Here is a 53,619-nt window from a genome sequence, read left to right as displayed (position 1 = left end):
GCGCCGGTCAGTTCGGAATCCAGCACGAGCAGTTCGCCCGAGAAGGTCATGGAGACGGTCGAGGGTGCGGACGCGAGCTGTTCCCCGTCGCCGGGGGTGCTCGAGACGAGTTGGTCGTGGGCGGACGCGGGGACGGCCGACGCGAGCACCGCGACGGCGGCCAGCGCCAGCCCCACCGCAGATCTGCGGAGAGGGGACATGGGAGAGGGAGACCTTTCGACGGACGTCGATCATCGACGTCGTTCCTGCGTGCAGCGCCGTGAGCGCAGGGGCGCACGGCGAGGACGCGCGTCGGGGCCCTTGGGGCCGCGCGCGCGGATCAGATCGCAGGGACCGCCGGAGGGGCGCGGCCTCGAAGGGTCGTGAGGTGGACGGGGGCGGATGCGCGCTGGAGAAGGAACTCTCCGCGAGTCCGGACGAGAGCGGGAAGCGCGGGGCGGACGAGCGCGGCGTCGAGCCGACGCCGCATCCATCGCACGGCCTGCCCGGACAGCGCGTGCAGGGCGAGGATCAGGCGTTCGCCCCGGTGCAGGGCGAGAACGGTCACCAGGGCGGCGATGCCGTGGCCGATCCACATGCTGCCATCGGCGACGACGGCCTCAGAGATGCCGGGACCTGTGGGGATCACGATCGGCCCGCCGTGCACGTGGGGCGCTGAGACACCCGACGGCGCGACGGTGCCGAGCACGAACAGCACGTGGAAGAGGAACTGGCTCAGGGCGACCGACAGGCTCATGCGAGTCAGCGAGAGGCGGCGTCCCGCGAGCAGGACGCAGATCATCACGGAGAGCAGCCAGGGCACGACGATTCCCAGAGCTCCGGGCATCGCTCCGCCGCCGGTGAGGTGACCGGCGAGAGCGATGAAGATCGCCAGCGACGACGCAGCGAAGCCGCGGACGACGGCGGGCTTCCTGGACTCGGTCACCCGTCAAGTCTGGCATGAGTCAGACGGGTCTCCGAGCAGTCCGCGTCACAGCCGGTGGGGGCCCGACGCGACGCGGGGTCAGACCTGTTCGGGCCGCTTCTTGCGGAACGGCTTGGCGGGCGTGTTCTCGCCGTCCCACACCGTGATGATGCCCCACGCGACCGCGGCGATCGGCACCGACAGGACGGCGCCGACGATCCCTCCGAGGATCGTGCCGGTGGTCAGGGCGAGCAGGATGACGAGGGCGTGCAGCTTGAGCGACCGCGCCATCACGACCGGCTGCAGGAAGTTGCCCTCGAGCTGGTTGACCAGCACGACGATGCCGATGACGATGAGCGCGGCCAGCGGACCGTGCGTGACGAGGGCGACCAGGGCCGCGAGGATGCCGGCGGCCGTCGCACCCACGAGCGGGATGAACGCTGTGAGGAACACGATCACGGCGAGCGGGAGCGCCAGCGGGATCTGCAGGATCGCGAGCCCGATTCCGATGCCGAGGGCGTCCGCCGCGGCGACGATCGAGGTCCCGCGGATGTAGCCGCCGAACACGTCGACGGTCTTGTCGCCGATGCGACGGGCACGCTCGTAGCTGGCACCGGTGAACGGGCGCAGCAGGAACTCCCAGATGCGCGGGCCGTCTTTGAGGAAGAAGAACAGCACGACGATCATCAGGGCGAGCCCGGTGAAGAAGCTCGCGGTCGCGGAGACGCCGGCGAGCGCCCCGCGTCCGAACGAGGCACTGGTGAGGAAATCACCGGCACCGGCCCAGACATCGTCGAGGTCGATCGACGCGAAATCGAAGGGGAGGGTGTTCAGCCATGACGTCACCTGGGCGATGCCGTCGCTGGCGGAATCGACCAGGTCGTCCCACTGGGAGCGCACGGTGAGAACGATCACCCAGACGACGCCGCCCAGCACCACGATGATGCCGATCAGCGCGATCCAGGTCGCGAGGATCGAGGGGACGCCGCGCCGGCGCATGAAGGCGACGAGCGGATGGATCGCACACGCCAGGATCAGGGCGATGGTCACCGGGATGAAGACGAGGGACAGCTGCGTGATGACCAGCACACCCACGGCGACGAGCGCGAGCACGGCGAGCGTCTGCAGGCTCCTCGTCGCAGCGAGGCCGAGACCGCGCGACCAGAGCCCGGGCTCGGTGCGGGGCACCGTGCTGTCGATCATCGTCTCAGCGCGTCGAAACAGTCCCAGCACCCGTAGCCTCCAGTGGTCGAAGAGCCGCCAAGGAGATCAAGGACGGCCTCGCCTTTCTATCCAGGACGACCGCAGATAGCAAGTCCCTAGCGCTGGGGACAGGACTTGGGGAACGGTTCCGGTAGCGTTCTCAGCGATGGCTGGCGATAACACCTAGATCTGACCCCGAGCGGGCCCGCTCCAGCGTGAGTCATGCCCGAGCAGCCCGAGCCTACGGAGAATCATGAACCCGCTTATTCCGACATTCACTGACGGGATCGTCATGGCCGCCCTGGTGGCCGGTTTTGCCCTGGCCATCTTCGCGTTCGTGTCGCTCATTCGGACTAGGGGTCTCTCAGCGCTCCAGGTCCTCCTGTGGTCTTTCGCAATCCTTGTGGTTCCCTTCTTGGGCCCGGGCGCGTGGTTCCTCGTTGATGCTCGCCACTCGGAGTCTCGTTCCCGCCGACGCGGGGCCGTTCAGGACTAGCGGTATCAGGGGACGCATCAGGGCAGGGAGACCTGATGGCCAGGGGCTCTGTGCATCTCACGGAGCCGTCTCTGTGGGGCGGGAACTAGCTCCGTAGCCAGCGCGCCAGAGCACCGTGTCGTAGCCGGCCGCAGCGGCCGCGCCCACTGCGTACGCGACCAGGTCGAGCGGGTCGAACCCGACTCCGAGAACCAGCCGAATGGGCCAGAAGGTATCCGCCCAGGTCGTTGGCACTCCGGTCAGCTGGAACAGTTCGATGGCCGCGCAGATGGCGAACGCGACGACGGCGATGACCGCGATCTTCGTTCGTGGAAAAGCGATCGCGACGATGAGGTAGATCAGCGCGGCGTACAGCGCGTCGCCAGCCAGACCGCCCCACCACGTCCCGCCGGCCTGCGTAAACACGACGAGCCCCGCAACGACAACCAAGAGAACATCCACCAGAAGGCGCAGGCGGCGGGAACGAGTGTCGATCGTCCGCGCCTCACCCGAGTTCATCTCCTCACCTTAGGTCAGGAGACGAGGCATGTCGGGAGCTGCGGTGCCGCTGCGAAACCGTGGAAGAACACAAAAAACCCGCGATCTCTCGCGGGTTTCGATGTGGACCTGGGGGGACTCGAACCCCCGACCCCCTGCATGCCATGCAGGTGCGCTACCAGCTGCGCCACAGGCCCAGAACTGCTTCCGAACTGCTCGAAGCAACTTGAACAGAGTACTACACGGATCGCGCGCAGCACCAATCGGGCGGCGGCTCCCGGGCGCGTCGTCGCGCGGAACACTCCGGGTCCCGCGCGCGTTGTCATCGTCGTGAGCATCCTGGACAGTCTCGTGATCGGCGCAGGTCAAGCCGGCCTCTCGTCATCGTTCCATCTGACCCGTCTGGGGGTCTCGCATGTGGTGCTCGACTCCGACGATGAGCCGGGGGGAGCCTGGCGGCACCGGTGGGATGCGCTGACGATGCGGGACGTGCACGGCGTGGCCGAGCTCCCGGGCGACACACCCCCGCCGCGTGATAGCCAGCGCGCGAACATGGCGGTTCCGGCATACTTCGCCGCGTATGAGCGCGCGCATCGTCTTCCGGTCGTGCGCCCGGTGCGGGTGGATCGTGTCGAGGACGACGGCGGCATCCTCCTGGTGCGCGCGGGGGAGCTCGAGTGGCGCACACGCACCCTGGTGAACGCGACGGGCACCTGGACGCATCCGTTCATCCCGCACTATTCCGGCATGGAGACGTTCCTCGGGGATCAGCTGCACACGGTCGACTATCCGGGCCCGCAGCACTTCATCGGCAAACGGGTGCTGGTGGTCGGCGGCGGCGCGTCCGCGGTGCAGTTCCTCGGAGCCCTCGCTCCGCTCACCGACACGCTGTGGGTCACCCGGTCGGAACCGGTGTGGCGCAGCGATGACTTCACCCCGGAGGCGGGGGCAGCGGCCGTCGCCCTCGTCGAGCAGCGTGTCGCGCAGGGGCTCCCACCCCGCAGCGTGGTCAGTGTGACGGGGCTGATGCTGCGCCCGCAGGAGCGCGAGGCGGAGCGCCTCGGTGCCTATGCCGCGCGTCGGCCGATGTTCCAGAGCGTCGAGCCTGATGGGGTGCGGTGGGCGGACGGATCCTTCGAGCCGGTGGACGCGATTCTGTGGGCGACGGGATTCCGACCGGCGATCTCGCATCTCGCGCCCCTGCATCTGCGCAGCGCCGCCGGCGGCATCCAGCTCGATCGACATGGCCGTGGCACCACCGCGGTGCGGGATCCTCGGATCCAACTCGTCGGCTACGGCCCCTCGGCGAGCACCATCGGGGCGAATCGCGCGGGGCGCTCGGCGGCGACGGGCGTGCAGCGCGCGCTGGCTGCGGCGCCCGTCCGCACCGTGTGAGTCGGCGGGATCCCGCCCGTCCGCACCGTGTGAGTCGATGCATGATCGCTACGCTGATGGCATGATCCGCATCGTCGTCCTGGTCATCTGGCTGCTGCTGTCGGCATGGCTCGTCATCTGGACCGGCGAAGGGCTCTTCGGCATAGATCAGCGGGACTCGATCCTGCCGTTCTCCGGCGAGGACACCCTGGGCGGGCCGATCATCATCGGGGTCGCCTGGGGACTGATCCTCACCTTCGGCGGGACGATGTCGGGTCTCGGTCGCCGCCGGAGGGTCCGAGGAGAGTCGCAGATAGGCGTGGGCCGGATCGTCGAGATCACCCGAACCGGCCTGACCGTCAACGACATCCCGCAGTACGACCTGTTCGTCCGGGTCACCCCGACGGCGGGGGAGGATTTCGTCGGACAGCTGCGGATGCTGGTCGACCCCGGTGATCTCGCCTCTCTCCAGATCGGACAGCCGATCCCCGTGAAGTACAGCCTCACCGACCAGGACACCGTCGAACTCGCCGACGTCACCGATGCGGCTGTTCGGGACGCACTGCTGCAGTGGCGGATCGATCGCGGTCTCATCGACCCTCGCCTGGTGAGAGCGCGGACGACGGGAACGCAGGTGCCTGCGTCCGTGCTGGCGGTGCGCCCGACCGGACGCCGCCTCGAGGGACAGAGCGAACTCGAGCTCACGGTCCTCATGGCACCGGAGGGCGCCTCGACGTGGGAGGCCGACACGACGGTGTTCGCGTACCCCGAGGCGATCTCGCGGTTCCAGGTCGGCTCGCCGATCTGGGCCTTCTACCGCCGCGAGGATCCGAAGACCGTGGCCGTGACGATCGAGAAGGAGGCCGGACGATGAACATCCTCGACACCCTCATCTGGCTGATCAACTTCCCCGCGTCGCACGGGTACGCGATGGTGTTCATCGCAGGCTTCTCGATCCTCGGACTCTTCGCCATGTCCGCGGGCGGTGCGGCTCCCGGCGCGTCGCTGCGGCGGGTCCGCGAGCGCGAAGGGCTGCTCCACGGCGACGTCGCCACGCGCGGGAAGGCGGTGGGCGCTGTGCGGCGCCTCGTGTTCCGGGTGCTCGCCGTCGTCATGCTGGCGAACCTCGTGATCGGCATCCTCAGCCTCACGGGGGTGCCGATCACGCGCGCCTACATCCACGAGCACGGTCAGCCGACGACCGGCACCGTCGACGGCGACTGGGTGACGTTCACGACCCCGAGCGGCGTGGAGTACACGATCGAGAGCAACTTCTTCACGCCGGCCGTGTACCCGGATCGCGATGCCTACCTGCCCTCTGGCGAGCCGGTCGTGGTCCGCTACCTCCCGGGGCACCCGCAGGCCTTCGTCATCGACAGTTCGCAGGGTCCTCGCTGAGCGCACCCCCGAGCCGGTCTCGGCAGAGGCGCGTAGGGTGAAAGCATGTCGCGAATCATCGTTTTCGGCGGCCACGGCCGCATCGCACTCCTGCTCGCCCCTCTTCTCGTCGCCCGCGGCGATGAGGTCACATCCGTGATCCGCAACCCCGATCACGTCGAGGAGGTCGAGCAGACCGGCGCTCGCGCGCTCGTCGCCGATGTCGAGACCCTCGACACCACGGCGCTCTCCGACATCATCCGCGGGCACGACGCCGTCGTCTGGTCAGCGGGCGCCGGCGGAGGATCCGCAGAGCGCACGTACGCCGTCGACCGCGATGCGGCGATCCGCACCATGGACGCCGCAGGCGAGGCCGATGTCGCGCGCTACGTCATGGTGTCGTGGATCGGCTCGAAGGCCGACCACGGAGTACCGGAGGACGACGGGTTCTTCGCCTACGCCGACGCGAAGTGGGCGGCGGACGAGCATCTGCGCGGCACCGCCCTCGAGGGCACGATCCTCGGACCGGGCACGCTCACCTTCGATGCGCCGACCGGTCGTATCGTTCTCGATCCCGAGGGGCACGGCGAGGTGTCCCGGGCAGACGTCGCGGCGGTGATCGCCGAGGTCGTCGGCAACCCGTCTACCATCGGCCGCACGATCCGCTTCGGCAACGGCCAGGCCGACGCGGCCCTGCCGATCGCCGACGCGCTCCACGCCTGAGCACGGTGCCGCGACGGCGGGCCGTGGCCGTCGCCACGGCCGTGATCATGGGACTGTGCCTGTCGGCGTCGGCCCACGGGGCTGTCGTCGGCGAGGGCGTCTCGACGCGCACTCCTCCGAACAACGAGGGGTCGACGGCCGAAGGGCTGACGGCCGAAGGGCTGACGGCCGAAGGGCCGACGACCGGGGTGTCCGACGGGCCGCAGCACCGAGCCGCCGCTCTCGTCGAGCAGATGTCGACCGACGAGCAGGCGGCGAGCATCGTGATGGGACACATCCCGACCACGGACACGGCCGCTCTGCGGCAGTACATGTCGCAGGGGCTCGGCGGTTTCATCCTGATGGGTGCGAACATCCCCGACGACGGCACAGCGCTCACGACCATCACGGATGCGCTCACCGTCGACCCCGAGCTGCCGCCTCTCGTCGCCGTCGACCAGGAGGGCGGGATCGTCTCGCGTCTGCCCGGTGACACCTACCCGGCCTCGACGACGCTCAAGACGTCTCCCGTCGCCGAGACGTCGGCGGCGTTCTCCGCGCGCGCCGCACTCGTCGCCGACGCCGGGATCTCCGTCGATTTCGGCACGGTCGCCGATGTCACCGCCGACCCCGGGTCGTTCATCTTCGGACGCGCGCTGGGCACGGACCCGCAGTCAGCGGCTGATCGCGTCGCGGCAGCGACCACGGCGCAGGAGTCGCTCATCGCGTCGACGCTGAAGCATTTTCCCGGACACGGTGCCGCGCCGGGCGACTCACACCACGCCATCCCCGAGACGGCGAAGACTCTCGAGGAGTGGCGGGCGAGCGACGCGGTCCCCTTCGTCGCGGGGGTGGATGCCGGCGCATCCGTGCTGATGTTCGGGCACCTCGCGTACACGGCGGTCGATCCGGCCCCCGCCTCGCTGTCGGCGCGGTGGCACGAGATCGCACGCGAGGAGCTCGGCTTCGAGGGTGTCATCGTCACCGATGATCTGGGCATGCTGCAATCGTCGGGGATCGCCGAGTACGCCGATCCGGTGGCGAACGCCGTCACCGCGGTCTCCGCCGGGACGGACCTGGTCTTGATGATCGCCGGATCCACCGCCGACACCGCGGGGCAGATCACCGCAGGGCTCAGCGCGGCCGTCGACGCGGGAACGCTGCCGGAAGCGCGCCTGGCGGAGGCGGCCACGAGGGTCATGACCCTGCGGCTCCAGTCGACCGCGGCGAGCGCCGAGTGGGCGCTGTGTCCTGACTGCGAGCCCGCGGGCTGAGACCGCTCAGACGTGCGCGGCGACGGGCGTGCCGAGCCAGGCGTCGAGAAGGTCGACACGCAACCGCGTTCCCCGCTCGGCGAAGCCGCGCTGCTGGCGGACGTACTCGGCCTTGCCCTCGGCGGTCTCGATCGGCACCGGGACGACGTCCCATGCCGACAGGTCGTAGGGCGCGGCCTGCATGTCGAGGAGCCTGATGTCCCTCGCCAGCTCGAAGGCGTCGAGCAGGAGCTCACCCGGCACGAGGGGGCCCAGCTTCAGCGCCCACTTGTACAGATCCATGCCGGCGTGCAGGCATCCGGGCTGCTCGAACAGCGACTGGTCGTCACGCGTCAGAGGCGAGCGATTGCGGGGCACGGCCTCGGGGGTGAAGAACCGGAAAGCGTCGAAGTGCGTGCAGCGGAGGTCGTGCGCCTCGACGACACGATCGGTTCCGGCCTGGCCGAGACGCAGAGCGACGGCGTGCCGGTGCTCGTCTGCGCGGTACACCATCGCCCACTCGTGCAGTCCGAAGCAGCCGAACTGCCCGGGGCGTGAGGCGGTGCGGCGCAGCATCCGCTCGATGAGGCCCGCCAGGTCCGACTTCTCATGGGCGAAGAGCGCCGCGTCGGGCGTCACACCCTCGGGGGTGGATCCTTCGGTGTACCAGCGCCAGGACCGGCGTTCCGGAGCATCCTCGAGCTCGACGCCGGCGCCCGGATGCCAGCGGCGCAGCTGTGCCGGCTTGTAGCTGTAGTAGGTGAAGAGGAAGTCCCAGACCGGATGCTTCTCGCGCCGCGACGCGCGCTCGCGGTGTGCTGCGGTGAGTGCGTCCGCCCGGGCCTGGTGCTCGTGCTCGCGCTCCAGCCAGACGTGGCGGGGGAGGGAGGCGCTCATGTCAGCGGAGGATGCCGGCTTCGCCGAGCAGGTCGCGGAGTCCTGCACCGTCTTCGGCGCTGACCCAGGGAGCGACGTCCTCGGAGTGCGGCTCGCGACCTGCCCGACCACCGGCGAGCACGGCCTCGGCCGGCAGCAGTCGACGGATCGCGACGCCGGCGACGGAGGTGGGGTGCTCCTCCATGAACTCGGAGTAGATCGCCTCGTCGTGCTGACCGTCGTCTCCGATGAGCAACCACTTCACATGGGGGAACTCCGTGGCGAGTCGACGGAGGTTGGTCAGCTTGTGCTCGCGACCGCTGCGGAACCACCGGTCGTGCGTGGGCCCCCAGTCGGTGAGGAGCATGGATCCGGCGGGGAACAGGTGGCGACCGAGGAAGCGCCGCAATGTCGGAGCCACGTTCCAGGCGCCCGTGGAGAGGTAGACCATCGGAGCGCCGGGGTGCTCGCGCAGCACCTGGTCGAGGAGCACGGCCATGCCGGGGACCGGGAGACGTGCGTGTTCGTCGACGACGAAGGAGTTCCAGGCGGCGATGAAGGGGCGGGGGAGGGCCGTCACCATGACCGTGTCATCGACGTCCGACACGACACCGAAGTGCGTGGACGCCGACACGATGAACGCGGTCGCCTCGACGGCATCCCCGCCCTCCACCGAGAAGGTGAAGTTCTGCCATCCCGGTTCGAGATCCGCGTGCACGACCGAGTCGATCACACCGCCCCGATCCGCGACGACGTCATGATCGGAATCCCCGATCCGCACGGTGACCTTCGCGAAGCTCACCGGGATGCCGACGAAGCTGCGCCACCCGCGCACACTCGCCAGCTCGCCGTCCTTGGTGCTGCGTGCGGGCGGAACGATGAGAACCCGACCGACGACACGCACCCAACCGGGTCCGCCGTAGCCGGGGAACGCGAGGATGGTCGCCGTGCGACCGCGGCGGCGCGCTCGTCCTTCCCGCCATACGTGGAGGCGGTGTTCGAGACGCGCGAACCAGTGGATCCGGGGCGTCTGGGGTGACGAAGCCATTGCTTCAGTCTTTCACGTCGGTCGCCTCGTCCGCGCCCTCCGCATCGGAGATGTCGAGGTGACGGGCCTCGAGACGGGAGAGCACCTTCTTGCCGATGAACACCGCGAGGAGGAACAGGGCGATGATGCCCACGAAGATGTACCCCGCGTAGTGCACACGGTCCGCGAGTTCATCGAAGCTCCCCGCTGCGAGAGAGGTGATGCTGACGTAGGCGGTCGCCCACAGCAGGCAGGCGGGGGCCGTCCATGCGAGGAAGCGGCGGTAGGAGTAGTGGCTCATCCCGACGGTGAGGGGGACCAGCGAATGCAGCACGGGGAGGAAGCGCGACAGGAAGATCGCGATGCCGCCCCGTCGTGCCAGATACCGCTCGGCGCGTACCCAGTTCTCCTCGCCGACCCGTCGCCCCACCCAGGAGGCGCGGATGTGCGGACCGATCCATCGACCGAGCCAGAAGCCGATGCTCTCGCCGATCAGCGCGCCGACCACGACCGCAAGGACCATGGCGATGCCCTGGGGGACGGTGGTGATGCCGATGGAGGCGACGAGGACCACCGTGTCGCCGGGGAAGATCAGACCGATCAGCACGCTCGTCTCGAGGAGCACGGCGACACCGGCGATCAGTGTGCGGGCGATCGGATCGATCGACCTCATGAAGTCGATCAACCACGGTACGAGCTCGTCCACTCCTCGAGAGTACGGGAGTCGCCGCGGCCTAGGCTGAGAACGTGCCCGAACGTCTGAGCGCCCGCATCCTCTCCGCCGAGGTCGAGCCCCTCGCGCTCTTCCTCGCGCTCGAGGCGCGAGGGGCAGACCTGTTCTGGCTCGACGCGGGCGCCGACGCCGTCGAGGGATGGAGCTTCATCGGAACGGGCGAGCGCTGTGGGTTCCCCGCCGGTGTTCCCCTCGCCGGCGCACCCGTCGCCGAGCCCGATCACCCGCCGCTGCGCGGAGGCTGGGTCGGCTGGCAGGACTACGAGACCGGCGCGAGCGCCGCCGGTGCGCCGGTGTCCGGTGAGGTCGGCCGTGCCGACGGGGCGTGGCTGCAGGTGACTCGTCTCGTCGCCTTCGACCACAGGACCGGTCGCACCTGGGTCTCCGCGCCTCGGAACGATCTCGCCGAGTGGGCGGACGAGGTCGCCCGGATGGCGGACAGCAGGTCGCCCGTCACGGAGGTCGCACCGCCCTCGGATGCCCCGAGGATCGCCGACGCGCGGCACACGCCCGAAGAGTACGCGGTGCTGATCGAACGCTGCCGCGATCTCATCCGACAGGGCATCGCCTACCAGCTCTGCCTCACGACGCGCTTCACCGTCGAGGGCGCACACGACGCGGCATCCGCGTACCGTCGACTCCGCTCGGCGACCCCCGCGCACCACGGCGGTTTCGTGCGGATCGGGGGGCGGGCGCTCCTCAGCGCGAGCCCGGAGCAGTTCCTGCACGCCGAGGGCGGGGTGATCCGCACCCGGCCGATCAAAGGCACCAGGCCGCGTGGCCAGGATGCGGAGTCCGATGCCGCGCTCGCCGCAGAACTCGCCGTCGACGCGAAGGAGCGCGCGGAGAACGTGATGATCGTCGACCTGATGCGCAACGACCTCTCGCGAGTGTGCGTTCCCGGGTCGATCCGTGTCGATGCGCTGTGGGAGGTCGAGACCTACCCGGCCGTGCACCAGCTGGTCAGCACGGTCAGCGGCACGGCTGCCGAGGGGGTGACTGTCGGGGACCTCTTCGCGGCGGCCTTCCCGGCCGGCAGCATGACGGGGGCGCCGAAACTGTCGGCGATGACGCGTCTGCACGACCTCGAGGCCGGCCCGCGCGGTGTCTATGCGGGATGCTTCGGATACATCGGCGACGACGGCGGGCTCGACCTGGCGATGGTCATCCGCAGCATCGTCGTCGACGGCGATCGCGCCGTGGTCGGAGCCGGCGGCGGGATCACCTGGGGATCCGTCGCCGCCCGGGAGGTCGGGGAGGTGGCGACCAAAGCCCGCGCACCCCTTGCTGCTCTCGGTGCGGAAACGCCCGCGGCCTGGGCTTCCGATATCCTGAGCTGATCCCCTTTTCCCATCAGATTGGTCGTGCGTTCGTTGTCTGAGAACCTGTCCACCTCTCCCGTCGACGAGGAGACCTCCTCGGCGCACGCTATCCAGGCCAAGTGGCAGAAGTACTGGGCGGAGAACGAGACGTTCCTCACCGGCGGCGACGACGACACGCGGCCACGCCGCTACGTGCTGGCGATGTTCCCGTACCCGTCCGGCGACCTGCACATGGGGCACGCCGAGAACTACCTGTACTCCGACATCGTGGCCCGGTTCTGGCGTCACCGCGGGCACAACGTCCTCAACCCCATCGGGTGGGACTCCTTCGGTCTGCCTGCCGAGAACGCGGCGATCCGTCAGGGGGCGGACCCGCGCGAATGGACGTACCAGAACATCGCCCAGCAGAAGCAGGCGTTCCGGAACTACGGTGTCTCGTTCGACTGGTCCCGCGTGCTGCACACCTCGGATCCCGAGTACTACCGCTGGAACCAGTGGCTGTTCCTGAAGCTGCACGAGCGCGGCCTCGCCTACCGCAAGAAGAGCGCCGTGAACTGGTGCCCGAACGACCAGACCGTGCTGGCGAACGAGCAGGTCGTCGACGGGCGCTGCGATCGCTGCGGTGCGGAGGTCGTGAAGAAGAAGCTGACGCAGTGGTACTTCAAGATCACCGATTACGCCGACCGACTGCTCGACGACCTGAACCAGCTCGAGGGGTTCTGGCCGCACAAGGTGCTGCAGATGCAGCGCAACTGGATCGGGCGCTCCATCGGCGCTGACGTCGACTTCCGCATCGAGGGACGCGACGAGCCCGTCACCGTGTTCTCCACGCGCCCCGACACGCTGCACGGAGCGACGTTCTTCGTGGTCGCCCCCGACTCCGATCTGGCGAGCGAGATCGCGGCCGATGCGCCCGACGAGGTGCGCGCGCGCTTCCAGAAGTACCTCGCCGACGTGCAGAAGACCACCGACGTCGACCGGCAGGCGACCGATCGCCCCAAGACCGGCGTGTTCCTGGAGCGCTACGCCATCAACCCGGTCAACGGCGAGAAGCTGCCGGTCTGGGCGGCCGACTACGTGCTGGCCGACTACGGCCACGGCGCGGTGATGGCCGTGCCTGCTCACGATCAGCGCGACCTCGACTTCGCCCGCGCCTTCGATCTGCCCGTCAAGGTCGTCGTGGACACCACGGCCCCCATCACCGGTGCGATGCCGGTCATCGAGGTCGATGACGAGGGCGTGCCGATCGACACCGGCGCGGCGCTCGACGAGCAGAACCCGGCATCCACCGGCATCGCCCTCACGGGCGAGGGTCGGATGATCAACTCCGGCGCGCTCAACGGCCTCTCGAAGCGCAACGCGATCGCCCGCGCGATCGAGCAGCTCGAGTCCACCGGCACGGGTCGTGCAGCGAAGAACTACCGTCTGCGCGACTGGCTGATCTCGCGTCAGCGTTTCTGGGGCACGCCCATCCCGATGCTGCACGCCGAGGACGGCCGGATCATCCCGGTCCCCGAGGACCAGCTCCCGGTGAAGCTGCCCAGCGTAGAGGGTCTCGACCTGAAGCCGAAGGGATCGTCGCCGCTGGGTGCGGCGGAGAGCTGGGTGCGCACGGTCGACGCCGAGAGCGGGGATCCCGTGCTGCGTGATCCCGACACCATGGACACGTTCGTGGACAGCTCGTGGTACTTCCTGCGCTTCCTCTCTCCCCACAGCGAGACCGTGGCGTTCGACCCGAAGCAGGCGGCACGCTGGTCGCCGGTCGACTCCTACATCGGCGGTGTCGAGCACGCCATCCTGCACCTGCTCTACGCGCGCTTCATCACCAAGGTGCTGTTCGACATGGGCCTGATCGACTTCACGGAGCCGTTCTCGAACCTCATCAACCAGGGCATGGTCCTGCTCGACGGCGCGAAGATGTCGAAGAGCAAGGGAAACCTGGTGCTGTTCGAGGAGGAGCTCGACGCGTACGGCGCCGATGCGCTGCGTGTGGGTCTCGCGTTCGCAGGCCCCGTGGAGGACGACAAGGACTGGGCCGACGTCTCGACCACGGGTGCACAGAAGTTCCTGGCACGCGCGCTGCGCATCGCCAACGAAGTCTCGAGCCCGGTCGATGTGGTCTTCGCCGGCGGCGACGCCGCCCTGCGACGCGCCACGCACAAGCTGCTCTCCGAAGCTCCGTCCCTGGTCGAGCAGACCAAGTTCAACGTGCTCGTCGCGCGTCTGATGGAGCTCGCGAACATCACCCGCAAGACCATCGACGGTGCGGCAGGCGCGGCCGATCCGGCGGTCCGCGAAGCGGCAGAGACCCTCGCCGTGATGCTCGACCTCATCGCCCCGCACACGGCGGAGGAGATGTGGGAGATCCTCGGACATGAGCCCTCGGTCGGTCTCGTCACCTGGCGCTCCGCCGACCCCGCGCTCCTCGTCGAGGACACGGTGACGGCGGTCGTGCAGGTGGGTGGCAAGGTGCGTGCTCAGCTCGAGGTGCCCGCCCGCATCGGAGAGGCGGACCTCGAAGCGCTCGCCCGTGCGGACGAGCGCGTCATCCGCTCGATCGGCGATCGCGAGATCGTCAAGGTCGTCGTCCGTGCGCCGAAGATCGTCAGCATCGTCGTCAAGGGCTGACCCGCCGGGGGACATCCTCTTTCGGACTCTCGTTCTGCACATCCGGCCGCTCTCCGTGTATTCCTCACGCAGAGCGGCCGGATGCGTCAGGGGTGGCCGCCCGCGCCCCTAGCGTTGCGGGATGTCAGATCCGCCCGCCGCGACGCCTCATCCTCGGGCGCTGCGCCTGAGTGTGGGCGCCGCGCTCGTCGTCGCGCTCGTCGTGCTCTCCGTCGCGGTGGGGCTCGGGCTGATGCGCGGGCAGGCGCCTCCGACCGAATCGGTGCCGCTGGCGACGGATGCCGCGATCGACGCCGGTTCCTCGGGCGAGCTGTACGTCCATGTGCTCGGCGCCGTGGAGGTTCCCGGACTCTACGTGCTCGATGTCGATTCGCGTCTCGTCGACGCGATCGCCGCGGCAGGAGGAACGACCGACGCCGCCGACCTGGCGGCGGTGAATCTCGCCAGGGTGCTCTCCGACGGGGAGCAGATCGTCGTTCCGGCCATCGGCGCGACGGGGGCTGAGCCGGGCGCGACCAGCCCCGATGACGGTCTCGTCGATCTGAACGCTGCCGATCAGGCCGCGTTGGAGACCCTGCCGCGGATCGGCCCCGCGCTGGCCGAACGGATCATCGCCTGGCGGGAGGACAACGGCCGATTCCAGTCCGTCGACGACCTGCTCGCCGTCCCCGGCATCGGCGAGAAGCTCCTCGCGGGCATTCGAGACGGGGTGAGGGTGTGATGCGCGAACCGCCGCCGACCGCTCGGCGACGGGGGTGGCGAGAGGACGGCGGGCGGCGGGGGCCTACAGGGTGGATTCCAGGTGCCACACCTTCGCGACGATCTGCCACCCGTGCGGTCCATCGACGAAAGAGAGCTGATCCACGAAGATGCTGTCGATCACCCGCAGTCGCACGTGCACGACTGCTGCGGCATCCGAGAGCCAGTCGATCGAGAGCACCTCCTCCTCGCGCGCCTGGCCGATCGACGCCGGAGATGCCCGGTTCTCGACGACGTGCCGCCAGGCGGGATACGGATCGACCGTCACCACACCCTCATCGACATCGAACAGCGAACTCGCGGGGTGGAACACCTGGTCGAGCAGCGTCACATCGCAGTCGTGGATGCCGCGGAAGTAGACGTCCACGGCGTGATCGAGTTCTTCGGATCGGCGCATTTTCCGATCATGGCATCGGAGCCGGCGTCGCGAGCGCCGGCGGTCGACCTCTGGCAGATTTCGCCGCGATCTTGTCCGTCAGACGTGCGTCGACGCGCAATTCGCGGGTCAGAATGCCGTGAGCCATCGGCAACTCCTGCGTCGAGGCGGCAGAGCGGTTGCGGGCGTCTGATGGTCTTTAGCGAGGAAGGCTGCCGGGGCCGTGGATGGTGCCCGTCGCGGGGTCGACCCAGTTGCCGGATCCTGTCATCCGGTGCCAGCGCTTGTGGAATGCGAGATCGGTGTCTTCCGCGTCGATGACGGTCGCACCGCACAGGTCGCAGATGCGCAGGATGACGGTGTCGCCTGTCGTGGTCGTGACAGAGATCGAGCCGGACGGGAATGCGATGCCCATCGTGTTCCTCCTCGGTTCGCAACCCGCCGTGCGGCCGGGTTTCGCGATAGCCACCAGAGTAGGGGATGGGCGTGACGGCATCGTCGTCACCCGTCATCGCCCGCCGCGCGTCGGGCTTTGTCCCCCGAACGGCCGATACCCGAGGCCGCGCGGATGCGCGATGATGGCCTTTTCGGACGATTGCGAGCGACAGGTGGGGCGCGATGAGGGGCTCTCTATGACGGCGCGTGATCAGCCGGTGGATGATCTGTCCGACTTCGCGGACCTCATGACGCACGAGCAGGAGTTCGCCGGGGATCCGATCGATCCCGGCGTTCGCCGGGGACGCCGCCGGCGAGGGCTCATCGTCACCGCCGTCTGCCTGGTGCTGTTGCTGGCTGTCACCGGCGGCTACGTCGGGTGGGCGCTGACGGCGCCGGTGGATGCCACCGCGGTGTCGACCCGATTCCCCCCAGTGCCCGTCAGTGATCCGGTCGCTCCCGTCACATCGACCGCTGCCGCGTCGGCGATCAGCGTCGCCGGCGCTGACGCCTATCTCGGCGAGACGGCGAGCGGGACCTGGGCGGCGACGGGGACGGGGGAGCCGCTTCCGATCGCGAGCATCACCAAGCTCATCACCGCTCTCGTCATCCTCGAGAAGGTGCCGCTCGCCGATGCGTACGATCCGGGGCCGACCATCACGTTCGACAAGGCCGACCACGACCTCTACGACGCGTACTACGTGCAGGGCGCGACGATCGCCCCCATGCCGACGGGTACGTCGATGTCGCTGCACGACGCCCTGGCCGTCATGCTCGTGCCCTCCGCGAGCAACTACGCCGAGGCACTGTCATCACGGATCTTCGGATCGCAGACCGCGTTCCTCGGCGCCACCCGAGACTGGCTCGCGACCCACGGGCTCACCGGGACGACGGTCACGGAACCCACGGGCATCAGTCCGAGCAACACGAGCACTCCTGCCGACCTGCTGGCCATCGCGAAGATCGCCGCGGCACATCCGGTGATCGCGCGGATCGTCGCGAAACCGTCGGTCTCGGTCCCCGGCGGCGGTCAGCTCGTCAACACCAACGCCCTCCTCGGCACCGCCGGAATCACCGGGCTGAAGACCGGGAACCTCGGCGAGGGCAGGCACAACCTGCTCTACACGGCGACCCTGGATGTCGGCGCGGTCGATCCGCTCGAGGTCACCGGCGTCATCCTGGGGGAGTTGTCACGAGCCTCGCTGAACGCCGCCGTGATCGCGGCGCTCGACGGCATCCGCTCCGGCTTTCACGACGTGTTCGTCGCGGAGGAGGGCCAGGAGGTGGGATCCCTGTCGACCCCCTGGGGGTCGACCGCAACGCTCGTCCTGGGCGAGGGCGCGTCGATCCTCACGTGGTCGGACACGCCCATCGAGATGACGACCGATATCGGTCGCCCCGTCACGTACCGCGACGGAGAGGTCGTGGGGACCATCACCTGGACGGCCGGCCCCAACACCGTCACCGCTCCCGTGGTGATCAAGGGCCGCATCGACCCGCCCACCGAGTGGTGGCGGCTCACTCACCCGTTCGAGCTCGGAGCCACGACGGATGCGGGGGAGTGAGGTCGCTGCACCAGAGTGATCGATCGTCGTCGGCGGTCAGGAAGTGCGGCGGCAGGCCTACTGTGCAGGCACACACGCCGAGGTGATCGTCAGGCGCACGAACCCGTCGATGCTCGTCGTATCGCGCATGGTCAAGCGGGCGACCGGGCCAGTCTCGCTGTATCGGATGTCCTCCTGCATCGCCCTGTCCGGCTCATACCCCGCGTCGTCCCAGACACCGAGGATCTGAGCGACCGACGTCGCGTTGTCATCCGTGCGGAGCTCGAGATCGACGTGATGCTGCACGCCTGATCCATCGACACAGGGAACGAGACTGCGCTCCGCTGTCGACGCGTCGATCGGGGTGCCTGACGCATCGACGGGTGTCCCTGCCGCGGCGGCGAGCGAGTCGTCGAGAAGCTGATCGATCGCCGCGCCCACCGACGTCGGGGTGAGAACCTCGGTCGGCGTCGTCGGCTCCGTGGACCCCGGCGGAGTGTCCAGGCTGGTGGGCGCATACCCGCAGCTCGGCACGCGATCTACGATCGCGGGGAGCGAAAGCGTGGCGGTAGGGCCCCCGCGATCCACGCCGTATTCGATGGTCAGGGTGCCGTCCGTCGTCGTGACGGTGTAGTCGCCCTCGGCGAACGGCTCATGGGCGTCGTCCCCCGAGGTGCGGCCCATCGGTGAGGCGATGAACAGACCCTCCTGCTGGTAGACCGTCCCCTTCGACCCGAGGAGGAGCGTGCGTTCGACGACGACGTATCCGGTGTCGCACCCGCCCTCGACCAGTGTCGTCCTGGAGACGTCGATGCTGAAGAGTGTGAAGACCCCCGCTCCGAGGACGGTGACCACCGCCCCGAGGAGCCCGAGTATCTTGAACGGCAACATCCAGGTCGGCGATGAGACGCTCCACAGGCCCATCACCAGAGCGAGTGAGGCGACCAGCATCGACGCGCTGAGGATGGTCTGGTCGTCGAGGGGACCGAGGAGCACGGATGCAGCGCCTGCGGAGAGTCGATCGACGGTGATGACCGCGATGACGATCGCCGTTGCGCCTGCGAACAAGCCGCCGGCGATCCTGACCTGCCGTCGCTGGGGGTGGTCAGAGATCGGCGTCACGTGCGAAGCCTACGGCGAACCCCCGAGCATTTGCCGAGTCTCGTCTGCCAGCCGAAGGCGATCGCTTACGGTGGGAGCCATGTGGTGGTCGGAAGACGAATGGGCGGCGCTGGCAGCGGCGGAGCAGTGCGGTATGTGCGGTGACGCGCACCTGCCGGCGAACGATCACAGCGCCCTCGTCGTCACCACGGGAACCAGTCATGTGCGGCTCGCTCGCAATCAGCATCACGCCGGATACTGCCTGGTGATCCTGCGAGAACACGTCGTGAACATGACGGAACTGTCTCCGACGCACCTGTCCGCCTTCTGGGCGGACGTGCAGCGCGCGGCGCGCGCCATCGACGAAGTGTTCCGATCGAAGAAGATCGACTACCTCGTCATGGGCCACCGGATGCCACACCTGCACTGTCACCTGCTCCCTCAGCACGCGACGGATGATCCTCTCCGCAATGTGAACATCGCAGACGGCCCGACGTACCTCCCTCCGGATGCGTTCGATACTGCGCTCGCCGCACTCCAGCGGGCGTGGGCGTCGTCGGGATCTTCGACTGAGCTGTAGCAGCCGCCGAGGTGAGCACGTCCCGGGCGTGCTTGGTAGCGTCGATGTCATGTTCGTCGCAGGTGTGATCGCCGCTGTCCTCGGAGTCGTTCTCTTCCATGTCGCTCTGGGCAGGACTCTGCGAGCGAACGCAGCGGATCGGATCCCGATGGGGGGACGCACGAAGACGATCCCGCGCGGATCCGTCGCGATGCGTGCGGCAGGTGCAGGTCTGATCGTCCTCGGAGCGGGACTCATGAGTACCGGGGGTGTGCTCTGGGCTGTGATGGTCATTCTTGTCGGCCCGGTGGCAGCGATCATCGCGGTGGGCCTGCACAACCAGCGAGTGCGCCGGTCAGAAGGCTGAAGGTGCGCCGCCGGTAGGTATCCCGTAGATGTTTGCCTCGAGCATCGCTGACGTCGCCGTCTCGCGGTCATCGATAGCGTCTGGTGATGCTCCCGGCGATGATGCTCAGCGCGTGCGTCGGCGCCGTCAGGGAGAGCGATACACCTGGACGCTCTCAGGTCGCGATCGAGCCGCGAGGATGAGGGTGAGGATGCCGAGGCCCAATGTTGCGGCGAGCGATGTGAGCGTGCCGAACATGTGAAAGGGGTCCGCGAACGATTGAACGTTCTCCGGACGAGCCGTGACGAGGACCGCCTGAGATACGGCCCAGACGAGGGCCTGCATGCCCAGAACCCATGCTGGCGCCCAACGCCAGGGAGAAGGGACGGTATCGCTTCGCGCGATCTGCATCGCGGCGACCAGCCCCGCGGCCGTGGGGATGAACAAAGCGATGTAACCGTAGGTGGTCCACGCGCCGTCGTCCGGCGAGACGCCGGGGCCCATCGCCCGGGTGATCACGGAAGAGAGCAGGGGCCAGATCGCGACGATCGCCAACGCCGCCACCCCCAAGGGGCGGCGGGATACGACGCTGGCCTCACGTGATAGTCCCACCGCGAACAGCAACACGGATGCGGCGAAGAGCACATCCGTAACCAGCAGAATAGGGCCCGATCCGACGCGCCCGCCGGGGGGAAGGACGCCGAGGACGCCGCAGGCGATGAGACCCACGCCCGCGAGGATCCAGGTCCGTTGTCGAGTCCGCCTGCTCATGGATCCAGCGTAACGACGACGGCTCTCACTCTCCAAGATTCGCGCGGCGCCGAAGTGGACGTGGAGAAGGTCAACTCCGTCTGTCAGTATGACGTCATGTCCGGCGCACACAAGCTCGCTCCTGTACTCGTCGCACTGGCCGTGACGGCTGCTGCGCTCGCCGGGTGCACCGCCACCCCACCGAGCGCATCTCAGGCGCCCACGCCATCCGCTCCCGCGGCCGTCGCAGAGCCGGTGACCGAGGCTTCACCGGCGCCGGAATCGACCGAGTCGGAATCGATCGAGTCGGAAACCTGCTCCGGCATGTCCGAGGTCATCAGCCGCACCGGCGGTCTGTATTGGGCGCGAGAGGGGACGCTCCGGGACCTGGGTCCACGCGACTTCGCGGCGGGCGAGGTGACAGTCGATCAGGACGGCACCCCGTTGACGTATACGGTCGAGCCCGGCGACGTGGAGGCTGTGATCGCTGAACGGTTCTGCGCGTACCCCACCCTGGGCTCGATGAACCACGTACGCGTGATCCAGCCGGGGCAGGTGCTCTGGCTCACCCCCGACCCCGACAGTCCCTGGATTCCTTACTATGGCCCGAATGACGCGCCTGAGGGGTTCCTGCAGATTCCGTATCAGCAGGCGATCGAGTCCGCGGGCCGGGCGGTCGACGCCGGTGATGTGGATGCCGTGCGGGAGATGTGGAACGGCACCCTCAAAGGCATGTTCCTGGATCAGGAGACCATTGACGCGGTCCAGAAGGCGGTCGACTCCGGCGATCCCGACCAGCTTCGCCAGCTCTTCTCCTGATAGCTGGCTGCGGCGCAGTAGGCCTGCCGAGCGGGTGCTCTTCCAGGGCATGCAACGTGTCTCGCCGCTGATCTCCACCTCGGGGCTGATGCGTGTACATCGCAGGACTGACGCCCGGACGCTGAGCTCACGAATATGGTCGAGATCATGCCTTCTCGCACTCTGCGCGCCCGCAGGCTCGCTCCGCTCATCGCCGTCACCATGGCGGCCACAGCACTGATCCTGGCTCCGGCCCCGGGCAGCCTCAGCGTCGTGGGGACGAAATGGCTGAGCTCTCTCGGGCTGTCCGTCCCGCACGTGGACCTTGTCTCCGAGGTCACGCTCGTGCTTCTCGCGTTGGCTGCGGCCTCGGTGATCGGCTGGGTCTGGTGGAAGCATCCGTCGCAGCGTCCGCGTGCCGTGGTCGCATCGATCGGGGTCGTGCTGGCGTACGTGACGAGCGAAGCCCTGAAGGCATTGTTCGCACAGGCGCGTCCGTGTTCTCGCTGGGTGACAGCGGCGGAGTGCCCGCCGGCGGGGGACTGGTCGCTGCCCTCCAACCACGTCACCCTCGCCTTCGGCGCGGTGGCGGTGGTCGCGGTGCTGCTCGCCAGATCGGCGCTCACGTGGGCGATGATCGGCGTCGCGGTGCTCGTTGCGATCGGCCGCGTCGTGGAAGGCGTGCACTACGTCCACGACGTCGCGATCGGCGCACTTCTCGGCATGGCTCTTCCGCTCCTGCTCACGCTCGTGTTCGACGCCTCTCGACGGCGCCGAAACGGAAGCCCGCGCAGGCGCGACGTCGGATCAGACCGTGGAACGAACACTGCACTCACCGGGAGCAGTGAATGACATTCATCGAAGTCCCCATGCTCCCGATCGTGATCCCGTTCGGAGTCGTGGTCTTCCTCGTGCTGATCTGGGTGCTCCGCTCCCGCGGGCGCGTCACTCTCGCCCGGTCGAGCGTCGCCGCCGTCCTCGCGGTCTACGCGGGCGGAGTGCTCGCCAACACGGTTTTCCCGATCTTCCTCCGCGTCGGGACGGGGTTCTACGATGGGCCGCGTCCGCTGCCGTTGTACCTGGTGCCGTTCGTCGACTACGGGTTCGAGGATGCTCTGATCAACATCGCGGTGTTCGTCCCGCTCGGTGTGCTCGTGCCGCTGCTCGCGGTGCGGCCGAGCTGGTGGAAGGTCGTGGCGATCGTCGCCGGTTCGAGCCTGGCCATCGAGCTGACGCAGATGGCCACGGCACGGCTCGCGCTGGGTGGACACCTCGCGGACATCAACGACTGGATGACCAACATCCTGGGCGGGATGATCGGCTACGGTCTGTTCGTCCTCGTGACGCGCTCGAAGGCGATCGCCGGATTCGTCGAGCAGTTCCGGTGGCCCGCGCGCGAGCGACCCATCAGCCCCGAACCCGAAGCGGCGGCCGCAGTCCAGGCTTGATCTTCGCTGCCGTACTGGTACGTCACGGCCATCGTGACAGCCCCTCGAGACCCTATACGTAGGGTGCTGTGCGGTTCGATTTACCCAGTTTCCTCTATGGAAACTGGCTGGTACTGTTTCCATCATGGAAACCGGTAGTGGTCGACCCCCAGGGCGCGATGACGCGCACGCAATGCTCGAAGACGCACGCCGCGCCGAGGAGGAGACGCGGAACCCGCCATTGCCGTGGTGGTTCTTCATCACGCAAGCAGTGCTTCTGGCCGCGATCAGCAGTGCGCAGATGCTCGCCCTGGGGCCATCGAGAGTGGTCACCATCCTCGGACTTGTGGCTGTGGTGGGTGTCGGTATGCGGATGGTCTTCACCAGGCCGGGGTATGGGGTCGTCTGGCCTGATGGTCAGGCGGTCTTTCCCTACATGATCGCGATGATGATCCTGGTCGGTGTTCCGGCCGTGCTCGCGGTGAGTCTCGAGATCCCGTGGCTGTGGATCATCGCGGGAGTGCTGGCAGGGGTGGCGACTCTTGAGATGGGGCGTCGGTACCGCAAGGCATTCGGTCGTGGCTGAGGCGAAGTTCGATCCCCTGATCCATGCCCCGCATCGGCTGAGAATCTGCGCGATCGCACACGCCACGACGCATGTCGAATTCCGTGAGCTTCAGGAGCGACTGGGCATATCGAAGTCCGCCCTCAGCAAGCACATCGCCCAGCTCGTCGGTTACGGCTACCTGCGGGAGGAACACCGGACAAGAGGAGGGCACTCACGCCTGCGCCTGTCACTCACAGAGCCCGGACGTCGCGCATATCGAGGACATACAGCCGCATTGAAAGAGATCATCGAGGCGGCCGAGTGACCGGAGGATGCCTCAACTTCGTGCTTCCGGCGGACGACTTCGGTGCCGTTTCCGGGGATCGTCGACGACTGCCGCAAGCTCGCCGGTCGTCTGAGTAGGCTGGCGCGATGGCTGCCGCTTCCGAAGAGATCACTTCTCTGTTGGTTCGCTCCCTTGTTGCGGAGCAGTTCCCTAAGTGGTCAGAGTTGCCGATCCGCCCCGTGGAGGTTCAGGGGTGGGACAACCGCACCTTTCGGCTTGGCGACCGAATGACTGTCCGCCTGCCCAGCGCTGACGGCTATGTCGCCGGCCTCGTCCGGGAGGAGCGCACCCTCGCGATCCTCGACTCCAGTCTTCGTGTCCCCATCCCTCGCGTCGTGGCGACCGGAGCTCCCTCGGCGAAGTTCAGCAGACCGTGGTCCGTTCGCGAGTGGATTGAGGGGCACACTCTAGGAGCGGTCGAATCACGCGAGCGAGAGACAGCCATCAGTGCTTTAGGTGACGCTCTGAGGGAGGTGCAGGCCTGCGACACTGCCGGAGGCCCATGGGCAGGGAGGGCATCTGCCTACCGTGGCTGTCACATCAGCGCGGTTGCCGAGGATGTTCAGGGCTTGCTACCACTCCTGGACAGACGTCACGCTGAGGGATGTCGGGCACTCTGGGATGCGGCCGTAAGCACAGTGTGGACCAGGCCGCCGGTGTGGGTGCATGGCGATGTCGCTCCAGGCAACATGTTGTTCGATCCCGGCGGCCGATTGGCGGCGCTTATCGACTTCGGGCAGACGTGCGTCGGTGATCCCGCCTGTGACCTGGCTTTCGCATGGTTGAGTTGCAGCCCTCCCGAGCGCGATCGACTGCGGGACCGGCTGGAGCTACCTGGGGATGCCTGGTTGCGAGGCGCTGCGTGGGCGCTGTGGAAGGCCCTCGTCAGTTCGCCCGAAGAGCTGATCACCAAATACGGACGCTCACGCGACGCCGTGCTGAGCGACGTGGCCGACCTGACAACGGGGTAAGACCAGCGCTCTCTTCCCGTGCCTGCCGTAAATGATCGTGTTCTGGCAAGGAGGCAAGGTGTGCCTGGGATCGTCGCTGGCGTGAGCCAGAGCAGCGTTCCGATACCCAGTGCGGTGGAAGCTGGCACGGATGGATGGCATCGGGCACGTTGGAGGGATGGATACTCGCGAAATCCCGCCTGCTCTCATCATCGTCGCTGGGCCGCAGGCCTCTGGGAAGAGCACCCTGGCGACCGCTCGCAGCGTTGAGCTACGAGACCAGGGGGAGCGAGTGGCGCTTGTCGAGCTCGATCAGATCGCGGCCATGGCTCTCCCGACGCTCCCGAGCTGGGAGGCAGCTCACCACATCTTCGAGGCAACGATCGGGCTCTGGGCCCGAACCGATCTCACGTGCGTCGTCGCGGAAGGATCCGGTTCAGACGACGAGGTCTCGCGGCTACGCACCCAAGCTCCGCCGGGAGCTGTGATCGTGACGGTGGCGACGACCGTTGCTCTCGAGACTGCGATCGCTCGGGCTCAGTCGGATCCGACGAGAGGAATCTCGAAGGATCAGAGCTTCCTCAGCCGGATCTACCGGGACTGGACCGCTGAGCTGACTCGAATCAGCCCCGACATAGTGATCGACACAGACCGATGCACCGTTGAGGAAAGCGTCGAACGCATCGGCGTGACATTAGGAGCGGCGAGACTCAGGCACGACTGACTCGCGCCCAACCCTGTCGCAGACGATCATGATCGACAGGCATGTGTAGTCAGGGCTGTTCAGGGTCATCGGGTCAACTCGTCGATCCATGGGTGTCCCGGATGTGCGGTTTCCAGTGCGCTTCGAAGCCATGCCGAGGCTTCACCACTCATGGATGAACGAGCGGTATCGAAGTCCAGTTGATCCTGCGGCCGAAGGCCCGGAGCCTTGTGGAGTAGCTGGATCTCCGGGCGCAGGTAGTCGACGCCCTCCTTTGTCCAGAGGATCTTTTCGAAGGGGCGGGTGATACTCGGGTGTCGCCTGTAGATCCAATCGGTGGGAGTGGTGTCCATCAGAATGACGTCGTACTCCCAGGGGCTGGCACCGTCGGGTCTGAGCCACAGATTGCTGCAGGTGTTCGGAATCGGCCGTGCCGGGGCGGCGAGAGAGAGCAGGTCGCCGTGGTTCGCCGCCCATACGTCCAGGCGGCCGCGGAGATGACTGCGCAGCATGTGCGCATCGGAGCGAGGGACGCTCGGGTCGATGTCGCCGTGAGTCCGCGAGACGCCCGTGAACGCTTCGATGGCCCACCCGCCGGCGATCCACCATCGGCCCGGGTAGCCACGGAAGAGTTCCACGACATCGTCGACCGTTCGTGGGCGCCACGGCCCGTAGAGTCGCACGATCTCGTTGTGGTCCACAGGGTCATGCTACGAATCATCAGCTCGCACGTCGGACATGGCCTGCGCGACGCCCGCCAGAAACGATCGATTACGGAGCGGAAGGTCTCGTGGCGTGCTACGGCGCCGCAAACGCGGCCACCCATCCGCTTCCAGTTTCGGAGCAGGCCCTCGATATCGGTACCGGCTGTCAATGACTAGTCGCGCAAGGCGATGATGGCGTCAGCTACGGGCACATGGCGTTGGTGCTGATCTTCGGTCCAATACCCGAGGAGGTGTAGCGTCGCGGTCCGGAATAGCAACGCTCTAAGCAACAGTTGGCGCCAGTGCTCGATGCCGAAATCGCGGCCCAGCTTCCGTAGGGGATATCCATGCCAACAAACGGCGTCGACCACGGCGATCGCAGCGCCGAGACCGGGAGGACGCCAATACGGGGCCCAGTCGATGACGACGGGAGGGCGTCCGTCGGCGAACATCACGTTGCCTAAGAGGTCTCCGTGGATCACCTGCTCGGGTGCTGCGATCGACCGGCACTCGCTCCCGATTCGCGCAAGGAGACTATCGTTCGGCGACGCCACCTCACCCCAAGCCATCCGGTCAGCTCGACTCCACGGATCCGAGGACGCCTCGATAAAGGACGGGCGAGGTTCCACAGTGATGGCCTCTTGAAACGCCAGCCCCGCCCGCACGATGTCATCGATCCGCGTTTCGTCTGATTCGCCGGGTACCCACTCCATAGCGTGCCACCCGCCTCGCACCCAACTGCCCTCCTCGTCCATGAGTGGTCGAGGGACACTGAACTCGCTCGATTTCGGCAGCTTAGCCAGTACTCCCGACTTCCAGGCCGTCTCAACCGCATCCCCTGTCGGCCTCAGAACCACGTGACCGGCGCGCCAGGTCAGGCCGCGCCCACCGGGCAGCAAGACCGGCGCTCCCACGCCGCCGAATGCGCTGACTATCTGTGGGTACGGGGGACTCGACCGATCCTTTTCCACCATCCCCTCAGTATGGATCTCTGAACGCCTGCCACGCACTCGTCATAACCGTCGAATGGCAAAGGGGTTCGGCTGGGCTGATCCCGCAGGGGCGCACATAGCCCGTGCCCTGGCGGTGCGGCGAGTGTCGCTTTCGCTGCTGTGGTCCCGGAGCGCGAGATTGTGCTCGATATTCCCGACCTTCGATCGCGGCAGATGGGCTATCTATGTTCCGTCCTCGTGCATATAGGCTTCCAAACCAGCCCTCTGCGAGACGCGGGTATCGAGGCCCACATCACCTAATCGAAACCTCTCTGCGGTTCTTGTGAGTCACCCAACTGACCACCGCGGCGCACACAGCTCCGAGGGCGATCCCCAGGTAAGTATTTGTGGGAGCGAAAATGGGGCTGAGGTACGACGGGATAGCCGACCCGACGGAGCCTATGGCAAGAATCGCGCTGAATATCCCTCCGACGACACCACCTCGCGACAAGTAGACGACTGCTGCTATTAGGTACACGAACGCAGCGATACATGCCCATGCCCAGATCGAGATGGGTATGAACCACCCTCCGAACAGGGGCCACGACCAGCTGATGAGCCAGATCAGCGACCCCGAAAACGCTAACCACCGACCAGCTCGCGAGGTGGAGGGGGACACGAGGAGCGTGCCGATGGCAAGAAGCAAGAACCCAAGAAGCTGACTGGTGAAGCCAACGAGGATGCTTCCTGGACCCGGCTGAATGAAGAGCGTGGCGACGAGGATCACGCCACCAGCCACCATCCCGACTCCTCCGACGACGGTTGCCCGCGGAGTGAAAATGCTGGTTGATGAGGAAAATGTCATAGTTGAACGTTAGCCCTCGCCGTGTAGACAGGACCTCCGAAGAGGCAAGGGGGAGAGTAGCTGTTGTGGGTGGAGTAAGAGATATCGAACTCGGAGAACTTCGGTCCGTCGATGGCCGGTGCGAAGGCCCCAGGGGGTCGTCGTGTAGCTGCGACCGCCGCGGTTGACGAAGACGAATGGCGTGGAGTATCGCCTATCGAGACGCCTGCGATGGCCGCAGGTAGGCGAGAATCAGACCATGCAACATGAAGCGGTGGATCCGTCCCACGCGACCACGGCCTTCGACATGATGCTTGTCGATCCGACGTCTTCACTCGGGCGCGCGGTCATTAGACGCTTCTTCGTAGAAGTCGTCGGACGCTATTGGGGTCGGGAAGCGAGCGACGCTGAGGTCGAGCAGGCGATGCTCGATGAGCCCAGCGATGATCTCAGAGGAGATACCGGCTTTCTTGTCATCGTCCGAGATGGAGAGCGGGTCGTCGGGTGCGGGGGTGCGAAGGTCGTCGAGCCGGGGATCGCTGAATTGACACGGGTGTTTGTCGATGATTCTGTTCGTGGACTCGGCGCGGGCAAGGCGTTGGTGAGGGAGATCGAAACCCTGAGCGCGCGTCGCGGCGTGCATACCCTCCGGTTGACAGTTCGGGATGATCTCGCCGAGGCGCACCGGCTGTATCGCAGGCTCGGCTACACGCCCGTTCGTCCGTTCTCGACGTCGCCCTACGCCGACAATCAACTCGCGAAGGTGCTACTCGAAGCCCGGTAGAGGGCTGCCGAGGACACGTGCTGGACAAGAGCCGCTGAGCCCCGTGCTCGGCGGCTCTTGCCGTGGGCGACATGGGTCAGGATGTAGTCCGGATGGACGCGGATCCAGTCCATCTCTCTGTCTCACTTCTGGATGTCAGCCACGGTGTCTCTGTTCAGGTGCGCGGGTGGTTGTGGGCTTCGCGGTCTCACTCACGGGTCGCGTGATGTGGCGTTCTTGCCGTGTGCGGCACTGCGCCGTGTGGCCGCTCCTTCGCAGAGTCTGGACTACTCGTCGAAGCGGGAACCGGCGGGGCGAGCGCTCAGCAGGGTGAAGACGAGGAGCACGATGGCGCCGATAAGCGGGACCAGCACGATGAAGAACCACGCGCCGCTGCGATCAATGTCATGGAGCCGCCGCCAGGTCAGGGCGAGTGCGGGGATGAGGATTCCCGTTGCGTAGATCAGAAATACAACGCCGACCGGGCTCGCCAATGCGAAGGCGCCGCCGGAGGCGAACGGTGAGAATACGTCGATGGGGCGAGACGTCCACTGTGGGTCGGTCAGTGACCCGACGAGATTGAAGGCCAGGGCCACGAGCACGTTCGCCAACACCCACCACCAGTACTCGCTCCGGCTGGCCCGTCCGCTGAAAGTCGCGTACTTGCGGAAGAAGCGTGAGACGGCTTGTGGGAACGAGGCTCCGTAGAGAGGCTCGCTGAGGGCGATCTGTGTCGTCGTCATACCAGGAACCTATCGGTGGTCGAGGACCGCTGCGGGAGCGCGTGGTCGTGCGGCTGCTCCTGCGGCGACCCACCGTCAACGCCTGTATGCTCGGCGGCATCCGGATGATGCTGGAGTTCAGATTGCCGACGAGTGGAGCAGACCATGACGAATCCTGATGCACTCGCGAACGGCGAGGCGCCCCTGCCCGAGAACCTGGGCGAGGACCGGCACGAATCTGGTCCGGCGAACGTCGCCACACCGGCCGAATCGGATGCACGTGCGCGCATCCTCGAGCACCTTGAGGCGCGCGAGGGTGAGGGCGACGGCGAATTGCTGTACGTCGGCGACACCCCCGCACGGTAACGGCGGCGCGGACTCCGGTGGGGGGCGACCGTGCGTGTCGACCCTTTGTCCGCGGCATCCGTCCCCGACGAATCAGTGCACAACGGCACTCCGGGCATCGGCACCCGCCGCTCGCGACGCGGCCGTGATTGACACGACCCCGCGCTCGCGCGCGGCCGAGCGACGAATCGACAGAACGTCGTCGCCCACCGTGACGTCAGAGGTCGATTGGTCCGGGCGAGGGAACCACTGTCGGCAATCCGCCGTCGAGGATTCGCTCGACCATGCCGATAGCGCGGTCGGTGAGGCCGTCACCGGGATAGAAGTCCTCGTAGTGCTCCTCGACCTCCGCCAGCGTGGTGAGGCTGCACAGGGCGAGCAGTTGGCGGATGTCGTCCACGTCGCGCCCCGGGCGATTGGCGCGGAGCTTCATGGCGAGGAGCGCCTCCTTCGAGGCGACTTGGACGACAACGCTGTCGCGGTCGTAGATCGTCTCCCACTCGACGGGTCGCCGCCCGAACGTGGGCACCGAGTCTGCGTTCTCCACCGCGAAGTTGAACCAGCCGGCGCTCCAGCCTCGTCGATCCGCCACACGCTCGGCTGCGGCGAGGACGGCGTCATCGCTTCCGGGGTGAATGTGAAGAGAATCGAGGTCTCCAGTGGCGCGCCGGTCGAAGTACCTAAGGACGAGCGCGGCACCGCCGACGAGGCGTATGCCCGCGACTTCACCGGCCGTGTGGAGCTCACCGACGAGGTCACGGAGGCCGGAGATGATGTCGTCGCGATCGAGCGAGTCGCCCATCAGACGCTCGCCAGAGTGTCTCGCCAGACAAGGACGCCACGCTCGAGGAACTCGGCGGGGACATCCTCGGGTGCCGGGATCGGGTCCGCAGGATCGACGTCCAGGGTTCGAGGCGCCCGGAGCTGCCTGTTCGGAGCGTCAACCCATGCGGGAGAGGGGAGTCCCTCCTCGCTGAGGCGAAGATCCACGAGTGCTGCAAGGGCCGCATCCCACGCGCGGTCACCAGTCGGCTCCGGCTCGGCGAGGCCGAGGACCCCGCGTACAAGGCCGTGTTCGGAGTTGAGGTTGTCACTCAACTGGATGAGCTCGCGAAGAGCACTGTACTTGTCGCCCGCACGCAGGTACCTACGGATCGCTGCGGCGATGGTCGCCGCGTCGTCCCGCCGCGTAGGCGCGGAATACAGTCGGTGGCCGGTGCCGCTGAGAAAGCGCTCGATGGTGCTGAACTCGGCCTCGCGACCGCTTTCGCATCGCGAGACTCGGCCCTGGTCGACGTTGGTCCGTTGGGCGAGATCCTTCTGTGTGAGGCCGCGGCTCTTTCGGGCGGCGCGCAAGAGAACTGATGCGTTCGTCATGTCGCCTCCTCTCAGAAATGTTTTCAGAGCCATATTCTATCGGGTTTTGAGGCCGAGCGGGACCGACGCAGTGGCGCGGCATCCTGAGGGGTCTGGCGATCCGAGGGACGCCCAGGCTTATGGCCCCGCGCTTGCGCGTCGCGTCGCCTGCTCGATCAGCTCCTCGATCGCCACTTCTCCCTCGATGTAGGACTGGACTCGCTCCAGGACGGCAGAATCCGGCTCCAGCCCCTCAAGGGCCCAGCTCGCCACGGTGTCTGCGGCGAGATCCTGCCGCCGGATGAACTCGAGTGTCTCTTCGGTCGTGAAGGTCTTGCGTCCACGCTCCGCGAGAGCCTCGATCCGAAGCTCCTCCATGCTTCCTCGGATCTCCTGGAGACGTGCGAGACGCGCGTGCTCTTCTGGGTCCGTCACGGTGTCTCCGTTCAGGTGCTCAGGTCGTCGCACTATCAGGAGTCGATGGCGCCGACGTCGCGCAAGCCGGCGAAGCGCTCGACGCCTCTGCCGCCCATGCCGCGGTTGACTGCGAACTTCGGCGGAAACTGCTGCAGGAGAAGATCTTCCTCGGCGAAGTACTGCGTGGTCATCATGGCGAAGATGCGCGTGGTGTCGAGGGCGCGGAAACTATCGATCGACAGCACCGATGTCTCCACGCTGCCGGCGAGAAGTCGGTCAAACTGCTTCTGACCGGTCCAGTGCTGGCGGATGCGCTTGGCGTTTTTCGGTTGGCTCCGAACGCACCTCGAGTGACGCCGTCCTCTGTCTCTGCACACGCCGCCGGTGTCGTCTTGTTCTCCACGCCCGTCGTGACCGTGCTCCACGGCACTGGAACGCGGCCAATACGGTGTCCTGATGCGAGGATCCGTGAAGAGCGCGAGCAACGTAGGGATGATCGCTGTGATCCGTGACGGGGCGCTCGTGTGAGGCGGGATCTGCGCCTGCTGCCGATCGCAGGAGCGGTGTGGGTGGTTGCGCTGGTGTGCGTGTTCGTGCCTGCGGCGGCGATGTGGTGCGCGCTCGTGGGGGTGGGCGGAGCGGTCGTCGTGTGCGGGGTCGTGTTGCGGCGTGCCGATCGCGCGGCATCGCGTGTGGCTCTCGTTCTGGTCGTGCTGGCCGGTATGGGCGCTGTCTCGATCGCTGCGCTGTCGGCGCTGCCTGCTCGCGAGGGCGCGGCGTCGTGGGATGGTCGCGTGGTCGAGGCCACGGCGGAGGTCACCTCTTCGGCGTCGGTGGGTCGTGACGGGCGGTTGTGGATGGAGGTGCAGCTCACGGGCATCGGGTCGCCGGGGCGGATCGAGGGCATGTCGGCTCCGGTGCGGATCGGTATCGACCCGGCCGACGGCTTCGATCTCGGCGCGACGGTGCGAGTGAAGGGCGAGGCGGTAGCGACGGATGCGGGGGAGAGGTTGGCTCTCGTGGTGTTCGCGAGCACGGCGGTTGTCGAGGTCCCGGCATCGGGGGTGTTCGCGGTCGCGGCCGAGGTGCGCAGCGCGTTCATCGAGCGGTCGCTGCGGATGCCCGAACCCGGCGCGGGTCTGCTCCCCGGTCTCGCTGTCGGCGATACCCGTGCGGTGTCGACCGACCTCAACGACGACATGCGCACGAGCGGGCTCAGCCACCTCACCGCGGTGTCGGGGGCGAACTGCGCGATCGTGGTCGGTGCGGCGTTCTGGTTCTCGGCGCTGTGCGGAGCCGGACGCAGGACCCGTGTGCTCGTCGCCGCCGTGGTGCTTTCCGGTTTTGTCATCCTCGTGACCCCCGAGCCGAGCGTGATCCGCGCCGCGGTGATGGCGGGGGTGGCGATGCTGTCCGTGCTGTTCGGGCGGCCGAGTGCGGGCGCCGGACTCCTTGCGCTCAGTGCTGTCGCGATCCTGGTGGTCGATCCCTGGCTGGCGTCGACCCCGGGGTTCGCGCTGTCCGTCGCCGCATCGGGCGCACTTATCCTGCTCTCTCCGTCGCTGACGCGTGGACTCGCGCGATGGATGCCGCAGCCGCTGGCCCTCGCCATCGCGGTGCCGACAGCGGCGCAGCTGGTGTGCGGTCCGATCATCGCGCTGTTCGCGGAGCAACAGTCGCTCATCGGTCTGGTGGCCAACCTGCTCGCCGCTCCTGGCGCTCCTCTCGCGACGATCATCGGGCTGCTCGCCTGCCTCACGGTTCCCGTACCCGCGCTGGCCGACGTACTCGCAGCATCCGCCTGGCTTCCCGCCGCATGGATCGCTCAGACCGCGACGATCACTGCCGACCTTCCCCTCGCCCAAGTGGCCGTGGTGCCCGGCATCATGAGCGCTGTCATCGTCGCGGCGCTGAGCTCCGCGGTGGGCATCATGCTCGCCGGTGGGTTCCGCCGCCTGCCGTTCGTCCGCGTCGTCGCAGGCGGGGTGCTCGCCTGCACGCTTGCGCTGGGCGCGGCGAGCGTCGTGCTGGACGGACCCCTCGCCCGCATGACCGCGCCCGATGACTGGGCGATCGCGGCGTGCGATGTGGGCCAGGGAGATGCGCTGCTCGTGCGTTCCTCGGGACGTGTCCTCGTGATCGACACGGGCCCCGAACCCGAGCCGCTGGCCTCGTGTCTGCGCGGTCTGGGCATCGACCGCGTCGATCTCCTGGTGCTCACGCACTTCGACCTCGACCATGTCGGTGGGGTCGAAGCGGTGCAGGGCAGGGTCTCTGTGGTGCTGCACGGTCCGCCGGACACCCGCGGTGACGAGCGGATCCTCGAGCGCCTCGCCGACGGGGGAGCGACGGTGACGTCGGCCGCCGCGGGTGCGCGCGGTTCGCTCGGCGACGCATCGTGGAGCGTGCTGTGGCCCCCGCGTCGTTCGATGGCTGTCTCTGCCGGCAATGATGCGAGCGTGGTGATCGAGGTCGACGGCGGCGGAGTGCCCCGGTCGCTGTTCCTCGGGGATCTCTCGGCGGAGGCCCAGCGGATGCTGCTGCGCGCCGCACACCTGCGGGGACCCTACCCGGTGGTCAAGGTGGCCCATCACGGCAGCGCCGATCAGGACTTCTCGCTGTACGAGGGGCTTCACCCGACGGTCGCACTCTTCAGCGTGGGCGTCGACAACGACTACGGTCACCCTCGGGCCGAGACCCTCGACGCGCTCGAGATGGACGGCGCACGCGTTCTGCGGACCGATGAGCAGGGCCGGCTCCTCATCGGCGAACTCGAGGGCCAGCTGCAGGTGTGGACGCAGAAGCAGCCGCCCTGACCGAGGGCGACGTCGGAGACCCCCGGTAGTCTGGGAGCATGGCTGCCTCTCGTCCTCCCGCCCGCGGCGGCGCCAAGGCGACCAAGATCGCTCAGGTCTCGTGGCGCGATCCGCGACCGGCCCCCGTCGTGCTGGTCTTCGGTCCCGAAGAGGTGTGCGCCGAGCGGGCGATCGCTGGGGTGCGCGACTATCTCCGCACCGAAGACCCCGCACTCGAAGTGAGCGATGTTCGGGCCGACGACTACGCGCCGGGCACGCTGCTGTCGCTCACCTCGCCGTCTCTGTTCGGCGAGCCTCGTCTGGTGCGTGTCTCCGGTGTGGAGAAGTGCTCCGATGCCTTCCTCCAGGAGGCCGTGTCGTATCTCGAACACCCCCAGGAGGGGGCCACGGTCATCCTCCGCCACACCGGCGCCAGCGTCAGGGGCAAGAAGCTGCTCGATGCGCTCCGCGCGGGCACCGGAGAGGGCATCGAGATCCCGTGCCCGGCGATCAAGCGCGACGGAGATCGTGTCGACTTCGCAGCGGGGGAGTTCGCGGCGGCGAAGAAGCGCATCGCGCCCCCTGCTCTGCGCGCTCTCGTCTCGGCTTTCGCCGATGATCTCACCGAGCTCGCCGCGGCGTGTCAGCAGCTGATCGGTGATGTCGAGGGCGACATCACCGAAGAGGTCGTGACCAAGTACTACGGCGGACGCGTCGAGGTGTCGGCGTTCGTCGTCGCCGACACCGCCATCGCGGGACGCTACGGCGAGGCTCTCGTCGCTCTCCGTCACGCACTCGCATCCGGCGCCGATCCGGTGCCGATGGTCGCCGCCTTCGCCATGAAGCTGCGCACCATGGCCCGTGTCGCCGGCAACCGTGAGCCCAGCCGCCAGCTCGCGCAGCGGCTGGGAATGAAGGACTGGCAGGTGGATCGCGCGCGGCGCGATCTCGCCGGATGGAATGAGCGCTCTCTCGGCATGGCGATCCAGGCGACGGCCCGTGCCGACGCCGAGGTCAAGGGTGCCGCGCGTGACCCGATCTTCGCGCTCGAGCGGATGCTCACGGTCATCGCCACCCGCCAGCCGTTCGGGGAGTGAGTCGCACCTCTATCGGCCCTCGCGCTGAGCAGAGCCGAGCCGTCTCGATCCGTGCGTCCTGCCGAGCACGCGAAAGAGCCCGCCCCGCGAACGGGACGGGCTCTTGTCACACCCTCAAGCGAGGTGGATCTGCTCAGAGAGCGGAAACCTGCTTGGCGATGGAGGACTTGCGGTTCGCAGCCTGGTTCTGGTGGATGACACCCTTGCTGACGGCCTTGTCGAGCTTGCGGGAGGCAGCCTTCAGGGCAGCCTCGGCTGCAGCCTTGTCGCCGGAGACGACAGCGGCGCGCGCTGCGCGGATGTGCGTCTTCAGCTCGCTCTTCACGGCCTTGTTGCGCTCGTGAGCCTTGTCGTTGGTCTTGTTGCGCTTGATCTGCGACTTGATGTTTGCCACGTGTGGACGCTTTCTGTACGGAGTTGTTAGGAGATGCCGGCAGAAGAAGAGGGCTTCCACACGGCGGTCGTGAGGGAAGAACCCACACGCAAGCCAAGAACCAACTCTACCAGCAATCGGGCGCATCGCCCGACACCGCCTGCGGGAGGATCTGCCGGTGTCGATCCGGAACGTCCCATCGCGCGCGGCCGGGGTCTGGGTGCATGATCATCATGACCGGACACTTTGATCCCGACCCCTGCCGAGGAACCTCATGCGCCCTCCCCACCGTCACTGCGGACATCGATGAGCGCGGCGCGCGGCATCGGGGCGCGGTGGATGACCGTGTTCACCCTGGCGTGGCTGGCGATCTGGACGGTGCAGCTGACACCGGTGCAGCTTCTGCTCCCGCTGCAGCTCAACACCTCTGATGAGGACTGGATCCCAGGAGTCATCTCCTCGGGCTTCGTGCTCGGCATCGGCGGGCTGGCGGGGATCGTGGCGGGCCCCGTCGCGGGCACGCTCTCGGACCGCACCCGCCGCGGACGCCATCGTCGACGCCCGTGGGCGCTGGGCGGGGTGCTGTGCACCTCCGCGTTCCTGATCGTCACGGGGTTCAGCGAGGGGGCCTGGGCCGTCGGTGGCGCCTGGGTCGGCGTCTCCATCGGTGTGGCCGTGTCGTCCGCCGCGTTCACCGCGTTGATCGCCGATCAGCTGCCCTCGACGCAGCGCGGCGCGGCATCCGCTGCCGTCGGATCGAGTCAGGCGGTCGGGATCGTGCTCGGCGTCGGCCTCGTCGTGCTGCTGGGCCTCGGCATCCGCGAGGGGTATCTGCTGCTCGCCGTCGTGATCGCCGTGGTCGGTTCGGCGGCGGCGCTGCTCCTGCCCGACCCGCCGGCCCCCGCCGAACCGGCCTCCGTGCGACCCACCGCCGAACGGGCCGCCGCCGAGCCCGTGGCTGCCCGGGGCGACCGGCGGCTGCTCGCCTCGCTGCGGGATCGGGACTTCGCCTGGATGCTGGCCGGCCGGCTCGTGACGAACATCGGCAACGCGCTCGGCACCGCCCTGTTCCTCTTCTTCCTCCTGCATGGGCTGCATCAGGAGACGACCGTCGCCCAGGACAACCTTCTGCTCCTGATCGTCGTCTACACGCTGTTCGTCGTGCTCGCGGCGGTGGGTACCGGCATCCTGTCGGACCGCACCGGCGACCGACGCACCCTGACCGTCGCGGCCACGCTCGTGCAGGCGGCCTCAGGTGTGGTGATCGCCGTGGTGCCGACATTCGAGGCGACGATGGTGGCCGCCGCTCTCATGGGGCTCGGCTACGGCGCGTTCTCGACCGTCGGACTCGCGTTCGCCGCTGATCTGCTCCCGGACGAGAAGGACCATGCGCGCGATCTCGGGATCGTCTCCGTGACGGCTGCGCTCGGACAGCTCATCGGCCCGGTACTGGGGGCGGGGCTCGTCGCACTGGTCGGCGGCTTCTGGCTCGTATTCGTCGCCGCCGCCGTGCTGTCGCTCGTGGGTGGTGCACTCACCGCTCTGGCCCGGCAGACCCGGCGCTGAGCGAATCTTCGCCGAGCGGTCATCCCTGCCCGTGCGAGTGATCGCGTCTCGACCACGGAGATGGTTGCAGTAGAGCACCGGTATTCCGGGACCGATTCGCCCACTTTCCTCTCAGTCCGTGTACCTTCGGCAGTGTCCTCATTTGAATACATACGCATTGTGAAGTGATTACAGCCAGCTGTCTGTGGATCACGGAGCGACGAAGGTGAACCCCGTGTCGGATGAGAACCACGATGCCGCGAAGACGCCACCCGGAGCGGACGGCACGCATGAGCGAGCACTGCGGCGCAGGCTGTGGGGATCTCGCCAGTATCGCGTGTGGTTCCTCGGGGACTCGTTGAATCAAGTCGGCACCTTCGTCGGCGCGTTCGCGTTCACACTTCTCGGTTATCAGGTCGCCGGCGATGTCTTGACAGCTGGCATCATCGGCTCAGCATCCGCCGCAGCACAGTGTCTGATGCTTCTGCCCGGTGGCGTGTTGATGGATCACAAAGACCGCAGAAGGCTGCTCGTGGTTGCGGCAGCCGTTGCAGCACTCTTATGGCTGCTCGTCGCCGGCCTCCTGTGGGCGGGCACCATGTCGGTCGCGTTGCTGCTCGCGCTCGCGATCGGAACGGGGGCTGTGGCGGGAGCCTTCGAGAACCTGACCGACGTGATTCTGCCGCAAATCGTCACGGGCGACCTCCTTCCCGAGGCGACGGCCGCCAACGAGGGACGCGACGCCGGGCTGCAGCTCGGTGCGTCACCGCTCTCAGGGCTGCTCTTCGGAGTGCACCCGTCTCTTCCGTTCATCGTGTCCGCCATCGCACGGGCAGGGCAGATGGCCGCGGCGCTGTCCTTGAGAGGCAGCTTCATCCCGGGCCGACAGGCTGGCCTCGCGAGGCCTTCGTGGACCGCGGGGATCCGGTGGTTGCTCCGCTGGCGACAGCCGCGCACACTCGTCCTCCTCATCGCAGGGGTGAACCTCTCGCTCGCGCTGAGCGGAATGACCATCATCCTGAGCCAACAGCAGCTCGGCACACCACCGTGGCAGATCGGGGTGATCCAGACCTTCCAGGGCGTCGGGGTCCTTCTCGGTGCGTTGCTTCTGATGGGGATGCTGCCGCGCCTCACCGGAGCACGCATCATCCGAATGTCCATCTACACGATAGGCATCGCGGTCGGGGCGGCGATGCTCACTCGGGATCCGTGGATGATCGCGATGCTCGGGCTCCTGGCATCGCTTCCCATCATCCCCCTCAACGCTGTGCAGGGGTCGTATCTCGCATTGCAGATCCCGGACGAGCTTCGTGGGCGCGTCCTGTCTGCGAGCACCCTCGTCACGGCTGTGCTCGTCGCTCCTGCTCCGCTCCTCGCGGGGGCTCTCCTCGACGCCCTCGGCTACGAGGTCGCCTTCGGCGTGGCTGCCGTTCTTCTGCTGTCGATCGGCACGGTCGCGCTGCTGTCCCGATCGGTGGGCGCAGTGCCGATGTCGAGCGAGTTCGACGAGTGCGAACCCTTGGGCGAGTCGGACTCCATCAGCTGAATCACCGCCGCCGCCACAGCCTTCGGCACCGGCGGCACTTGGTGTCTGCGGACCTCAGCGATGATCGCCGGCATCCCTCTCGATGGTCGCGATGGCCAGACGCAGCACGGCGTTGAAGATCTGCGGCCGCATCGCGGTGACCAGGTGAGTGGTGCGGGGGACGACGATGAGATCGGCATGCGGCGCGAGACGGCGGAACAGCGCCTCATTGACCCGCAGCTGATCCCACTGTCCGTTGACGAACCACAGCGGCACATCGATCCTGGACACCGCGGTCGCGAGATCGAGAGCGGCGAGGGTGCGCAGCGCCGTGTCCTGGGTGTCGAGGGCGTAGCCGCCCGCAGCGAAGTCGGAGCGCGTCTCCTCGGGGATGGTCGCCTCGAGGATGCGCGCGGTGATCCACATGCCCCGGTCAGGCAGTCTGTCGACGGCGCGGGCGATCGCGCGGTAGGCCGCCAGCCCCGCGCCGCGGGGGAGTGACGTGCACGACGCGGCGATCAGACCCGCGACACGGGGAGCATCGGCACCTCCGACGTAGGCCAGGCAGAGCAGACCGCCCATCGAATGACCGACCAGGAGCACGGGCCCGCGGGTCGCGGCATCGCGCACCGCGACATCGATCGTGTGCAGTGCTTCATGGAGGGTGAAGTCCTCGGCCATCCGCGAGCCGTGCCCGGGCAGATCCACCGCGACGGCGGGGATGCCCTGCTCGCGGAGAAAGGCGAGCTGCGAGCGCCACATGGTCGCGGACGTGCGGATGCCGTGCACGAGGACGATCTGGACGCTCACGCGTTCAGCATAGAGAAAGCGGGGCCGGTGGATGACCACCGACCCCGCTTCGTAGAGAGGAGTTACTTCTCCCAGCCGACGTTCTCGACCGGAGACACTCCGAAGAGGTCCAGTCCGACGTAGGGCTCGGGGGTCAGGTTGGCGAGGCCGTCCTTGACCGTGGAGATCGAGGGACCGTTGTAGAGCGGGATGACGCCCCAGGTCTCCTTGATGATCTCCGGCTCGAGCTTCATCGTCGCGGCGGTCCAGTCCTCGGCCGTCGTCTGCGACTCGACCTGGTCCTTGATCTTCTCGTCGATCTCGGCGGTGCCGGTTCCGGACAGGTTCAGGCTGCTGTCGGAGCAGTAGAGCTGGCAGAAGTACAGCGGTCCGAACGGGTCGGAGTCGGTGAACCGCAGCGAGAATCCGTCCCAGTTCTTCGTGCTGAAGTCGGTCGAGAAGTCCGCGGGTGCGCGCTTCTCGATCTGCAGGTCGATGCCGATGGCCTTCTCCTGCTGCTGCAGCGCCTTGGCGAGGGCCTCGATCGTCGGGTCATCGCTGTGAACCGGGTAGACGATCTCGAGCTTGACACCATCCTTCTCGCGGATGCCGTCTGAGCCCTCGGTCCAGCCGGCGTCGTCCAGCAGCTTCTTGGCGGCGTCGACGTCGAACTTCAGGCCGGCCTCGGAGAACGAGTCCTTGTATCCGTCCTGGAAGTCGTACATGTTCAGCGAGCCGGCGGGAGCTTCCTCGTAGTCGAGGCCGTTCCACGCGATCTGCTTCTGCTGGTCGATGTCGATCGCCATGAAGAACGCCTGGCGTACGGCGATGTCCTTCAGCTGCGGCTTCTCGGCGTCCAGGATGATGATCGTCTTGGCGGTCTGCTGCGAACGGTAGGTCGTGACGTCCTTCATGTCGGCGACCTGTGCCAGGCGATCCTTCGTGTTGGTGCCGACCATGTCGATCTCGCCGTTCTTGAAGGCGTTGATCGAGGCGGAGGCGTCGAGGCCCGTGAAGGTCACCTTGTCGAGCAGCGGTGCGTTGCCCCACCACTTCTCGTTCGGCTCGAAGGTGACGGTCTGGCCGTTGATGTCGAAGTCGGTCAGCTTGTACGGACCGGCGCCCCACTCGGGGTGCGCGTTCTCGATGTACGCCGTGTTGAAGACCTCCGGCGAGTCGACCGCCGGGTTCAGGATGCCGGTGAGGAACGGCATGCTCGGCCAGGCGAACTCGCCCTTGAACGTCACGATGACGTCCTTGTCGGTCTCGCCGGGCTCGACCGATTCGATCTCCTTGTAGCCGTCGGTCGCGCTGGCCTCGTAGGCCTCGTCTTCGCCGCTGTTCGCCTTCCAGGTGGCTGCGAACGCGGTGTAGTCGATCGGCGTGCCGTCGTTCCAGACAGCCTTCTCGTTGACCTTCATCGTGATGACGGTCTTGCCGTCCTTCTCGCTGATGTCCCAGTCGTCGAGGTATGCCGGGTTCGCCGAGACTTCGCCCTCGGGCGACATCAGGAACACCTGCGGGTTGTACCACTGGGCGAGGCGCGTCGTGTCAGCGCTGGCGTTGCCGTTGAACGGGTTCATCTGCGGAGTGATCTCGTTGATGCCGAAGTGGACCTCGCCTCCTTCCTTCAGGTTCTCGCGGGGCTGCGGGTTGTAATCCGCAGACTTGGTCTCCTGGGGCTCGTTGCCGCCATCGGTTCCGCTCGTGCCGCCTGCTGCACATCCGCTGATCGCGAGTGCCAGGGCGCCGCTGAGAGCGATAACGCCCATCAGCTTCGTGGTGCCTTTCATGGTGCTCCTTTCGCCTTTCGGCGTAGTCATAGATGGGAGATTAGTTCGCTTTCGCCCGAAAGGCTCGGGTGCACGAGTGAATATCCCGTAACCGTTATCGGACAGTGACCGGGGCAGCTCAGGAGACGAGCGGTCGGGTCGACATCGTCTCCGCATCGAAGACCACGCGCTGACGACTGCGCTCGATGTCGGGGTCCGGGACGGGGATCGCCGACAGCAGCGCTTGCGTGTAGGGGTGCTGGGGGTTGTCGAACACGTCGTCGACATCGCCGTGCTCGACGAACTCGCCGAGGTACATGACAGCGACGCGGTCGGCGATGTGACGGACCACCGAGAGGTCGTGTGCGACGAACAGGTACGACAGGCCGAGCTTGACCTTCAGCTCATCGAGGAGGTTGATGACGCCGGCCTGGATGGAGACGTCGAGCGCGGATACCGGCTCGTCGAGGACGACGATCTTCGGATTCGTCGAGAGTGCACGGGCGATGCCGATGCGCTGTCGCTGTCCGCCGGAGAACGCTCCGGGGAACCGGTCGAGGTGCGCCGGGTTCAGCCCCACGAGGTCCATCAGCTCCTGGACTCGACGGTGAGCGTCTTCTCGCTTGACACCGATGGCGATCATCGGCTCGGCGATGATCGCGCTCACGGTCATACGCGGGTCGAGGGCGCCCATCGGGTCCTGGAAGACGATCTGGATATCGCGCCTCAGCGCTCGCTCCTGCTTGCCGCTCGTGATCGATCCGACGCTGGTGCCGGCCACGATGATGTCGCCGTCGTCCTGCTTGGCGAAGTCCATGATCTGCAGCAGCGTCGTGGTCTTGCCCGACCCGGACTCACCGACGATGGCCATCGTCTCGCCCTCGCGAACATCGAAGGTGAGGCCCTTGACCGCGTGCACCTCGCCGACCTTGCGCTTGAAGATGGCGCCCTTCATCAGCGAGAAGGTCTTGTTGAGATTGCGGACCTCGAGGGTCACCGGTCGCTGCTCGCGCGGAGTGCGCGTCAGGTCGCTCTCGGGGATCACCGGAATGGGGAACACCGGCAGACCGCCGATCAGACCGCCGTCCTCGATCTCGTTCGCACGGATGCATGCGGCGCTGTGCGCGGCATCCGTTCCGGTGGTGACGGGCAGCAGCTCGGGCTCCCGCGTGCGGCACGCGTCCATGACGATGGGGCACCGGTCGGCGAACGGACAGGCGTCCGGCAGATCGATGAGCAACGGCGGGTTGCCCTTGATCGGGACGAGGGGCTGCTTCTCCGACTTGTCGACGCGGGGGATCGCGCCGAGGAGTCCGATCGAGTACGGCATCCGGGTGCGGTGGAACAGCTCCCGCGCCTCGGCGTGCTCGACGGGTTTGCCGGCGTACATCACGATGACATCGTCGGCGGTGCGCGCGACCACACCCATGTCGTGGGTGATCATGATCACCGCGGCACCCGTCTCGCCCTGCGCCTTCTCGATCAGATCGAGGATCTGCGCCTGGATCGTGACGTCGAGAGCGGTCGTCGGCTCGTCGCAGATGATCAGCTTCGGGTTGTTCGCCATCGCGATCGCGATCACGACGCGCTGACGCATACCGCCCGAGAATTCGTGCGGGAAGGACTTCATCCGCTTCTCCGGCTCGGGAATCCCGACCAGGGTGAGCAGTTCGACGGATCGATCCCAGGACTCGCGCTTCGAGAGGTTGCGGTGCACCGTGAGCGCCTCGATCAGCTGGTCGCCGATCGTGAACACCGGGGTGAGCGAGGTGAGCGGATCCTGGAACACCATCGTCATGCCGTTGCCGCGGATCATCGACATCTGCTTGTCGCTCTTGCCGAGCAGCTCCTGGCCGTCGAAGACGATCGAGCCGGTGACCTTCGCGTTGTCGTCGAGCAGGCCCATGATCGCCAGGGACGTGACCGACTTGCCCGATCCGGACTCGCCCACGATGCCGAGCGTCTTGCCCGCCTCGAGGTCGAAGGAGACGCCGCGCACGGCGTCGACGCGACCCGCTTCGGAGGGGAAGCTGACGCTCAGGTCTCGGACGGAAAGGACTGTGGTTGCAGAGTAGGTGCTCATGCGCGGCCTCCTGCCGCAGAGGTGGGATCGAGCGCGTCGCGCAGTCCATCAGCCACGAGCGCCATCGAGACGGTGAGCATGACGAGGGCGATGGCGGGGAAGTAGAACAGCCACGGCGCGCTGGTGATGCTGTTGGCGCCGCTGCCGATGAGCGAGCCGAGTGACACGTCGGGGATCTTGACGCCGAAGCCGATGAACGACAGTCCGGTCTCGGTCATGACGGCCGCCACGACTCCGAGGGTGAAGTTGATGACGAGCAGCGATCCGATGTTCGGGATGAGGTGTCGCATGACGATCCTCATTCCGCGCACACCCATGTATCGGGCGGCCTCCACGTACTCCCTCTCACGAAGGGAGAGCGCCATGGTCCAGATCACCCTGGCCTGGAAGAACCAGCCGATGAAGATGAGCGCGAGCGCGATGACCCGCCAGTCGCCGCCGGCGGTGTTCGACACCAGCGCGAGGATCAGGAAGGTCGGGATCACCATGAGGAAGTGGATGAGGAGCAGGGTCCAACGCTCGACGCGTCCGCCGAAGTAGGCCGCAGCCGTGCCGACGATGGCCGAGAGGACTGTCGTGCCGACCGACACCGTGACGGCGATCATGAGTGAGCGCTGCAGCCCGATCGACGCCTGAGCGAACAGGTCGTTGCCGGCCGGAGTCGTGCCGAACCAGTGCTCGGCCGACGGCGGGGTGCCGAGGTTCAGGAAGTCGAGGTAGATGTGGTCGTACTTGGCGACCAGAGGCCCGATGATCGAGAAGAGCACGAGGGCGATGAAGACGAAGACTCCGAAGACCGCTGGCCTGTTCCGCATGAAGCGGCGGTAGTAGAGGTTGAAGGTCGACATCCGTTTGCGCTGGACAGCGGCCGGCACCTGAGGCTCATCCGGGTGCAGCGTGGGGTCGATCATTTCCGTGGTCATGTCAGCTCACTCTCACTCGCGGATCGAGGGCGACGACGGCGATGTCCGCGAGGATCGCGCCGATGGCGGTGAGCACGGCACCGAAGGCCGCGACGGCGACCACACCGTGCACGTCGTTCTTGCTGATCGTGTCGATGAAGTACTTGCCCATGCCGTTCCAGCCGAAGATCGACTCCGTGAGGATCGCGCCGGTGAAGACGGTGGGGATCGTGAAGGCGAGCTGTGTGGCCACCGGGATGAGCGAGGGACGGAGTGCGTGCTTGCGGATCGCCTGCTGCTTGGTCAGACCCTTCGCGCGTGCGGTGCGCACATAGTCGGCCTTGATGTTGTCCAGCAGGAGCGAGCGCTGCAGCAGGTGGTAGTTCGCGTAGCCCGTGAAGACGAGCGCGATGGTCGGCAGCGTCAGATGCTGCAGCTTGTCGAGGAGGTAGGGGAAGAAGCCCTCGACCCCCTTGCTGCCCGCGCCCGTCACGAAGAAGACGCGCACACCCACCCACTCATTGAAGGCGATGGCGAGCAGCACGATGCCGAGCGCCGCGACGACGATCGGGATGTTCATCGTGACGATGGACGTGGCCTGACCGATGCGGTCACCCAGCTTGTACTGGCGCGAGGCGGTGTAGACGCCGAGTCCGATACCGAGCACCGCTCCGAGGATGGTGGCGCCGATCACGAGCTCTGCGGACACCCACATGCGGTAGGCGATCTGGTCGTTCACCGACTGACCGACGGGGCTCTGGCCCCAGTCCCAGCGGAAGATGATGCCGCTGAACCAGGTCCACCATCGCTCGACCAGCGGGACGGTGTCGCTCAGATTGAACGGCTCCAGCATCCGGGTGATCTCGTCGGGACTGAGCGGGGGGCGTCGTCCGACGTAATTGCTCCGGGGATCCAGGAAGCTCCACGCCAGGAAGTAGGTGACGTTGGTCGCAATCACGATCATGAGCAACCAGCCGACCGCTCGACGCAACAGATACTTGATCAAGGTGATGATTCTTTCTCTTGTTCAGACGCGCTCGGGATCTGCCGACGCAACGCTGAGTCGAAGAGACAGTCAATCACCATCTGCCGATCTGCGCGACGCGACGCCTTCACCTTGTCTGTGACGGAGTCCTACCGCTCACGGGATCCGGTGTCACGGATGGCCCCCGGGCAACCTCGGAAGACTAACACCGGATCTGGTGAATCGGGCATTAGCCTCGCCTCACCGTAGAATCGACGGGACATGTCACCACGCGCTCTCACTCCGCTTCAGCCTGCCGCGACGCCCGCGAAGCAGATCCGCAACTTCTGCATCATCGCCCACATCGACCACGGCAAGTCGACCCTCGCCGACCGCATGCTCCAGATCACCGGCGTGGTCTCGGATCGCGACATGCGCGCCCAGTACCTGGACCGCATGGACATCGAGCGCGAGCGCGGCATCACCATCAAGAGCCAGGCGGTGCGGATGCCGTGGGCCCTTCGTGACGGACAGGGACCGGAGGAGGTGTTCGCCCTCAACATGATCGACACCCCCGGCCACGTCGACTTCACCTATGAGGTGTCGCGTTCTCTCGCCGCCTGCGAGGGCGCGATCCTGCTCGTCGACGCGGCACAGGGCATCGAGGCCCAGACGCTGGCGAACCTGTACCTGGCGCTCGAGAACGATCTGCACATCATCCCGGTGCTGAACAAGATCGACCTGCCCGCGGCCGATCCGGACAAGTACGCCAAGGAACTCGCCTCCCTCATCGGCGGCAAGCCCGAAGACGTCCTGCGTGTGTCCGGCAAGACCGGCGTGGGCGTCGAGGAGCTCCTCGACCGCCTCGTGCGGGACATCCCGGCCCCGGTCGGCGACGCCGACGCGCCGGCGCGCGCGATGATCTTCGACTCCGTGTACGACGCGTACCGCGGTGTCGTCACCTACGTCCGCATGATCGACGGCGGCCTGTCTCCGCGCGAGCGCATCCAGATGATGTCCACGGGCGCGACTCACGAGGCGCTCGAGGTCGGTGTGTCGAGCCCGGAGCCCGTGCCCACGAAGGGGCTCGGTGTCGGCGAGGTCGGCTATCTCATCACGGGAGTGAAGGACGTGCGCCTCTCGAAGGTCGGAGACACGATCACGACGGCGCGCAAGCCCGCGACCGAGGCTCTCCCCGGCTACACCGACCCCAAGCCGATGGTGTTCTCGGGTGTCTACCCGATCGACGGCAGCGACTACGCCGACCTCCGTGAGGCGCTCGACAAGCTCAAGCTGTCCGATGCGTCCCTGCAGTACGAGCCGGAGACGTCCGTGGCCCTCGGGTTCGGCTTCCGCTGCGGATTCCTCGGTCTGCTGCACCTCGAGATCATCACCGAGCGCCTGGAGCGCGAGTTCGGCCTCGACCTCATCACCACGGCGCCCAGTGTGATCTACGAAGTGCTCACCTCGGACACGGGCGAGACCGTGACGGTCACGAATCCGAGCGAGTACCCGGACGGGCGCATCGGCTCCGTGTCCGAGCCCATGGTGAAGACCGCCATCCTGCTTCCGAAGGACTACGTCGGAACCGTCATGGAGCTGTGCCAGACACGCCGCGGCGCGCTGCTGGGCATGGAGTACTTCTCCGAGGAGCGGGTCGAGCTGCGCTACATGATGCCGCTCGGAGAGATCGTCTTCGACTTCTTCGACCAGCTCAAGTCCAAGACCCAGGGCTACGCCTCGCTCGACTACGAGCCCGCCGGACAGCAGGAAGCGGACCTCGTGAAGGTCGACATCCTGCTGCAGGGCGACAAGGTCGACGCGTTCAGCTCGATCGTCCACCGAGACAAGGCCTATGCCTACGGCACGCTCATGACGGAGCGACTGCGCAAGCTCATCCCTCGCCAGAACTTCGAGGTGCCGATCCAGGCCGCCATCGGCGCCAGGATCATCGCCCGCGAGACGATCAGGGCGCTGCGCAAGGACGTGCTCGCCAAGTGCTACGGCGGTGACATCAGCCGCAAGCGGAAGCTCCTCGAGAAGCAGAAGGAGGGCAAGAAGCGCATGAAGATGGTCGGCCGCGTCGAGGTCCCGCAGGAGGCGTTCATCGCGGCGCTCTCCGGCGACGTCGAGGGCAAGGACAAGAAGTAGTGGGCTCGCGCGTCGGGCGGGGCTCGGCGCGTGAGGGTGATCGTCCAGACAACGACAAGTAGGCTGGTTCTCATGCGGCGCGGGACTTTCCGAGACGACACGGTGGACTATGCGGCCGTGGGTGCGACCCACGCGCCCGATCTGATGCAGTACCCGCCGGAGCGCAGCCTCCCGGCGGAGAACTCGTGGCGGATCGGGAGCGGCTTCGAGCGGTTCCAGTCCGCGGGCGAGTCGCTTCTCACGTGGACCGCGCAGCGGGCATCCGGACTGAAAGTCGACGATGTGCGGCCGGCACCGGGTCCGGCGTACGCCGGCGTGAGCTTCGACGCGGAGGGCACCCCGATCGCGCCGAGCAAGAACGACGTCGAACAGCGCTTCGATGCCGAGGGCACGCCGTTCGCCGGCCCGGGCATGACCCTGAAGCTGCACGGACGGGTCGCGGGCATGCGCGCGGATGCCGAGCTGCGCGTCATCTCGGTCACCGAGGAGAAGCGCCGCATCGGCTTCGTGCTGGGCACGGTCGGCGGTTCCGTCGTGCGCGGTGAGGAGTCCTTCGACATCGACTGGCGCGAGGACAACGACGAGGTCTGGTTCTCGGTGCGCGCCTTCGATGCGCCGAACTCCCTGCTCTACCGCCTCGTGCCTCCGCTGGTGAAGCGTCGCCGCCGAGAGCTCTTCTCCCGCTACCTGCGGGCCATCTCGCCGCTCTACGCGACTCCGGTCTGATGGCCGTGCGTCACTGATGGCCGGTCCTCTGCCGCTCGGAGACCCGGCCCCGACCGACGGGCACCTGCCGTCGGATCTCTCCGTCGACCCCGCAGTGCCCTTCTCGGCATACCTGCACGTGCCGTTCTGCCGTGTCCGGTGCGGCTACTGCGACTTCAACACGTACACGTCGAGCGAGCTCCGCGGAGCGAAGCAGGAGGACTACGCCACGACGCTGATCGGCGAGATCGACCTCGCACGACGGGTGCTCGCCGATGCCGGTGCCCTCCGTGCGATGGACACGGTGTTCTTCGGCGGAGGCACGCCCACGCTGCTCCCGCCCGGCGACCTCGCGCGGATGCTCGATGCGGCGACGGACGCCTTCGGGCTGGTGGACGGGGCCGAGGTCACCGTCGAGGCGAATCCCGACACGGTGACGCCGCAGGTGGCGCGCACGCTGGCGGATGCAGGAGTCACGCGCCTCTCCATCGGCATGCAGTCGGCCGTGCCGCACGTGCTGGCGGCGCTGGACCGGACGCACCACCCCGACAACGTCACGACGGCCGTCGCCGCGGCGAAGGAGGCGGGGCTCGCGGTGAGCGTCGACCTCATCTACGGCGCTCCGGGGGAGACGCTCGGCGACTGGGAGGCCTCGCTCGATGCGGCGCTCGCGCTGGACTCCGATCACGTCTCCGCCTACGCGCTGATCATCGAGGATGGCACCAAGCTCGCCCGTCAGATCCGCCGCGGCGAGGTGCCCGCCCCCGACGACGACCTGCAGGCCGACATGTACGAGCTGGCCGACGCCCGTCTCGCCGCCGCCGGTTTCGACTGGTACGAGGTGAGCAACTGGTCGCGGTCCGAGCAGCAGCGGTCCCGGCACAACCTCGCCTACTGGCGGGGCAACGACTGGTGGGGTTTCGGGCCCGGTGCGCACAGCCACGTCGCTGGTCTGCGCTGGTGGAACGTCAAGCATCCCGCCGCCTACGCCCAGCGGCTCGCCGCCGCCGAGTCGCCCGCCGCGGGCACGGAGCGGCCGGACGAGGCGTCGCGCACCCTGGAGCGGGTCCTGCTGCTGAGCCGCATCCGTGAAGGGATCGCGATCGCCGACCTGCCCGCGGAGCGTCGCACGCGCGTCGCCGGGCTGATCGCCGACGGTCTCGTCGACCCCGGCGCGGCGGTGCGGGGCAGGGTGCAGCTCACCCTTCGCGGACGCCTGCTCGCCGATGCGGTCGTGCGCGAGCTCACCGACTGATACTGCCGGCGGACCGCTATGGCAGCATGTCGAGGGCGTCCGTCCGGCGCTGCGTGACGGTGGAGCTCTCGGTGTCGAACAGGCGCGTGGTCCTCTCCGTGCCGAACTCCGGCCACCCGGGGTTGCCGGTCTTGATGAATGAGATCCATGCTCTGTGCATCTCGTCCGCGAGTCTCTGCGGGGCATCCTGTCCGGCGAGCCGCTGCGCCTCGGGGTCGCCGAGGCGATCGAACACGAAGCCGAGCTCCAGGGCGTGCGCCGCACGCAGGTCGCGGACTCGACTCTGCCATGCGAACTCGTAGACGAACGTGGGTGCGTGACGCGCCAGCGCCAGTCGGGTCAGCGGCGCGCGGAGCATGATGTCGGTGGCGAGCTGACCGAAGATCTCGCCGGTGGAGGCACCGGGGAAGGTCGATCGATAGGCCGCGACCGCTTTTCGCGGGATCCGCAGAGCGAGTCGTGCGAGCAAGAGCTTCGCCTCGCTGATTCCCGCCAGCGCAGCCGGAGGGAACCAGAGTCGGTATTCATCGGTGTTGCTTCCGATGAGCAGGGGCAGGTCCGTGTCGGCGAGCACCTCGTGGGGCGAGCGAGGCAGCGACTCGGCGTCCACGGCGAACTGGAATCCGGGCGCTCCACCCAGCGGAGAGGAGCCGGAGGACTGCTGCCGTCGCGCATGGAGCAGCTTCGCGGGAGATGCTCCGAGGAAGCTCGCGCGGTCGGCCCTGATGCCGAGCCGCTTCGCCAGCTGCGCCGTGACGCGCCCGGCCTTCTTCGCGGTCTGCGCCTCGAGTGGTCCGGATTCGATGATCGCCCGCGCGATCAGCTCCCGCGACGAGGCGACGGCGAGCAGACCGGCGACAATGGCGCCGCCGGCGGATTCGCCCATGACGGTGATCTGCGAGGGATCGCCGCCGAACGACGCGATCTCCTCGTGCACCCAGGCGAGTCCCGCGGCGGCGTCCTGGAGTCCCAGGTTCCGGGGAGCCCCCGTGAGCACCGAGAAGCCCTCGGATCCCAGGCGGTAGTTGATCGAGGCGAACACGATGCCCGCCCGAGCGAACCCGGATCCGTCGTACAGGGGGAGTGCGGCGGTGCCGCGCTCGAGTGCGCCACCGTGGATCCAGAGGACGACCGGTGCACCGTCCGCATCGTCCGGAGCCCAGATGTTGACCGAGAGGATCTCGTCTCCGGGGATCTCGACCGAACCGAGCAGATCGCCGATGGCGCCGGGGTACGGATGCTGAGGAGAGGTCGGTCCGAAACTCGCGGCGTCGCGGACGCCCTCCCATGCGGGAGTCGACCGAGGAGCCCGGAAGCGGTTCGGCCCGAACGGGGCGGCGGCGTACGGGATTCCGAGGTATCGATGCACCCCGTCGACAACCTCGCCGCGCACGATTCCGGCGGACACGGTGACCTGCGGCGCGACACTCATACCCGTCATCGTAGGGCGATCAGCGCGTTGTCCACCTCGACCGGTAGAATTGGCACTCGAAGTCAGTGAGTGCCAGAGGGAGGGAGTCGTGATGGTCAGTGAAAGAGGCCTCCAGGTTCTCCGCGCGATCGTGCAGGACTACGTCGAGACGCACGAGCCCGTCGGCAGTCGGTCTATCGTCGACCGCTACTCGTTCGGGGTCTCGGCGGCGACGATCCGCAACGACATGGCTCTGCTCGAAGACGAAGAGCTGATCACCGCCCCGCACACCTCGTCGGGGCGTGTGCCCACCGACAAGGGCTACCGCGTCTTCGTCGACCACCTCGCGCAGTTGCGTCCTCTCACTGTCGCGCAGCGCACCGCGATCGAGTCCTTCCTCACGGCTCCGTCCGATCTCGACGACCTCATGGTGCGCACCGTCCGCGTGCTCACCCAGCTCACCGGACAGGTCGCTCTCGCACAGTACCCGTCGTTCGCTCGCGCACGACTGACGCACATCGAGCTCGTGGCGCTGGCCCCCAATCGTCTGCTCATCGTGCTGGTCACCGACGCCGGGGGAGTGTCGCAGCGCATGGCTCCGCTGCCGGTCGACGTTGACGAGACCGACATGGCGCTGCTGCGCGCGCGGCTGTCGGCGCTGATCACCCAGCGCGCGGTGAGCGACGCCGCCGATCGGCTGCAGGCGCTGCTCGCCGCGGACGAGCATTCCGACGACGTCGCGTTGCGAGCTCTCGCGGCGATCATCATCGAAGAGCTCGGCGCATTCCGGCAGGAACGACTGGTCATAACGGGGGCCGCGACACTCGCCCGGCGCGAGCAGGACTTCCGCGGCAGCATCCATCCGCTCCTCGAGGCGATCGAGGAGCAGGTGACCCTGCTGCGGCTGATGAGCGAGATGGAAGCCGACTCCCACGGTCTCGCGGCCAGCATCGGCACTGAGAACGCATCATTCGGTCTGGGCGAGGCGTCGATCGTCGCGAGCAACTACGCCGCGCCCAGCGGCATGGCGCGGGTCGGCGTGATGGGGCCCACCCGCATGGACTATCCGAGCAACCTGGCGGCAGCGCGGGCCGTGGCCCGCTATCTGTCGCGGATGCTCGACGAAGACGAGGCGTCCCGCTGACGCGGGCGCTCATAGAACGACACACCTGGAAGGGCCAACGTGGCAGACCACTATGAGGTATTGGGCGTCTCCCGCGACGCCTCCACCGACGAGATCAAGAAGGCGTATCGACGCCTCGCCCGTCAGCTTCACCCCGACGTGAACCCCGGCGACGACGCGGCCGAGAAGTTCAAGCTCGTCACGCACGCGTACGACGTGCTGAGCGACGACGACTCCCGCCGTCGGTACGACATGGGCGGTGGAGACGGAGCAGCCGGGAACTTCAGCGGTTTCGGCGGTTTCGGCGACATCTTCGAGACGTTCTTCGGCGCCGGTCAGGGCGGCGGACGCGGAGCACGTCCGCGGTCACGACGGGAGCGCGGACAGGATGCACTCGTTCGCGTCACTCTCGACCTGGGCGACGTGGTCTTCGGCGCCCACCGGGACATCGAGGTCGACACGGCCGTGCTCTGCGAGACGTGCAACGGATCGTGCTGCCAGGAGGGCACCTCGCCGGTCACCTGCGACATCTGCGGCGGATCCGGACACGTGCAGCGACAGGTGCGCAGCCTGCTCGGCAACGTCGTCACCTCTCAGCCCTGCGGCACCTGCGAGGGCTACGGAACGACGATTCCGTACCCCTGCGGCACGTGCGGGGGACAGGGACGCGTGCGCTCCCGCCGCACCGTCTCGCTGGACATCCCCGCCGGTGTGGAGACCGGACTGCGTCTGCAGCTGCCCGGCTCCGGAGAGGTCGGCAAGGCGGGCGGCCCGCACGGCGACCTGTACGTCGAGGTCACGGTCAACCCGCACCCGTCCTTCAGCCGCGACGGCGATGACCTGCTCGCGACCCTCGAGGTGTCGATGCCGGATGCCGTGCTCGGCACCGAGACGACGATCCAGGGACTCGACGGAGAGGTCGAGCTGGAGATCCGGTCCGGCGTGCAGTCCGGCGACGTGCTGACGATCAAGGGGCGTGGCATCACGCCCCTGCGCGGCACTCAGCGCGGTGACCTGAGGGTGGGGGTGCAGGTGGTCACGCCTACGAAGCTCGATTCGGCGCAGCGCGCGCTCATCGAGGACTTCGCCAAGAAGACCAAGGCTCCGGGACCCCAGCTGGCGCAGTTCCAGCAGGGCCTGTTCTCGAAGCTCCGCGACCGCTTCCGTACGCACTGATCGGGGCACCGATGGCTCTGCACTTCCTGCTCGCGTCCGCCTCCGACGCCGCGGTCGGCGACGTCGTGACGCTCACGGGAGGCGAGGCCAAGCACGCCGCTGTCGTCCGCCGACTCCGCATCGGCGAGTCCGTGACGATCGGCGACGGGGCGGGAGTCTGGCTCACCGGCGTCGCCGAGCAGGTCTCGCCGTCATCGGTCGACGTCCGTGTGTCGTCTCGCTCCGAAGAGCCTGCGCCGCGGCCCCGGATCGTTCTGGTGCAGGCTCTGGCGAAGGGCGATCGCGACGAGCTCGCCGTGCAGGCCGCGTGCGAGCTCGGCGTCGACGAGATCGTGCCGTGGCAGGCGGGCCGCAGCGTCTCGCGGTGGGACGGGCCGAAGGCCGTGAAGGGACGCGAGCGCTGGGCGACCATCGTCCGTGAGGCGGCGAAGCAGGCGCACCGCTCCTGGGTTCCGGAGGTCTCGACTCCCGTGACGACGGCCGAACTCGCCGTTCGCGCCTCGACGCAACGGATGCTTCTGCTCGATCCGGGTGCGCCGACGCGCCTGTCGGACCTCGAGCCCGACGACCGTGACCTCGTGCTGGTGGTCGGTCCCGAGGGCGGTATCGCCGACGACGAGCTCGCTCGACTCTCGGATGCCGGCGCGGAGCGGATGCTGCTGGGGCGGACGGTGCTGCGCACCTCGACCGCCGGTCCGGCCGCGATCGCGGTGCTCTCGGTCGCACTCGGCCGCTGGTGACGCGGGCATAGCCGGACGAGAGTATGAGCAGAAGAGTGTGAACGCGAGAGGGTGCGCATCCGATGGATGCGGCCCCACGAGCGGCTGTTAGGGAAAGCGCGGGGGCACGGGCCGGGC

At 67.4% G+C, this 53,619-nt stretch carries 56 protein-coding genes, 1 tRNA gene and 1 pseudogene; 31 read left to right on the top strand and 27 right to left on the bottom strand.

The genetic code is table 11. From position 1 onward, the window contains the following. The 3 genes and pseudogenes from ABTZ43_RS05555 to ABTZ43_RS05545 all read right to left on the bottom strand — a co-directional run. Window positions 1–200, bottom strand: a pseudogene (locus ABTZ43_RS05555) (copper resistance protein CopC); the annotation flags it as partial. Between the two features lie 119 nt (window positions 201–319). Then, window positions 320–925, bottom strand: coding sequence for a hypothetical protein (locus ABTZ43_RS05550; protein WP_350538109.1), 606 nt, complete (start codon window positions 923–925; stop codon window positions 320–322). Between the two features lie 78 nt (window positions 926–1,003). Then, window positions 1,004–2,107, bottom strand: a complete 1,104-nt coding sequence (locus ABTZ43_RS05545; protein ID WP_253386279.1) for an AI-2E family transporter — start codon at window positions 2,105–2,107, stop codon at window positions 1,004–1,006. Between the two features lie 253 nt (window positions 2,108–2,360). Between ABTZ43_RS05545 and ABTZ43_RS05540 the strand changes: the two genes are divergently transcribed. Further along, window positions 2,361–2,603 (top strand): PLDc N-terminal domain-containing protein, encoded by a 243-nt coding sequence (locus ABTZ43_RS05540; protein WP_350538108.1) that lies wholly within the window; start codon window positions 2,361–2,363, stop codon window positions 2,601–2,603. A gap of 57 nt (window positions 2,604–2,660) precedes the next feature. On the opposite strand, the gene ABTZ43_RS05535 is transcribed toward ABTZ43_RS05540, so the two are convergent. Together ABTZ43_RS05535 and ABTZ43_RS05530 are read right to left on the bottom strand one after the other, a co-directional pair. Further along, window positions 2,661–3,101, bottom strand: a complete 441-nt coding sequence (locus tag ABTZ43_RS05535) for a ribosomal maturation YjgA family protein (RefSeq protein WP_350538107.1) — start codon at window positions 3,099–3,101, stop codon at window positions 2,661–2,663. 103 nt (window positions 3,102–3,204) lie between these two features. Beyond that, window positions 3,205–3,277 (bottom strand) — tRNA-Ala (locus ABTZ43_RS05530). 133 nt (window positions 3,278–3,410) lie between these two features. On the opposite strand from ABTZ43_RS05530, the gene ABTZ43_RS05525 reads away from it, so the two are divergent. The 5 genes from ABTZ43_RS05525 to ABTZ43_RS05505 all read left to right on the top strand — a co-directional run bounded on the left by ABTZ43_RS05525 (window position 3,411) and on the right by ABTZ43_RS05505 (window position 7,807). Then, window positions 3,411–4,475 (top strand): NAD(P)-binding domain-containing protein, encoded by a 1,065-nt coding sequence (locus ABTZ43_RS05525; RefSeq protein ID WP_350538106.1) that lies wholly within the window; start codon window positions 3,411–3,413, stop codon window positions 4,473–4,475. 61 nt (window positions 4,476–4,536) lie between these two features. Beyond that, window positions 4,537–5,328, top strand: coding sequence for a hypothetical protein (locus ABTZ43_RS05520; protein ID WP_350538105.1), 792 nt, complete (start codon window positions 4,537–4,539; stop codon window positions 5,326–5,328). Next, window positions 5,325–5,852, top strand: a complete 528-nt coding sequence (locus ABTZ43_RS05515) for a hypothetical protein (protein ID WP_056418319.1) — start codon at window positions 5,325–5,327, stop codon at window positions 5,850–5,852. Before ABTZ43_RS05520 ends, ABTZ43_RS05515 begins: the two co-directional genes overlap by 4 nt. Before the next feature lie 45 nt (window positions 5,853–5,897). Then, the gene (locus ABTZ43_RS05510) at window positions 5,898–6,554 is read left to right on the top strand and encodes an SDR family oxidoreductase (RefSeq protein ID WP_056418315.1); all 657 of its coding nucleotides are present in this window, start codon (window positions 5,898–5,900) and stop codon (window positions 6,552–6,554) included. Between the two features lie 23 nt (window positions 6,555–6,577). After that, entirely contained in the window at window positions 6,578–7,807 is a 1,230-nt protein-coding gene (locus tag ABTZ43_RS05505; RefSeq protein ID WP_350538104.1) for a glycoside hydrolase family 3 N-terminal domain-containing protein, read from the top strand. A gap of 6 nt (window positions 7,808–7,813) precedes the next feature. Here ABTZ43_RS05505 and ABTZ43_RS05500 read toward each other — a convergent pair whose 3' ends face one another. Genes ABTZ43_RS05500 through ABTZ43_RS05490 form a run of 3 tightly spaced genes read right to left on the bottom strand, consistent with a single transcriptional unit; the run spans window position 7,814 to window position 10,395 of the window. Further along, window positions 7,814–8,683, bottom strand: a complete 870-nt coding sequence (locus ABTZ43_RS05500; RefSeq protein ID WP_350538103.1) for a 3-methyladenine DNA glycosylase — start codon at window positions 8,681–8,683, stop codon at window positions 7,814–7,816. A 1-nt stretch (window position 8,684) separates the two neighbouring features. Further along, complete coding sequence (locus ABTZ43_RS05495) at window positions 8,685–9,710, bottom strand: App1 family protein phosphatidate phosphatase (protein WP_350538102.1); 1,026 nt, start codon at window positions 9,708–9,710, stop codon at window positions 8,685–8,687. Between the two features lie 4 nt (window positions 9,711–9,714). Next, on the bottom strand, window positions 9,715–10,395 hold the full coding sequence (locus tag ABTZ43_RS05490; RefSeq protein WP_056418310.1) for a DedA family protein: 681 nt from the start codon (window positions 10,393–10,395) through the stop codon (window positions 9,715–9,717). A 41-nt stretch (window positions 10,396–10,436) separates the two neighbouring features. Between ABTZ43_RS05490 and ABTZ43_RS05485 the strand changes: the two genes are divergently transcribed. The 3 genes from ABTZ43_RS05485 to ABTZ43_RS05475 all read left to right on the top strand — a co-directional run bounded on the left by ABTZ43_RS05485 (window position 10,437) and on the right by ABTZ43_RS05475 (window position 15,093). Further along, on the top strand, window positions 10,437–11,762 hold the full coding sequence (locus ABTZ43_RS05485; protein WP_350538101.1) for an anthranilate synthase component I family protein: 1,326 nt from the start codon (window positions 10,437–10,439) through the stop codon (window positions 11,760–11,762). A 33-nt stretch (window positions 11,763–11,795) separates the two neighbouring features. Further along, entirely contained in the window at window positions 11,796–14,372 is a 2,577-nt protein-coding gene (gene leuS, locus ABTZ43_RS05480) for a leucine--tRNA ligase (protein WP_253386654.1), read from the top strand. A gap of 121 nt (window positions 14,373–14,493) precedes the next feature. Next, window positions 14,494–15,093: a ComEA family DNA-binding protein gene (locus ABTZ43_RS05475; RefSeq protein WP_350538100.1), complete on the top strand. Its 600-nt coding sequence runs from the start codon at window positions 14,494–14,496 to the stop codon at window positions 15,091–15,093. 63 nt (window positions 15,094–15,156) lie between these two features. Here ABTZ43_RS05475 and ABTZ43_RS05470 read toward each other — a convergent pair whose 3' ends face one another. Then, on the bottom strand, window positions 15,157–15,528 hold the full coding sequence (locus ABTZ43_RS05470; protein ID WP_350538099.1) for a nuclear transport factor 2 family protein: 372 nt from the start codon (window positions 15,526–15,528) through the stop codon (window positions 15,157–15,159). Between the two features lie 178 nt (window positions 15,529–15,706). Beyond that, on the bottom strand, window positions 15,707–15,922 hold the full coding sequence (locus tag ABTZ43_RS05465; protein ID WP_045254627.1) for a hypothetical protein: 216 nt from the start codon (window positions 15,920–15,922) through the stop codon (window positions 15,707–15,709). A gap of 217 nt (window positions 15,923–16,139) precedes the next feature. Between ABTZ43_RS05465 and ABTZ43_RS05460 the strand changes: the two genes are divergently transcribed. Then, window positions 16,140–17,507: a D-alanyl-D-alanine carboxypeptidase family protein gene (locus ABTZ43_RS05460; RefSeq protein ID WP_350538098.1), complete on the top strand. Its 1,368-nt coding sequence runs from the start codon at window positions 16,140–16,142 to the stop codon at window positions 17,505–17,507. Window positions 17,508–17,564: 57 nt separating this feature from the next. Here ABTZ43_RS05460 and ABTZ43_RS05455 read toward each other — a convergent pair whose 3' ends face one another. Beyond that, on the bottom strand, window positions 17,565–18,554 hold the full coding sequence (locus ABTZ43_RS05455) for a hypothetical protein (protein ID WP_350538097.1): 990 nt from the start codon (window positions 18,552–18,554) through the stop codon (window positions 17,565–17,567). On the opposite strand from ABTZ43_RS05455, the gene ABTZ43_RS05450 reads away from it, so the two are divergent. Continuing rightward, complete coding sequence (locus ABTZ43_RS05450; protein ID WP_350538096.1) at window positions 18,526–19,167, top strand: HIT family protein; 642 nt, start codon at window positions 18,526–18,528, stop codon at window positions 19,165–19,167. The genes ABTZ43_RS05455 and ABTZ43_RS05450 overlap by 29 nt on opposite strands. A 49-nt stretch (window positions 19,168–19,216) precedes the next feature. Next, the gene (locus ABTZ43_RS05445; RefSeq protein ID WP_350538095.1) at window positions 19,217–19,513 is read left to right on the top strand and encodes a hypothetical protein; all 297 of its coding nucleotides are present in this window, start codon (window positions 19,217–19,219) and stop codon (window positions 19,511–19,513) included. A 126-nt stretch (window positions 19,514–19,639) separates the two neighbouring features. Here the strand turns inward: ABTZ43_RS05445 and ABTZ43_RS05440 are convergent, their stop codons facing one another. Next, window positions 19,640–20,263 (bottom strand): hypothetical protein, encoded by a 624-nt coding sequence (locus tag ABTZ43_RS05440; protein ID WP_350538094.1) that lies wholly within the window; start codon window positions 20,261–20,263, stop codon window positions 19,640–19,642. Window positions 20,264–20,323: 60 nt separating this feature from the next. Here ABTZ43_RS05440 and ABTZ43_RS05435 point away from each other — a divergent pair, with 60 nt between their 5' ends. The 7 genes from ABTZ43_RS05435 to ABTZ43_RS05405 all read left to right on the top strand — a co-directional run bounded on the left by ABTZ43_RS05435 (window position 20,324) and on the right by ABTZ43_RS05405 (window position 25,034). Then, window positions 20,324–21,061: a hypothetical protein gene (locus ABTZ43_RS05435; RefSeq protein ID WP_350538093.1), complete on the top strand. Its 738-nt coding sequence runs from the start codon at window positions 20,324–20,326 to the stop codon at window positions 21,059–21,061. Window positions 21,062–21,208: 147 nt separating this feature from the next. Then, complete coding sequence (locus tag ABTZ43_RS05430) at window positions 21,209–21,892, top strand: phosphatase PAP2 family protein (RefSeq protein ID WP_350538092.1); 684 nt, start codon at window positions 21,209–21,211, stop codon at window positions 21,890–21,892. Further along, window positions 21,889–22,488: a VanZ family protein gene (locus ABTZ43_RS05425; RefSeq protein ID WP_350538091.1), complete on the top strand. Its 600-nt coding sequence runs from the start codon at window positions 21,889–21,891 to the stop codon at window positions 22,486–22,488. Before ABTZ43_RS05430 ends, ABTZ43_RS05425 begins: the two co-directional genes overlap by 4 nt. Before the next feature lie 172 nt (window positions 22,489–22,660). Continuing rightward, entirely contained in the window at window positions 22,661–23,053 is a 393-nt protein-coding gene (locus tag ABTZ43_RS05420) for a hypothetical protein (protein WP_350538090.1), read from the top strand. Then, complete coding sequence (locus tag ABTZ43_RS05415; RefSeq protein ID WP_314095089.1) at window positions 23,046–23,339, top strand: transcriptional regulator; 294 nt, start codon at window positions 23,046–23,048, stop codon at window positions 23,337–23,339. Before ABTZ43_RS05420 ends, ABTZ43_RS05415 begins: the two co-directional genes overlap by 8 nt. A gap of 107 nt (window positions 23,340–23,446) precedes the next feature. Then, the gene (locus tag ABTZ43_RS05410) at window positions 23,447–24,331 is read left to right on the top strand and encodes an aminoglycoside phosphotransferase family protein (RefSeq protein ID WP_350538089.1); all 885 of its coding nucleotides are present in this window, start codon (window positions 23,447–23,449) and stop codon (window positions 24,329–24,331) included. Window positions 24,332–24,488: 157 nt separating this feature from the next. Beyond that, a complete protein-coding gene (locus tag ABTZ43_RS05405) occupies window positions 24,489–25,034 on the top strand; it encodes a hypothetical protein (protein ID WP_350538088.1) in 546 nt (181 codons plus the stop codon). Window positions 25,035–25,099: 65 nt separating this feature from the next. Here the strand turns inward: ABTZ43_RS05405 and ABTZ43_RS05400 are convergent, their stop codons facing one another. The 3 genes from ABTZ43_RS05400 to ABTZ43_RS05390 all read right to left on the bottom strand — a co-directional run bounded on the left by ABTZ43_RS05400 (window position 25,100) and on the right by ABTZ43_RS05390 (window position 27,514). Then, window positions 25,100–25,714, bottom strand: a complete 615-nt coding sequence (locus ABTZ43_RS05400) for a nucleotidyltransferase domain-containing protein (RefSeq protein WP_350538087.1) — start codon at window positions 25,712–25,714, stop codon at window positions 25,100–25,102. A 176-nt stretch (window positions 25,715–25,890) separates the two neighbouring features. Further along, a complete protein-coding gene (locus ABTZ43_RS05395; RefSeq protein WP_350538086.1) occupies window positions 25,891–26,430 on the bottom strand; it encodes a hypothetical protein in 540 nt (179 codons plus the stop codon). 532 nt (window positions 26,431–26,962) lie between these two features. Next, complete coding sequence (locus ABTZ43_RS05390; RefSeq protein WP_350538085.1) at window positions 26,963–27,514, bottom strand: hypothetical protein; 552 nt, start codon at window positions 27,512–27,514, stop codon at window positions 26,963–26,965. A gap of 238 nt (window positions 27,515–27,752) precedes the next feature. Between ABTZ43_RS05390 and ABTZ43_RS05385 the strand changes: the two genes are divergently transcribed. After that, window positions 27,753–28,277, top strand: coding sequence for a GNAT family N-acetyltransferase (locus tag ABTZ43_RS05385; protein ID WP_350538084.1), 525 nt, complete (start codon window positions 27,753–27,755; stop codon window positions 28,275–28,277). A 266-nt stretch (window positions 28,278–28,543) separates the two neighbouring features. Here the strand turns inward: ABTZ43_RS05385 and ABTZ43_RS05380 are convergent, their stop codons facing one another. Beyond that, window positions 28,544–28,999, bottom strand: coding sequence for a DUF805 domain-containing protein (locus tag ABTZ43_RS05380; RefSeq protein ID WP_350538083.1), 456 nt, complete (start codon window positions 28,997–28,999; stop codon window positions 28,544–28,546). 144 nt (window positions 29,000–29,143) lie between these two features. Between ABTZ43_RS05380 and ABTZ43_RS05375 the strand changes: the two genes are divergently transcribed. Continuing rightward, window positions 29,144–29,344 carry a hypothetical protein gene (locus ABTZ43_RS05375; RefSeq protein ID WP_314095081.1) on the top strand — a complete coding sequence of 67 codons (201 nt, stop codon included), beginning with the start codon at window positions 29,144–29,146 and terminating at the stop codon, window positions 29,342–29,344. A 196-nt stretch (window positions 29,345–29,540) separates the two neighbouring features. Here the strand turns inward: ABTZ43_RS05375 and ABTZ43_RS05370 are convergent, their stop codons facing one another. The 4 genes from ABTZ43_RS05370 to ABTZ43_RS05355 all read right to left on the bottom strand — a co-directional run bounded on the left by ABTZ43_RS05370 (window position 29,541) and on the right by ABTZ43_RS05355 (window position 31,341). Then, window positions 29,541–30,125 carry a DUF6036 family nucleotidyltransferase gene (locus tag ABTZ43_RS05370; RefSeq protein ID WP_056418257.1) on the bottom strand — a complete coding sequence of 195 codons (585 nt, stop codon included), beginning with the start codon at window positions 30,123–30,125 and terminating at the stop codon, window positions 29,541–29,543. Next, window positions 30,125–30,733 carry a helix-turn-helix domain-containing protein gene (locus ABTZ43_RS05365; RefSeq protein WP_350538082.1) on the bottom strand — a complete coding sequence of 203 codons (609 nt, stop codon included), beginning with the start codon at window positions 30,731–30,733 and terminating at the stop codon, window positions 30,125–30,127. The genes ABTZ43_RS05370 and ABTZ43_RS05365 overlap by 1 nt, the downstream gene beginning before the upstream one ends. Window positions 30,734–30,817: 84 nt before the next feature. Then, on the bottom strand, window positions 30,818–31,114 hold the full coding sequence (locus tag ABTZ43_RS05360; protein ID WP_350538081.1) for an antitoxin VbhA family protein: 297 nt from the start codon (window positions 31,112–31,114) through the stop codon (window positions 30,818–30,820). A 35-nt stretch (window positions 31,115–31,149) separates the two neighbouring features. Further along, complete coding sequence (locus ABTZ43_RS05355; RefSeq protein ID WP_045254613.1) at window positions 31,150–31,341, bottom strand: hypothetical protein; 192 nt, start codon at window positions 31,339–31,341, stop codon at window positions 31,150–31,152. A 324-nt stretch (window positions 31,342–31,665) separates the two neighbouring features. Here ABTZ43_RS05355 and ABTZ43_RS05350 point away from each other — a divergent pair, with 324 nt between their 5' ends. Both ABTZ43_RS05350 and holA read left to right on the top strand, forming a co-directional pair. Continuing rightward, window positions 31,666–33,912 (top strand): ComEC/Rec2 family competence protein, encoded by a 2,247-nt coding sequence (locus tag ABTZ43_RS05350; RefSeq protein WP_350538080.1) that lies wholly within the window; start codon window positions 31,666–31,668, stop codon window positions 33,910–33,912. 38 nt (window positions 33,913–33,950) lie between these two features. Beyond that, window positions 33,951–34,988 (top strand): DNA polymerase III subunit delta, encoded by a 1,038-nt coding sequence (gene holA, locus ABTZ43_RS05345; RefSeq protein WP_045254611.1) that lies wholly within the window; start codon window positions 33,951–33,953, stop codon window positions 34,986–34,988. Between the two features lie 133 nt (window positions 34,989–35,121). Here the strand turns inward: holA and rpsT are convergent, their stop codons facing one another. Next, on the bottom strand, window positions 35,122–35,382 hold the full coding sequence (gene rpsT / locus ABTZ43_RS05340; RefSeq protein ID WP_314095073.1) for a 30S ribosomal protein S20: 261 nt from the start codon (window positions 35,380–35,382) through the stop codon (window positions 35,122–35,124). Between the two features lie 273 nt (window positions 35,383–35,655). Between rpsT and ABTZ43_RS05335 the strand changes: the two genes are divergently transcribed. Further along, on the top strand, window positions 35,656–36,927 hold the full coding sequence (locus ABTZ43_RS05335) for an MFS transporter (protein ID WP_502885331.1): 1,272 nt from the start codon (window positions 35,656–35,658) through the stop codon (window positions 36,925–36,927). A 214-nt stretch (window positions 36,928–37,141) separates the two neighbouring features. After that, window positions 37,142–38,452: an MFS transporter gene (locus ABTZ43_RS05330; protein WP_350538078.1), complete on the top strand. Its 1,311-nt coding sequence runs from the start codon at window positions 37,142–37,144 to the stop codon at window positions 38,450–38,452. Between the two features lie 54 nt (window positions 38,453–38,506). Here the strand turns inward: ABTZ43_RS05330 and ABTZ43_RS05325 are convergent, their stop codons facing one another. The 5 genes from ABTZ43_RS05325 to ABTZ43_RS05305 all read right to left on the bottom strand — a co-directional run bounded on the left by ABTZ43_RS05325 (window position 38,507) and on the right by ABTZ43_RS05305 (window position 44,983). Further along, complete coding sequence (locus tag ABTZ43_RS05325) at window positions 38,507–39,241, bottom strand: alpha/beta fold hydrolase (protein WP_350538077.1); 735 nt, start codon at window positions 39,239–39,241, stop codon at window positions 38,507–38,509. Window positions 39,242–39,303: 62 nt separating this feature from the next. Beyond that, entirely contained in the window at window positions 39,304–41,013 is a 1,710-nt protein-coding gene (locus tag ABTZ43_RS05320) for an ABC transporter family substrate-binding protein (RefSeq protein ID WP_056418230.1), read from the bottom strand. Between the two features lie 118 nt (window positions 41,014–41,131). Next, the gene (locus ABTZ43_RS05315) at window positions 41,132–43,075 is read right to left on the bottom strand and encodes an ABC transporter ATP-binding protein (protein WP_056418227.1); all 1,944 of its coding nucleotides are present in this window, start codon (window positions 43,073–43,075) and stop codon (window positions 41,132–41,134) included. Then, window positions 43,072–43,998, bottom strand: a complete 927-nt coding sequence (locus ABTZ43_RS05310) for an ABC transporter permease (RefSeq protein WP_082068963.1) — start codon at window positions 43,996–43,998, stop codon at window positions 43,072–43,074. Before ABTZ43_RS05310 ends, ABTZ43_RS05315 begins: the two co-directional genes overlap by 4 nt. A 1-nt stretch (window position 43,999) precedes the next feature. Continuing rightward, window positions 44,000–44,983 (bottom strand): ABC transporter permease, encoded by a 984-nt coding sequence (locus ABTZ43_RS05305; RefSeq protein ID WP_350538076.1) that lies wholly within the window; start codon window positions 44,981–44,983, stop codon window positions 44,000–44,002. 240 nt (window positions 44,984–45,223) lie between these two features. Here ABTZ43_RS05305 and lepA point away from each other — a divergent pair, with 240 nt between their 5' ends. The 3 genes from lepA (at window position 45,224) to hemW (ending at window position 49,052) form a co-directional block, all read left to right on the top strand. Next, entirely contained in the window at window positions 45,224–47,092 is a 1,869-nt protein-coding gene (gene lepA, locus ABTZ43_RS05300) for a translation elongation factor 4 (RefSeq protein WP_149422849.1), read from the top strand. Window positions 47,093–47,164: 72 nt separating this feature from the next. Further along, complete coding sequence (locus tag ABTZ43_RS05295; RefSeq protein ID WP_045254603.1) at window positions 47,165–47,818, top strand: DUF1990 domain-containing protein; 654 nt, start codon at window positions 47,165–47,167, stop codon at window positions 47,816–47,818. Window positions 47,819–47,834: 16 nt separating this feature from the next. Continuing rightward, window positions 47,835–49,052 carry a radical SAM family heme chaperone HemW gene (gene hemW / locus ABTZ43_RS05290; protein ID WP_314095060.1) on the top strand — a complete coding sequence of 406 codons (1,218 nt, stop codon included), beginning with the start codon at window positions 47,835–47,837 and terminating at the stop codon, window positions 49,050–49,052. 16 nt (window positions 49,053–49,068) lie between these two features. Here hemW and ABTZ43_RS05285 read toward each other — a convergent pair whose 3' ends face one another. Beyond that, a complete protein-coding gene (locus tag ABTZ43_RS05285) occupies window positions 49,069–50,484 on the bottom strand; it encodes a carboxylesterase/lipase family protein (RefSeq protein WP_350538075.1) in 1,416 nt (471 codons plus the stop codon). 91 nt (window positions 50,485–50,575) lie between these two features. Here ABTZ43_RS05285 and hrcA point away from each other — a divergent pair, with 91 nt between their 5' ends. Genes hrcA through ABTZ43_RS05270 form a run of 3 tightly spaced genes read left to right on the top strand, consistent with a single transcriptional unit; the run spans window position 50,576 to window position 53,502 of the window. After that, window positions 50,576–51,607, top strand: coding sequence for a heat-inducible transcriptional repressor HrcA (gene hrcA, locus ABTZ43_RS05280; protein ID WP_350538074.1), 1,032 nt, complete (start codon window positions 50,576–50,578; stop codon window positions 51,605–51,607). A 39-nt stretch (window positions 51,608–51,646) separates the two neighbouring features. Continuing rightward, complete coding sequence (gene dnaJ / locus ABTZ43_RS05275) at window positions 51,647–52,762, top strand: molecular chaperone DnaJ (RefSeq protein ID WP_314095057.1); 1,116 nt, start codon at window positions 51,647–51,649, stop codon at window positions 52,760–52,762. Window positions 52,763–52,773: 11 nt separating this feature from the next. Continuing rightward, on the top strand, window positions 52,774–53,502 hold the full coding sequence (locus tag ABTZ43_RS05270) for a 16S rRNA (uracil(1498)-N(3))-methyltransferase (RefSeq protein ID WP_149422853.1): 729 nt from the start codon (window positions 52,774–52,776) through the stop codon (window positions 53,500–53,502). Window positions 53,503–53,619: the final 117 nt, after the last annotated feature.

The organism is Microbacterium sp. NPDC097977 (assembly GCF_040302605.1).
In the GTDB taxonomy this organism is placed as follows: Bacteria; Actinomycetota; Actinomycetes; order Actinomycetales; family Microbacteriaceae; genus Microbacterium.
This window is presented reverse-complemented; position numbering and strand designations above follow the sequence as displayed.

Excerpts from the sequence above, each read along its gene's own strand:
- ABTZ43_RS05285 (WP_350538075.1), bottom strand. The coding sequence starts at position 50,484 with ATGAGTGTCGCGCCGCAGGTCACCGTGTCCGCCGGAATCGTGCGCGGC.
- ABTZ43_RS05365 (WP_350538082.1), bottom strand. The coding sequence starts at position 30,733 with ATGGCTCTGAAAACATTTCTGAGAGGAGGCGACATGACGAACGCATCA.
- ABTZ43_RS05450 (WP_350538096.1), top strand. The coding sequence starts at position 18,526 with ATGACGATCGCCGTTGCGCCTGCGAACAAGCCGCCGGCGATCCTGACC.
- ABTZ43_RS05405 (WP_350538088.1), top strand. The coding sequence starts at position 24,489 with ATGGATACTCGCGAAATCCCGCCTGCTCTCATCATCGTCGCTGGGCCG.
- ABTZ43_RS05445 (WP_350538095.1), top strand. The coding sequence starts at position 19,217 with ATGTTCGTCGCAGGTGTGATCGCCGCTGTCCTCGGAGTCGTTCTCTTC.
- ABTZ43_RS05495 (WP_350538102.1), bottom strand. The coding sequence starts at position 9,710 with ATGGCTTCGTCACCCCAGACGCCCCGGATCCACTGGTTCGCGCGTCTC.
- ABTZ43_RS05515 (WP_056418319.1), top strand. The coding sequence starts at position 5,325 with ATGAACATCCTCGACACCCTCATCTGGCTGATCAACTTCCCCGCGTCG.
- ABTZ43_RS05315 (WP_056418227.1), bottom strand. The coding sequence starts at position 43,075 with ATGAGCACCTACTCTGCAACCACAGTCCTTTCCGTCCGAGACCTGAGC.
- ABTZ43_RS05310 (WP_082068963.1), bottom strand. The coding sequence starts at position 43,998 with ATGACCACGGAAATGATCGACCCCACGCTGCACCCGGATGAGCCTCAG.
- ABTZ43_RS05470 (WP_350538099.1), bottom strand. The coding sequence starts at position 15,528 with ATGCGCCGATCCGAAGAACTCGATCACGCCGTGGACGTCTACTTCCGC.
- ABTZ43_RS05535 (WP_350538107.1), bottom strand. The coding sequence starts at position 3,101 with ATGAACTCGGGTGAGGCGCGGACGATCGACACTCGTTCCCGCCGCCTG.
- ABTZ43_RS05320 (WP_056418230.1), bottom strand. The coding sequence starts at position 41,013 with ATGAAAGGCACCACGAAGCTGATGGGCGTTATCGCTCTCAGCGGCGCC.
- ABTZ43_RS05540 (WP_350538108.1), top strand. The coding sequence starts at position 2,361 with ATGAACCCGCTTATTCCGACATTCACTGACGGGATCGTCATGGCCGCC.
- ABTZ43_RS05425 (WP_350538091.1), top strand. The coding sequence starts at position 21,889 with ATGACATTCATCGAAGTCCCCATGCTCCCGATCGTGATCCCGTTCGGA.
- ABTZ43_RS05370 (WP_056418257.1), bottom strand. The coding sequence starts at position 30,125 with ATGGGCGACTCGCTCGATCGCGACGACATCATCTCCGGCCTCCGTGAC.
- ABTZ43_RS05510 (WP_056418315.1), top strand. The coding sequence starts at position 5,898 with ATGTCGCGAATCATCGTTTTCGGCGGCCACGGCCGCATCGCACTCCTG.
- holA (WP_045254611.1), top strand. The coding sequence starts at position 33,951 with ATGGCTGCCTCTCGTCCTCCCGCCCGCGGCGGCGCCAAGGCGACCAAG.
- ABTZ43_RS05380 (WP_350538083.1), bottom strand. The coding sequence starts at position 28,999 with ATGACGACGACACAGATCGCCCTCAGCGAGCCTCTCTACGGAGCCTCG.
- ABTZ43_RS05520 (WP_350538105.1), top strand. The coding sequence starts at position 4,537 with ATGATCCGCATCGTCGTCCTGGTCATCTGGCTGCTGCTGTCGGCATGG.
- ABTZ43_RS05465 (WP_045254627.1), bottom strand. The coding sequence starts at position 15,922 with ATGGGCATCGCATTCCCGTCCGGCTCGATCTCTGTCACGACCACGACA.
- hemW (WP_314095060.1), top strand. The coding sequence starts at position 47,835 with ATGGCCGGTCCTCTGCCGCTCGGAGACCCGGCCCCGACCGACGGGCAC.
- ABTZ43_RS05500 (WP_350538103.1), bottom strand. The coding sequence starts at position 8,683 with ATGAGCGCCTCCCTCCCCCGCCACGTCTGGCTGGAGCGCGAGCACGAG.
- hrcA (WP_350538074.1), top strand. The coding sequence starts at position 50,576 with ATGGTCAGTGAAAGAGGCCTCCAGGTTCTCCGCGCGATCGTGCAGGAC.
- ABTZ43_RS05430 (WP_350538092.1), top strand. The coding sequence starts at position 21,209 with ATGCCTTCTCGCACTCTGCGCGCCCGCAGGCTCGCTCCGCTCATCGCC.
- ABTZ43_RS05420 (WP_350538090.1), top strand. The coding sequence starts at position 22,661 with ATGCTCGAAGACGCACGCCGCGCCGAGGAGGAGACGCGGAACCCGCCA.
- ABTZ43_RS05440 (WP_350538094.1), bottom strand. The coding sequence starts at position 20,263 with ATGAGCAGGCGGACTCGACAACGGACCTGGATCCTCGCGGGCGTGGGT.
- ABTZ43_RS05395 (WP_350538086.1), bottom strand. The coding sequence starts at position 26,430 with ATGGAGTGGGTACCCGGCGAATCAGACGAAACGCGGATCGATGACATC.
- ABTZ43_RS05410 (WP_350538089.1), top strand. The coding sequence starts at position 23,447 with ATGGCTGCCGCTTCCGAAGAGATCACTTCTCTGTTGGTTCGCTCCCTT.
- ABTZ43_RS05475 (WP_350538100.1), top strand. The coding sequence starts at position 14,494 with ATGTCAGATCCGCCCGCCGCGACGCCTCATCCTCGGGCGCTGCGCCTG.
- ABTZ43_RS05460 (WP_350538098.1), top strand. The coding sequence starts at position 16,140 with ATGACGGCGCGTGATCAGCCGGTGGATGATCTGTCCGACTTCGCGGAC.
- ABTZ43_RS05385 (WP_350538084.1), top strand. The coding sequence starts at position 27,753 with ATGCAACATGAAGCGGTGGATCCGTCCCACGCGACCACGGCCTTCGAC.
- ABTZ43_RS05390 (WP_350538085.1), bottom strand. The coding sequence starts at position 27,514 with ATGACATTTTCCTCATCAACCAGCATTTTCACTCCGCGGGCAACCGTC.
- ABTZ43_RS05270 (WP_149422853.1), top strand. The coding sequence starts at position 52,774 with ATGGCTCTGCACTTCCTGCTCGCGTCCGCCTCCGACGCCGCGGTCGGC.
- ABTZ43_RS05545 (WP_253386279.1), bottom strand. The coding sequence starts at position 2,107 with ATGATCGACAGCACGGTGCCCCGCACCGAGCCCGGGCTCTGGTCGCGC.
- ABTZ43_RS05375 (WP_314095081.1), top strand. The coding sequence starts at position 29,144 with ATGACGAATCCTGATGCACTCGCGAACGGCGAGGCGCCCCTGCCCGAG.
- ABTZ43_RS05295 (WP_045254603.1), top strand. The coding sequence starts at position 47,165 with ATGCGGCGCGGGACTTTCCGAGACGACACGGTGGACTATGCGGCCGTG.
- lepA (WP_149422849.1), top strand. The coding sequence starts at position 45,224 with ATGTCACCACGCGCTCTCACTCCGCTTCAGCCTGCCGCGACGCCCGCG.